Source organism: Oceaniserpentilla sp. 4NH20-0058, assembly GCF_040371755.1.
Taxonomy (GTDB): domain Bacteria; phylum Pseudomonadota; class Gammaproteobacteria; order Pseudomonadales; family Oceanobacteraceae; genus Bermanella.
In genome coordinates this window covers 230686-288356 of the sequence record NZ_BAABWE010000004.1, presented here as the reverse complement: position 1 = coordinate 288356, position 57671 = coordinate 230686, and the positions used below count along the sequence as shown (strand labels likewise).

At 42.1% G+C, this 57671-nt stretch carries 51 protein-coding genes (2 of these 51 only partly in view); 30 read left to right on the top strand and 21 right to left on the bottom strand.

Annotated features, from left to right (window positions below; genetic code table 11):
- The 3 genes in view from ABWV45_RS07955 to ABWV45_RS07945 are tightly spaced (at most 18 nt apart) and all read right to left on the bottom strand, a layout consistent with a single transcriptional unit that may run on beyond the window.
- Positions 1-357 carry the 5' portion of an N-acetylmuramoyl-L-alanine amidase gene (locus ABWV45_RS07955; protein WP_353350430.1) on the bottom strand. The gene continues 969 nt to the left of window position 1, outside the view, so the window shows 357 of its 1326 coding nt (coding positions 1-357); it begins with the start codon at positions 355-357; the stop codon falls past the left edge of the window.
- A gap of 18 nt (positions 358-375) precedes the next feature.
- Entirely contained in the window at positions 376-843 is a 468-nt protein-coding gene (tsaE, locus tag ABWV45_RS07950; protein WP_353350428.1) for a tRNA (adenosine(37)-N6)-threonylcarbamoyltransferase complex ATPase subunit type 1 TsaE, read from the bottom strand.
- 17 nt (positions 844-860) lie between these two features.
- A complete protein-coding gene (locus ABWV45_RS07945; protein ID WP_353350426.1) occupies positions 861-2384 on the bottom strand; it encodes an NAD(P)H-hydrate dehydratase in 1524 nt (507 codons plus the stop codon).
- Positions 2385-2509: 125 nt separating this feature from the next.
- Between ABWV45_RS07945 and ABWV45_RS07940 the strand changes: the two genes are divergently transcribed.
- The 5 genes from ABWV45_RS07940 to ABWV45_RS07920 all read left to right on the top strand — a co-directional run bounded on the left by ABWV45_RS07940 (position 2510) and on the right by ABWV45_RS07920 (position 6056).
- Positions 2510-3325, top strand: coding sequence for a hypothetical protein (locus ABWV45_RS07940; RefSeq protein WP_353350425.1), 816 nt, complete (start codon positions 2510-2512; stop codon positions 3323-3325).
- 8 nt (positions 3326-3333) lie between these two features.
- Positions 3334-4416, top strand: coding sequence for a tRNA epoxyqueuosine(34) reductase QueG (queG, locus tag ABWV45_RS07935; RefSeq protein ID WP_353350423.1), 1083 nt, complete (start codon positions 3334-3336; stop codon positions 4414-4416).
- A 298-nt stretch (positions 4417-4714) separates the two neighbouring features.
- Positions 4715-4891 carry a hypothetical protein gene (locus ABWV45_RS07930; RefSeq protein WP_353350421.1) on the top strand — a complete coding sequence of 59 codons (177 nt, stop codon included), beginning with the start codon at positions 4715-4717 and terminating at the stop codon, positions 4889-4891.
- 122 nt (positions 4892-5013) lie between these two features.
- Entirely contained in the window at positions 5014-5493 is a 480-nt protein-coding gene (locus ABWV45_RS07925; protein WP_353350419.1) for a hypothetical protein, read from the top strand.
- A 251-nt stretch (positions 5494-5744) separates the two neighbouring features.
- Positions 5745-6056: a DUF7957 family protein gene (locus ABWV45_RS07920; RefSeq protein ID WP_353350417.1), complete on the top strand. Its 312-nt coding sequence runs from the start codon at positions 5745-5747 to the stop codon at positions 6054-6056.
- A gap of 208 nt (positions 6057-6264) precedes the next feature.
- Here the strand turns inward: ABWV45_RS07920 and ABWV45_RS07915 are convergent, their stop codons facing one another.
- Positions 6265-7260, bottom strand: a complete 996-nt coding sequence (locus ABWV45_RS07915; RefSeq protein ID WP_353350415.1) for a transposase — start codon at positions 7258-7260, stop codon at positions 6265-6267.
- A gap of 522 nt (positions 7261-7782) precedes the next feature.
- On the opposite strand from ABWV45_RS07915, the gene ABWV45_RS07910 reads away from it, so the two are divergent.
- On the top strand, positions 7783-8730 hold the full coding sequence (locus tag ABWV45_RS07910) for an Imm49 family immunity protein (RefSeq protein WP_353350413.1): 948 nt from the start codon (positions 7783-7785) through the stop codon (positions 8728-8730).
- 93 nt (positions 8731-8823) lie between these two features.
- Here ABWV45_RS07910 and ABWV45_RS07905 read toward each other — a convergent pair whose 3' ends face one another.
- Positions 8824-9501 carry a glutathione S-transferase family protein gene (locus ABWV45_RS07905; RefSeq protein ID WP_353350411.1) on the bottom strand — a complete coding sequence of 226 codons (678 nt, stop codon included), beginning with the start codon at positions 9499-9501 and terminating at the stop codon, positions 8824-8826.
- A gap of 589 nt (positions 9502-10090) precedes the next feature.
- Here ABWV45_RS07905 and ABWV45_RS07900 point away from each other — a divergent pair.
- Complete coding sequence (locus ABWV45_RS07900; protein ID WP_353350409.1) at positions 10091-11494, top strand: hypothetical protein; 1404 nt, start codon at positions 10091-10093, stop codon at positions 11492-11494.
- Positions 11495-11794: 300 nt separating this feature from the next.
- On the top strand, positions 11795-13924 hold the full coding sequence (locus ABWV45_RS07895) for a TonB-dependent receptor plug domain-containing protein (RefSeq protein WP_353350407.1): 2130 nt from the start codon (positions 11795-11797) through the stop codon (positions 13922-13924).
- A gap of 40 nt (positions 13925-13964) precedes the next feature.
- Here the strand turns inward: ABWV45_RS07895 and ABWV45_RS07890 are convergent, their stop codons facing one another.
- Positions 13965-15068, bottom strand: a complete 1104-nt coding sequence (locus tag ABWV45_RS07890; RefSeq protein ID WP_353350405.1) for a hypothetical protein — start codon at positions 15066-15068, stop codon at positions 13965-13967.
- A 470-nt stretch (positions 15069-15538) separates the two neighbouring features.
- A complete protein-coding gene (locus ABWV45_RS07885) occupies positions 15539-16945 on the bottom strand; it encodes a sodium/proline symporter (RefSeq protein ID WP_353350403.1) in 1407 nt (468 codons plus the stop codon).
- 297 nt (positions 16946-17242) lie between these two features.
- On the opposite strand from ABWV45_RS07885, the gene ABWV45_RS07880 reads away from it, so the two are divergent.
- Positions 17243-17980: a hypothetical protein gene (locus ABWV45_RS07880; RefSeq protein ID WP_353350401.1), complete on the top strand. Its 738-nt coding sequence runs from the start codon at positions 17243-17245 to the stop codon at positions 17978-17980.
- Here ABWV45_RS07880 and ABWV45_RS07875 read toward each other — a convergent pair.
- Positions 17977-19131, bottom strand: coding sequence for a DUF2817 domain-containing protein (locus ABWV45_RS07875; RefSeq protein ID WP_353350399.1), 1155 nt, complete (start codon positions 19129-19131; stop codon positions 17977-17979). The genes ABWV45_RS07880 and ABWV45_RS07875 overlap by 4 nt on opposite strands.
- Before the next feature lie 152 nt (positions 19132-19283).
- Here ABWV45_RS07875 and ABWV45_RS07870 point away from each other — a divergent pair, with 152 nt between their 5' ends.
- Together ABWV45_RS07870 and ABWV45_RS07865 are read left to right on the top strand one after the other, a co-directional pair.
- Entirely contained in the window at positions 19284-19757 is a 474-nt protein-coding gene (locus ABWV45_RS07870; RefSeq protein WP_353350397.1) for a LabA-like NYN domain-containing protein, read from the top strand.
- 206 nt (positions 19758-19963) lie between these two features.
- A complete protein-coding gene (locus ABWV45_RS07865; protein ID WP_353350395.1) occupies positions 19964-20179 on the top strand; it encodes a hypothetical protein in 216 nt (71 codons plus the stop codon).
- A 92-nt stretch (positions 20180-20271) separates the two neighbouring features.
- Here ABWV45_RS07865 and orn read toward each other — a convergent pair whose 3' ends face one another.
- Positions 20272-20814, bottom strand: coding sequence for an oligoribonuclease (orn, locus tag ABWV45_RS07860; protein ID WP_353350393.1), 543 nt, complete (start codon positions 20812-20814; stop codon positions 20272-20274).
- Positions 20815-20897: 83 nt separating this feature from the next.
- Between orn and rsgA the strand changes: the two genes are divergently transcribed.
- Complete coding sequence (gene rsgA, locus ABWV45_RS07855) at positions 20898-21929, top strand: small ribosomal subunit biogenesis GTPase RsgA (protein ID WP_353350391.1); 1032 nt, start codon at positions 20898-20900, stop codon at positions 21927-21929.
- A 56-nt stretch (positions 21930-21985) separates the two neighbouring features.
- Positions 21986-22429 carry a BLUF domain-containing protein gene (locus tag ABWV45_RS07850; protein ID WP_353350389.1) on the top strand — a complete coding sequence of 148 codons (444 nt, stop codon included), beginning with the start codon at positions 21986-21988 and terminating at the stop codon, positions 22427-22429.
- An 87-nt stretch (positions 22430-22516) separates the two neighbouring features.
- On the opposite strand, the gene asd is transcribed toward ABWV45_RS07850, so the two are convergent.
- The 3 genes from asd to ABWV45_RS07835 form a co-directional block, all read right to left on the bottom strand.
- Positions 22517-23353 (bottom strand): archaetidylserine decarboxylase, encoded by an 837-nt coding sequence (asd, locus tag ABWV45_RS07845; protein WP_353350387.1) that lies wholly within the window; start codon positions 23351-23353, stop codon positions 22517-22519.
- Between the two features lie 68 nt (positions 23354-23421).
- Entirely contained in the window at positions 23422-24237 is an 816-nt protein-coding gene (locus tag ABWV45_RS07840) for a sulfurtransferase (protein WP_353350385.1), read from the bottom strand.
- A gap of 71 nt (positions 24238-24308) precedes the next feature.
- A complete protein-coding gene (locus tag ABWV45_RS07835; RefSeq protein WP_353350383.1) occupies positions 24309-25910 on the bottom strand; it encodes an HDOD domain-containing protein in 1602 nt (533 codons plus the stop codon).
- Positions 25911-26031: 121 nt separating this feature from the next.
- Here ABWV45_RS07835 and motA point away from each other — a divergent pair, with 121 nt between their 5' ends.
- The 3 genes from motA to ABWV45_RS07820 are packed head-to-tail and all read left to right on the top strand — an operon-like array spanning position 26032 to position 28575.
- Entirely contained in the window at positions 26032-26883 is an 852-nt protein-coding gene (motA, locus tag ABWV45_RS07830) for a flagellar motor stator protein MotA (RefSeq protein WP_353350381.1), read from the top strand.
- 44 nt (positions 26884-26927) lie between these two features.
- Positions 26928-27956 (top strand): flagellar motor protein MotB, encoded by a 1029-nt coding sequence (gene motB / locus ABWV45_RS07825; RefSeq protein WP_353350379.1) that lies wholly within the window; start codon positions 26928-26930, stop codon positions 27954-27956.
- Positions 27913-28575, top strand: coding sequence for a FecR family protein (locus ABWV45_RS07820; RefSeq protein WP_353350377.1), 663 nt, complete (start codon positions 27913-27915; stop codon positions 28573-28575). The genes motB and ABWV45_RS07820 overlap by 44 nt, the downstream gene beginning before the upstream one ends.
- Positions 28576-28926: 351 nt before the next feature.
- Here ABWV45_RS07820 and epmA read toward each other — a convergent pair whose 3' ends face one another.
- Together epmA and efp are read right to left on the bottom strand one after the other, a co-directional pair.
- A complete protein-coding gene (epmA, locus tag ABWV45_RS07815) occupies positions 28927-29859 on the bottom strand; it encodes an EF-P lysine aminoacylase EpmA (protein WP_353350375.1) in 933 nt (310 codons plus the stop codon).
- 182 nt (positions 29860-30041) lie between these two features.
- The gene (gene efp / locus ABWV45_RS07810) at positions 30042-30617 is read right to left on the bottom strand and encodes an elongation factor P (RefSeq protein ID WP_353350373.1); all 576 of its coding nucleotides are present in this window, start codon (positions 30615-30617) and stop codon (positions 30042-30044) included.
- 189 nt (positions 30618-30806) lie between these two features.
- On the opposite strand from efp, the gene epmB reads away from it, so the two are divergent.
- The 3 genes from epmB (at position 30807) to ABWV45_RS07795 (ending at position 36336) form a co-directional block, all read left to right on the top strand.
- Positions 30807-31835, top strand: a complete 1029-nt coding sequence (epmB, locus tag ABWV45_RS07805) for an EF-P beta-lysylation protein EpmB (protein WP_353350371.1) — start codon at positions 30807-30809, stop codon at positions 31833-31835.
- A 447-nt stretch (positions 31836-32282) separates the two neighbouring features.
- Complete coding sequence (locus ABWV45_RS07800) at positions 32283-34076, top strand: cyclic-di-GMP receptor FimW-related protein (protein ID WP_353350369.1); 1794 nt, start codon at positions 32283-32285, stop codon at positions 34074-34076.
- 184 nt (positions 34077-34260) lie between these two features.
- Positions 34261-36336, top strand: a complete 2076-nt coding sequence (locus ABWV45_RS07795; RefSeq protein WP_353350367.1) for an EAL domain-containing response regulator — start codon at positions 34261-34263, stop codon at positions 36334-36336.
- 133 nt (positions 36337-36469) lie between these two features.
- On the opposite strand, the gene serB is transcribed toward ABWV45_RS07795, so the two are convergent.
- The gene (gene serB / locus ABWV45_RS07790) at positions 36470-37681 is read right to left on the bottom strand and encodes a phosphoserine phosphatase SerB (protein ID WP_353350365.1); all 1212 of its coding nucleotides are present in this window, start codon (positions 37679-37681) and stop codon (positions 36470-36472) included.
- Positions 37682-37704: 23 nt separating this feature from the next.
- Complete coding sequence (locus ABWV45_RS07785; RefSeq protein WP_353350363.1) at positions 37705-37875, bottom strand: hypothetical protein; 171 nt, start codon at positions 37873-37875, stop codon at positions 37705-37707.
- A gap of 188 nt (positions 37876-38063) precedes the next feature.
- Between ABWV45_RS07785 and ABWV45_RS07780 the strand changes: the two genes are divergently transcribed.
- From ABWV45_RS07780 to ABWV45_RS07765, 4 genes are all read left to right on the top strand, one after another.
- Positions 38064-39434, top strand: a complete 1371-nt coding sequence (locus ABWV45_RS07780; protein ID WP_353350361.1) for a hypothetical protein — start codon at positions 38064-38066, stop codon at positions 39432-39434.
- A gap of 77 nt (positions 39435-39511) precedes the next feature.
- A complete protein-coding gene (locus tag ABWV45_RS07775) occupies positions 39512-40510 on the top strand; it encodes an extracellular solute-binding protein (RefSeq protein ID WP_353350360.1) in 999 nt (332 codons plus the stop codon).
- Positions 40511-40584: 74 nt separating this feature from the next.
- Positions 40585-42216, top strand: coding sequence for an ABC transporter permease (locus ABWV45_RS07770; protein ID WP_353350359.1), 1632 nt, complete (start codon positions 40585-40587; stop codon positions 42214-42216).
- A complete protein-coding gene (locus ABWV45_RS07765; RefSeq protein WP_353350357.1) occupies positions 42213-43226 on the top strand; it encodes an ABC transporter ATP-binding protein in 1014 nt (337 codons plus the stop codon). Before ABWV45_RS07770 ends, ABWV45_RS07765 begins: the two co-directional genes overlap by 4 nt.
- Positions 43227-43290: 64 nt before the next feature.
- Here ABWV45_RS07765 and ABWV45_RS07760 read toward each other — a convergent pair whose 3' ends face one another.
- From ABWV45_RS07760 to ABWV45_RS07745, 4 genes are all read right to left on the bottom strand, one after another.
- The gene (locus ABWV45_RS07760; protein WP_353350355.1) at positions 43291-43536 is read right to left on the bottom strand and encodes an HP1242/YdcH family protein; all 246 of its coding nucleotides are present in this window, start codon (positions 43534-43536) and stop codon (positions 43291-43293) included.
- Positions 43537-43644: 108 nt separating this feature from the next.
- Positions 43645-45729, bottom strand: coding sequence for a TonB-dependent receptor (locus ABWV45_RS07755; protein ID WP_353350353.1), 2085 nt, complete (start codon positions 45727-45729; stop codon positions 43645-43647).
- Positions 45719-46969: a hypothetical protein gene (locus tag ABWV45_RS07750; RefSeq protein ID WP_353350351.1), complete on the bottom strand. Its 1251-nt coding sequence runs from the start codon at positions 46967-46969 to the stop codon at positions 45719-45721. The genes ABWV45_RS07755 and ABWV45_RS07750 overlap by 11 nt, the downstream gene beginning before the upstream one ends.
- 152 nt (positions 46970-47121) lie before the next feature.
- Positions 47122-47418: a hypothetical protein gene (locus ABWV45_RS07745; RefSeq protein ID WP_353350349.1), complete on the bottom strand. Its 297-nt coding sequence runs from the start codon at positions 47416-47418 to the stop codon at positions 47122-47124.
- 263 nt (positions 47419-47681) lie between these two features.
- Between ABWV45_RS07745 and ABWV45_RS07740 the strand changes: the two genes are divergently transcribed.
- A complete protein-coding gene (locus tag ABWV45_RS07740; protein WP_353350347.1) occupies positions 47682-48884 on the top strand; it encodes a multidrug effflux MFS transporter in 1203 nt (400 codons plus the stop codon).
- Positions 48885-48965: 81 nt separating this feature from the next.
- Here ABWV45_RS07740 and ABWV45_RS07735 read toward each other — a convergent pair whose 3' ends face one another.
- On the bottom strand, positions 48966-50096 hold the full coding sequence (locus ABWV45_RS07735; protein ID WP_353350345.1) for an ion channel: 1131 nt from the start codon (positions 50094-50096) through the stop codon (positions 48966-48968).
- A gap of 173 nt (positions 50097-50269) precedes the next feature.
- Between ABWV45_RS07735 and glnE the strand changes: the two genes are divergently transcribed.
- From glnE to ABWV45_RS07705, 6 genes are all read left to right on the top strand, one after another.
- Positions 50270-53155, top strand: a complete 2886-nt coding sequence (gene glnE / locus ABWV45_RS07730) for a bifunctional [glutamate--ammonia ligase]-adenylyl-L-tyrosine phosphorylase/[glutamate--ammonia-ligase] adenylyltransferase (RefSeq protein WP_353350343.1) — start codon at positions 50270-50272, stop codon at positions 53153-53155.
- Between the two features lie 72 nt (positions 53156-53227).
- Positions 53228-54223, top strand: a complete 996-nt coding sequence (locus ABWV45_RS07725; protein ID WP_353350341.1) for a branched-chain amino acid aminotransferase — start codon at positions 53228-53230, stop codon at positions 54221-54223.
- Between the two features lie 253 nt (positions 54224-54476).
- Positions 54477-55655 carry a hypothetical protein gene (locus ABWV45_RS07720; RefSeq protein ID WP_353350340.1) on the top strand — a complete coding sequence of 393 codons (1179 nt, stop codon included), beginning with the start codon at positions 54477-54479 and terminating at the stop codon, positions 55653-55655.
- A 7-nt stretch (positions 55656-55662) separates the two neighbouring features.
- Positions 55663-56490, top strand: a complete 828-nt coding sequence (locus tag ABWV45_RS07715; RefSeq protein ID WP_353350338.1) for a mechanosensitive ion channel domain-containing protein — start codon at positions 55663-55665, stop codon at positions 56488-56490.
- Between the two features lie 58 nt (positions 56491-56548).
- Complete coding sequence (locus ABWV45_RS07710; RefSeq protein WP_353350336.1) at positions 56549-57343, top strand: hypothetical protein; 795 nt, start codon at positions 56549-56551, stop codon at positions 57341-57343.
- A gap of 12 nt (positions 57344-57355) precedes the next feature.
- Positions 57356-57671: the 5' portion of a histidine triad nucleotide-binding protein gene (locus ABWV45_RS07705; protein ID WP_353350334.1), read on the top strand. It continues 44 nt past the right edge of the window; the window shows 316 of its 360 coding nt (coding positions 1-316); its start codon is at positions 57356-57358; its stop codon lies beyond the right edge, outside the window.

Sequence of the window (57671 nt, the reverse complement as noted above, 5' to 3'; positions counted from 1 at the left end):
AACTAACCGGTGGCCGTATTGTTTGTTTGGCGACAAAGGGAAGCTTTTTGCATCTACTGCTTCACGTAAATCCAGCACGATGCGTAAGTCTTTGTGATCTCGCATGGCCCAACGCATTTTTTTTACTGGCCCTACGTCTAAATCTAAATTTTTAAGGGAGTCCAGCATTTTGCTGTTATCGATATCAATAACCAATCGGTTAGGAGAACTTAGCGGGAATATTTTGTGGTCGGCCCCAGTATTCAAGTCAAATACTAAACGGGAGCTATCAGGAGCATGCCATAGCCTTACCCCCTGCACATCAGCAAGCGATACATATGAAAATGCGATTAATAAAACGGCTAATACAGTACGCACGTTATTTCTTTTTTATTGTCATAAAACTGATGCCCAAGCACTCAGCTGGGCATCCCCTTTAGGGCTGTGGCTAGTTAGCGTCAATTGACGACCTTGCTGCCACGGCTCAATTAAAATGTCGATATCGGCCTCGGGTAATACACCAACGCCTTTTTCTGGCCACTCGATTAAACACACGGTTTGATCGCTGAAATAATCCCTAACCCCCATGAATTCAAGCTCTTCAGGATCGGCTAAACGATACAAATCAAAGTGATACACGGTAAGGGTATCAAGCTCATAAGGTTCCACCAAGGTGTAAGTGGGGCTTTTCACATTTCCCTCATGGCCCAAGCCTTGGATTAAGCCACGACTTAAAGTGGTTTTACCCATCCCCAGATCACCATTTAAGTGAATCACTAAGCCCGATTGAAGCTGTAGTGCATGACTTTGAGCCCACGTCAGCATGGCGGCTTCATCGGCAAATTGTAAGGTTAAAGATGACATGGGAACTTCTCTTAGTGTCAATTTAATAGCTGACGTATCGTGTTTAGCAAATCACTGGCCACTAGGCTTGTTTGACCCGCTTTAGCGGCTTCATCAGCGGCGGCACTATGCAAACACACCGCACTGGTTACCACAGAATGTAAGTCACTGGGTAATATGGCCTCATTTTGCGCCATTATACCGATCAAAACCCCTGTAAGCACATCCCCCATGCCACCACTGGCCATGCCCGGGTTGCCATCTTGGCAGATGCTGGTTTGAACTGAACTTCCTACTAAGGTTCCCGCTCCTTTTAATACCACTTCACTGCTATACAGCTTGGCAATTTCTTGTAAGGCTTTAAATCGATCTTGGCCAATTTGCGCGGTACTCGTATTTAATAATCGAGCCGCCTCCCCCGGGTGTGGCGTCAGCACGCTAATTCTGCTTGAAAGGTTGTAATGGATTTTCTGCGATGCCAGCAAGTTAAGAGCATCGGCATCCATTACCACGGGCTTTTCACTCGCCATAACCGCTTGCAGCATTTGCTGCCCCCATGACCCTTGGCCTAACCCCGGGCCAATGGCGATGACGCTGGCTTTTTCAATCAGCCCCTTAATATCTGAAACACTGTTGACGCCATGAGCCATGATCTCCGGCTGCCTTGTTACCACAATGGATACATTCTCTGGCCGAGTGGCCACACTAACCAAACCAGCGCCACTGCGTAACGCCGCCGAAGCCGCCAAGCTAATGGCCCCCGCCATACCAGTATCACCACCTACCAACAAAACATGACCAAAGTGACCTTTATGAGAGGTGGCTATACGAGGCTCAAAGATGGCTGCGTGTTTTAAGTGCTGCCAATTTTGCAGCTCACAACTAGAAGAAATAGTTTTTACAATCTGCTTAGGCACAGCCAAACCGGCAACCCTTACTTGCCCCACATAATTAGGCCCGTCACCTGTGTATAACCCTTGTTTGTTCAGTAGCATCGTTACGGTTATATGAGCATTGATTGCCTCACCCACCACGCAACCTGTTAACCCATTCAAACCTGAGGGAATATCCACCGCTAAAATTGGTAAGCCGCTGGTATTGGCTTGCTGTATTAATGAAGCCATAGGCTCACGAGGTGGCCCTTGTATACCCGTACCAAGCAAGGCATCGACAATGACACAATTAGATAACGCCCAATTTACTTGATCACTGGCGATAACCGTCAAGCCATTATCCAAGGCATGAAAGGCGGCTTGTTTGGCCTCGCCCGTTAATTCATCCACCTTGCCATCAAACACAAGCTGGACACCTAAACCATGTTCACAAGCAAGGCTAGCCATTTCAAAACCGTCCCCGCCATTGTTGCCTTTGCCACATAAAATGATCAGAGAATGTGCGTTTGGCCATTCGCTAATGAGTACACCAAAGGCCGCTTGCGCCGCTTGCTGCATCAGTTCGTAACCATCGAATCCTAAGTCATCAATACAGGTTCGATCTAATGCTTGGCATTGATTAGGGGTATATAAGGGCTGGCCGGTGGGAAAAAGCGTTAATGGTTTCATAGAGTCACATCCTTTGAATGACTGAATTATACCCACTCTATTGGGCATCTCTAGGGGCAATAAATAGCAGCATCATTAAACGGCTTCAATTAGACTGCGCCCACATTTTATCTGAAGGGACTCCCGTGAAATACTTTACTCTTTTATTGCTAGCCTTTTCTCAACTTTCCCTTGCCCTTTCTTTAGATAAAGAGCAAACCAAGTATGTGGATGACTGCGAGGTATTGTTAGAACAAATAAAGCATTCTGAATGTGGCAAAACTACATTGGCCTTTTTGAAAAATGCTTATCTTAAAATTGGGCTGGATATTTCACAGCGCTCAATGAGTTTTAAAAACACCAGCACTTCAGAAACCGCATATGAAATGAAAGGTGAGTTCTCTCTATCTCCATTACTAACCGCCAGCTTAGGTGATAACTATTTTAAAAACTCTAATTTTGGGTATCAACTAGGGGCCAGTTACTTTTCTGATACGGCCTTTAACCAATACATTGAACGGGGCAGTCAAAGTAAAGAAATTGACATGCAAACTTATAGTAAAATGACGGTTATTGCATTTACGCCAACCCTTTTTTACAGTTTTGGAGATCACCTTTCACAAAGGGATAACTTTTTCACTCTTGGTATAGGATTAACTGCTGGCTACTCAAAAGTAAAAGGCAATGCCTATGTTACTAATGATACAACCAACTCTGTCTGCTACGATGCAGGCACACAATTTGTGTTAAACAACGTGAGTCCAGCTGGCTTGCTCAATTGCGAATTCCGTACCTACGAGTCGGACGGGTTAAGCTATGGTGCACGAATTTATCTAGCTTACGAATATCACAAATGGATAACTGAGATTTCTGGCAGCAACTACAATCAAGATTTAGACAGCGCCTATACGTTTTCAACCTTTGATTTTAGCTTTAGCGTTTCACGAAAATTTGGTTTTTAATATAAAACATGAGCAATACACTTACCCCTGAACACAGCCGACAACTGGCCCAAGAAATCAAAACTTGGGGTAGACAGTTGGGCTTTGCTCAGGTGGGCATCACCGATATTGATTTAAAAGAACATGGTGAGCGCCTGCAAGCTTGGCTGGCTAAAAATTATCATGGTGAAATGGCCTACATGGCCGACCATGGTGACATGCGCTATCGCCCTGAAAAACTTCATCCAGAAACCTATCGCATCATCACCTTACGCATGGATTACATGGCACCAGAAGTACAAACCATCCGCGTATTGAACAACCCAAACCAAGCGTATATCAGCCGCTATGCCCTTGGCCGTGACTACCACAAACTCATGCGTAAACGCATCACCCAGCTGGGTAAAAAAATTGAACAAGCCATTGAAGGTTTAAACATCACCCCAAACATGCGCGCCTTTGTGGATAGCGCCCCCGTATTAGAACGCGGCCTAGCGCAAAAATCAGGCATGGGCTGGATTGGCAAAAACGCCATGCTCATCAACCCAAAAGCAGGCAGTTACTTTTTCTTAGGGGAATTATTCACCAACCTCCCCTTACCGATTGATGAACCATATACCGACATGAACTGCGGCAGTTGCAGCGCGTGTATTCCCGCCTGCCCAACCGGCGCCATTGTGGACAACCACATAGTGGATGGGCGCAAATGCATATCGTATTTAACCATCGAATTAAAAACGGCTATTCCCGTTGAGCTACGCAGTAAAATGGGTAATCGCATTTTTGGCTGCGATGACTGCCAGCTGTGCTGCCCGTGGAATAAATTCACCACCCCCTCACAAGAGCCAGACTTTACCCCAAGACATAATCTCGATACCGCCACTTTGTTGGAATTATTCGCATGGGATGAAAAAACTTTTTTAAATAAAACCGAAGGCACGCCTATTCGCCGTGCAGGCCATGAGCGTTGGTTAAGAAACATCGCCGTGGCATTAGGCAATGGGCCTTATTCACAAGAGGTGATGCAGGCATTGAATGAGAAGAAAGACTTCCCATCAGAGTTAGTGCAAGAGCACGTGGCGTGGGCGATTGAACAACAAAGAAAAATTTAAGCGTAACAATGTTATCAGGCTAAGTCCTAGCCAAGCACGCCAATACTAACAATTACTCACGCCATATTTATCGGTGCTAGAAAAAAGCAACGACACTCGTAAAACACAATAGAATAAACTGTGATACCAAGACTGGCCTTTTCCTTCCTTGATTTAGGCATGTTGCAATCCTTGCAATTAACTTGAACAAGCATGGATGATTAACGATGGGTGAGCGAAGAGAATAGTTATTAATTATTGACGCTTTATACTTTTCTCTTAATATGACTGTCTTATTTAGTTCTGTACTGTAAATGCCATGACTGATGATGTAAATTCAAAAATATCGCTACCAACAATTAATAAAGATGGCGTTAATAAACATTGGATTCCAGGTGGCTTTACGTCGGGTGGAATGCCAGAAGCAACATATTCTGGTTCTACCTTTGAGAAACATTACAACACAAAGTCAATAGATGATTTCTTTGGAGGTTAGCATGAAAAAATATCGAGGCTGCCCCGAAGAATATGAGGTATTAAAAGAAACTCATTTATCAATAGAGCTATTTAGAGCTGCCCCCCCCAAGTAAAGGCTCTGGGGGGGGGAAGGTTTTAACGTTGCCAGCTCAGTTTTGGCCTAGGTTTGTATTTGATGAGGAATGGAGGAATGAGTTATTTGCGATCTATGGAAAGACTGTTTATACAGAAAAGTACCCTAAAAAAACTGTTACTCTAGGTGGGCGTGTTTTTAATGATAAAGTTCAGGATAGTGAAAGTAGGACGGGTATTGTACCTGAAGATTTTAAGTATGCTTTCACTAAATTTCCGGATTGTCCTAGAGATTATTCTAAACATAGTGAAAATGATAAAGAAATAAAGTTGGGATTTTATTATTTGGACCTTTCAGATGGAGGTCACTTGACGGTCCCAGCTGTACTTTGGGATCGCTTTGTAACAGATAAGAAATGGCGATCAGAAATGCTGTTAAAATATGCTCGGCTTGTTGAACTTGACTATAAATCGCCGGAAGAAATCATCAAGCGCTTTGGAGAAAAGGAGCTTTATAAAACGGGTATCATTCCAGAAAGTGAATATTAACGAACTAAGGATTAAATAAAGAAGATAAATAGCCTATTTGAAATAAATATGACAGTCATATTAAGAATGCACTGCCAGACTTGCCTACTAAGATGATACCTGTAAGGGTTCCTAGCAACACCAACATGTATGTTGGGAAGGCAAATAGTGTAGATTCATGGGGGAGTGGAGGTGGAGAGCAATATTACACTACAGATTGGGTTACACCTGATTGGCTTGATAGAGAATCAATAGTTAACATTGAGTAGTTTATGCGAGAAGAACTATATTATATTCTGAATGGGGTACTCTTTATAAAGGGCGTTAAAAAAGATTTGCCGCGCCCTGTAGAAGAAGTGCTGTATTCATCAGAAAAAATAATTTTTAGGTACGTTGTCGACGGTAAAACATTTGATAATCGTAATATTGGAGCTTTCAGTAAAAATGGGGATTTTTTATGGTTTATTGAAGAGAGCTGCCCAAAAGATAAGTTTAATGAATACTATAAAATGTACTTAAATGAAGATAATGAATTAGTTTCTAGAATTTGGGCAGGCCAAGAGTTTTTAATTGATTCGAAATAAATATGACAGTCATATTAAGAAAGTAAAACATAAAAGACATTCATTAGCCTCTGCGTACTTTTCCAATATTCAAAATAAAATGTGACTTATGAAAAACCAATACAAAAGTATTGATTGAAGAAGGTGATGACTAGTCATTCAAGGGATTCCGCCCACGCCAAAAATCTGAGTGATTCAGATTTTTTTATTTTGTAAGGCTGAAAATTGTTTAGCCCAGTAGAACTTGGCTTGCTTGAAGGCTTGTTCGTCGCTGACGATTAAAATACGGTAAGGCGTTGTTCAATGATTCTGGCTCGCCCACTAACCCTTTAAAGTTTGTTTCAAAAGTTTGTGTCAGTTCAAGCCAGTTATCCGAGCGGATGTTGAGCCGCTGCAATATGGGCGGTAGCTTAGCGGAAATGGCACCCCGCTTATCTTTACGAATCATTCGACCTGTCCAATCCAATAATTCTAAATAATCCGTGAGTTTAAAGGGAAGACCTAAAGGCATATCTTGTTTTGGGTTGCCAACAAAAGGCAGCAATTCTTTCACTTGTTGATCGGGATGATTGGCTAGCTGAGCCGATTTTGCTTTTTCAATCCGCTTTTTAGCTGAAGTGTGATCTGAGGTTTCAGGGGATTTTGCCATTTTTGCGCGAATAGGGTTTAAATCGACGTACGCTAAGCAGGCTGCTAAAGCCTTTTCATCTAATAAGGCTTGAGATTTGAAGCGCCCTTCCCAGAAGTGACCTGTGCAATTATCTTCTTCGTTGGCTTTGCGTGAAATGGTTTCATTTAAACGGCGCATAAACCAGCTAATGTCCATCAAACGCTCACGCCATAGGCTGACGAATTCTGCTAATTTGTCTTTTTCTGCTTTGCTGAATTTAGGATTAACGCGATAACGCTGGCTAAGCACATTGCCTTTATACAAAGAGTGCCAACGCTCAATTACCTCATCAAAAGTCCACGAATCTGCTTGCTGTTTATTGACATGCAAAACCACATGATAATGGTTAGACATAATGGCGTAAGCGGCAATATCGACGGCAAAGGTGTGTGCTTGCTTGAGTAATTCGTCCTCTAGCCAAGCTCGGCGGTGCTCATAACTGTGCTGCGTAGAATCATCTGTGCCGCACAAAAAAGCTCGACGCACACAGCGTGAAACGCAATGATAATAAGGTGTGGCCTCAAGGCTGACCTGTTCCTTTCTGGGTTTAGGCATGTTGCAATCCTTGCAGTTAACTTGAACAAGCATGGATGATTAACAGTGGGACGGCGATAAGAAAATAGTATGAATCATAGGCGGTTCATACTATTCTCTTAGTATGACTGTCTCAATAATGGATTCTGGTGAATGTCGTAAGATAAAGCTTAAAAATTTACTGGCTTCTTCTAAGTCTTTTTTTGATGAAGGCATTATAATGATAGATGCTTTAAACAACGATTGAATATAGTATCTTAGCTGTAACTAAAAACTTAATCAATATTATGAGGAGGGTATAAATAGGACAGTCAAATCAAGAAAGAAAAGCATAAAGAGCATTCATTAGCCTCTGCGTACTCTCCCAATATTCAAAAGACAGCCTAATCAGACAGTCATAGTAAGAGAAAAGTAGTTAACTTGAACAAGTATGGATGATTAACGGTGGGTGTGCGATAAAAAAATCGAATGAATCATAGACACGCCATACTATTTTCTTTATATGACTGTCTCAATTATTTGTTAAATTTCCGGAGAATTAAAATGGCATATTTACCTGATTGGGATGGGCATCTTCCATATTTACTTGAGAGAACGCAACGAAGTCAAATTGACGAGGTTTTAAATAGCTACAAATATGGATTTACAAATAGTGATCAAAATAAGGCGTCGCCTCAAACTTTAACACTAAGTGTGAAGTATTTATTTTTAGGCCTGATAGATTGGCATCAAAATCATAAAGTTGAATCCATAAAAGAATTGGCTTTTATTTCAGCGAAGTTTCAACGTATGTATTACTTATGTAGGCCAGACGCAAGTTTAGCCTATGGTACGTTTAGAGCTTTTACTGCTTTGCTATCGGATAACCCGGAAATAATTCATTGGTTTGCTTGGCATGTAATCCCTTGCTTGACGGGGCCTAAAGGGCGTCCCCCTCATTATTTACAACCTAATAAACTGCAATTTCATACATTTAATTGTCATTTAGCCATGATGAAAGAACTCGACTGGCTAGGCGAACGCAGCGAACAAGCGTTAGCAGGCAATGTAAAATACAAGGCTGGTAAATCTTACCTCCATGATTTTTTATTTTTTAAAGCATTGGCTGAGGGTAATAAGCAGCTCATGGAAGATAACATCCACGCGTTACTAAAAGGACGAGTGGCGTATACCCGCAATAATGAAAACGGCATGACCGCTCAAAGCAAAGTGATTTCTACTTGGGGCTTCATGCTGGCAAAAATGGCGTATTTAAATGGCTATGAATTAGACATAGATAGCCCATGGGTGCCGCAAGAATGGTTACCAGTTAAACCGCTTGAGAGCTACCCTGTAGACATTGATTTTGTAAGTGATTTTGATTTATTTACTCCGTTTAAGGGGGAATCCGCCTATTTCAAGAATGCACAAGACTTCTCTCCTATACATCCATTAAAACCTCAACCAAATATTAGAGAATGGGTTGAAGACGTGGTCAGGGCTTATCCTTAAAAAACACATAGAGAAACAGCCTAATCAGACAGTCCTAGTAAGAGAAAAGTATGGAACGCCTATGACTCATACTTTTCTCTCTATTAATGTTGGTTAAAAACCATATAAAGCTTTCAAATGCGCCATAAACAAGGGGCTGTTTTCTGCCGAGTCGGCGCGTATTTTCTTCACGAGTGGGCGCTCTTCCATTCGTTTACAGTAAGCACTTAAACCCGGTACATCGGCGAGTGGGTCTCTTCCCAAAAACGCCTTACCGACACTGCGAACAATCGGTAGGTTCAGTATGACCGCTATATCTGCCAGCGTGAATTGATCTCCATAGGCGAATTGCTTAAAAGTCGACAGCTTGGGCAGTGCGGCTGCGGCCTTGTCCAAAGCGATTTCGACTTCCTTCAATACCGTTGGGTCCGGTTTTGTGCCACCTAAGAGGTTAGGAATCAATCGACGTGCAACCAATTCAAAGTACAGCTCTATGAATTGTGCTAGTTCCTGCACTTTGGCAATACCAAAGGGCGTGTCCGGTAGTAGCGATGGTTCGGGGTGAGCCTGTTCGATGTACTCAAGGATGGCTCGAGATTCACTGATAAAGCCTTCAGGGGTTTCTAAAGCAGGCACCTTACCCAATGGGCTTTTATCGAGATACTCTGGTTTATATTTCGGTCCAACGCCGGTGTATGACAGGACTTCCTCAAACTCGATACCTTTTTCTAGAAGGGCCAGCTTGGGGATGTTGTAATAGTTACTCGAAGAGAACCCGTGAAGTTTGTACATTTTTACTCCTAATTTTTGTTTTTGTGCTTTTCTACAAGGGAGAACCCCCTGCATATGCAGGGGGTAATGCCAGTAGATAAAAATTGGCCTTTACAATACAGACAGAGCAGCAAATTGTCTCGAAAAAATGGCTATTTGAAGTGAGTTGACCGAGTTAGAATGGCTTTCTTGTGCTGACCGCGTCTTGTATTAAATAATTTAATAATTATGGATAACCATGCAATTAGGTTGGCTACCTGTGCGGTAAAAGTTCAATTTATTAGAAGAAATAGGACAGTTATATTAAGAGCAATACTTTTCTCTTAATATAACTGTCTATATTTTGGAAAGCTTCACGTTAAATTGAATTCTATTTTGAGCCGATTCTTAGCAAAGCAATTGATGTTACAATAATAGATACGGTAAGCGTGTTTATTGCTTATAGTACTTTTGTGAAGTATCAAGTAACAACTACAAATTAGTTGATAAAATTGGCCCACTTGATTCAGGTTACGATTAAAGGTGATTCTAATAATAATGACCATTGTAACGGTTATACTTTTCTAAATACCATATACAGATAAAAGCTAGCAATCAAAGAGGCGGGATTATGAGGCATGACTTAATAGGAATTTTGTCAATTCTATTTTTGTTTGGGGCTGCCCATGCATCCGCAGATAATACGACTGAAAGAATAAATGGTGTTTCCCAATTCCTAATAGATAGGGCTAATGATAACTACCTTTATATTTTTGAAAGAAGCATAAAAAATAATAATGCGCTGAAGTGTTACTTTGGTCAAACCAGAGAGAATCTTGAGCTTGCTGGTTTAAAGGAGCTTCTAATATCTAGAGAATTATGGAAATCATCCTTAGAAAATGATCTAGATACATTATTAACAAGATCTTCTGCTAGATATATTGAGAGAACATTCGAATTTAGCAAACAAACTTCTACATTGTGGAGCGGTTATATTGAATTACTTCAATATCTTGAAGTAAAACATAATGGAAACTTTCACCCGTTAAATCAATTACCAATCGGAGCAGATCAAGAATTAATAAATTTAGTTAATTCATTCTACGAAACAGCAAATAATATAAATGCCGCTTTAGAATATTTTGGTGGCCTAAACCAAGATAATCTGTGTCAAACACCCGTCGTCAGTAGAAAAGAATTTATCAAAAAGATTGACTCAGTTTATAAAATTGATGAATCAGTTAAAAAGATAATTGGAGTCTTTAAGAAGCACCTCAAAAACAAGACATTAAAAGTAAGCGAATCGGCTAGTCATGAGCTACAAAATGGCCTTATTGCTTATACAGAAAGTCAATTATTAGTGGTAACTCAGCAAAATGATAACGTCATTGATGATATCAAGGAGCTTATAGAGTTAACTGATCTTTTTAGAGACGATAACACTAGTAATACTGTGAAAGTTGTCACTGCTTTCAAAGCGATACGTTCTCACGCCAGTATAAGTGCTGATGACTTCAATAAACTGAAACGTCACGTACTATTTTTTGCGCAAGTCAGCGATTCTGAAACGTCTGACGAAGTTTCCACCATTTTAAAATCATACACTTTGCCCTCCGTTAGTTTTTTTGAAAAACGAACTAAAAGTGAAAAATGGATTATTAATTCCTATTTGGGGGTCGCTTTTGGTGGTTCGGATGTTCCAAGCGGTGAAGACGATAGTAATTCAGGCGGGATATATGCACCTATAGGTTTGGAGTATTCCCATACTATTGGTGATGGCGGCTCCTTGAGTTATATGGTTGCGCCTTTCGACTTTGGCTATCCAATTAGTTTGAAGCTTAATGGAATTGAGTCAGAAGTAGAGTTTGATGAAATAGTAGCCCCCTCGTTAGGTGTTACTTACGGATGGCCTAAGAGTCCGCTGGCAATAGGTATTATGTATCAAAAGGGTCGCACCTTTGCTACATCCGACGAACAAGAGGAAAGAGCTTTTGTTCATATTTCATTTGATATGCCTCTTTTTATATTGATGTAGGCAACAGGATATACTCAACCAAAGTGTTCAACTCGACACTGAACCTTCCCGATAATGTGGGCACCTTTAAATGACTTAAAGGTGTCTCAATACCCAAATATAATAACCCACAAAAAGTTTGGTTTTTTCAAATGGGTTTAAAAGCAAGCCATTAAATTAAGCTATCAACCTGATATTCAAAGTAAAACTCGTCTTAAAAGGCTGTGCTTTAACAGGGCCTTTAATGCTTGTTTGGCTATTCTGCGTATTGCCCATTATAAACTATACTGTAACGAGATCCTTAAAGGCCATACTCGACTTATGAAAGTCTTACTGATAGTGGTCGCTGTTATTACTTGGACGCCTCATTTAGTACTGGCTGAACCATCTGATGATGAGGTCGATTTATTTGAGCTTCCTCTTGAGTCCCTCATGAATATCGCTGTAAAAGGTGTGGCCAGCTTAACTAATACGCAGCGACGTCATATCCCAGCTAGCATCACTTATATTTCTCACAAAGATATTCGTCGCAGTGGCGCCCGTAGCCTTGATGATTTGCTCAGTATTTATGTGCCTGGGTTTCAGGTGTGGTTAAAAACCAACGGTAACCCTATGGGTATGCGCGGTATTATCAGTGATCGTAATACTAAAATGCTGCTATTGGTAAATGGTCGCCTAATGAACGAGCACACTGCATTGGGTATTGTGAGCGAACGTTATCTATCCATGCTGGGTGACATTAAGTCCATCGAAGTCATTCGCGGCCCGGGTTCCCAAGTCTATGGTCCGGGTGCCATCGCAGGGGTTATTAATATCACCACATTCAATGGTGAAAATATCTTAGGCCAAAAAGTCAGCGTTAAAGCCGGTGCACTTGAAGAGTTTTATAGTTTTGAATTTCAAACAGGGAACCAACTGGATTCAGGAGCCAACCTTTATTTTTATTATGGTGTGGATAAATACCTAGGCGCTGACAATGATAAGGCCCCCATGACATTCAGCAGCGACTTTACTAATGCTGTCACTAATGACAGTGCTATTGCATATGAACCCGTACCTTTTAGTGTACCCAGCTATAAGGCCGCGTATCCTGATTCATTACGACAAAAACTCCATATTGATTACCGTTATGAGGATCTTTCCACTTGGCTGCGCTACACACAAGGGGGCCAAACCCGAGATTTATCCTTAAATACCTATTCAAACAAGGACCCTGCCAGTGCCATTGATGAAGGGATCGGTTATCAGCAGATCACTTTTACGAGTCAATACCAACCAACGATTAATGATTCTCTTCGGTTAGATGCACGTATCAGTTATGACATATTTGATGTGGAATTTGGCTCTCGTCACTATCGCGAAGATGAAATCAACATGCGCTTGTTAGCCCATTGGCAAATACAAGATGAGCATAAATTATCCGCAGGCATAGAATATTCAAATGAATATTTTGGTAAAAAAAGTCTTAGCTATCCCAATGAACCGGTTTCAATAAGCTCCAGCCTTACTAACCTTGATAGCGGCCAATGGCAAACCCACATGACCAGTGTATTAAGCGACTATCAATGGAATGTTAATTCACAATGGACATTATTCGCTGGTTTAAGATCAGACAAACACAGTTACACTCAATGGATGCACTCCCCTAGATTAGCCGCTGTACTAACAACCAATAAACACAATCAGATAAAAGTTTTACTTAATCGTTCAGTTCGTCGTGCAGACGATGATAACTTAAGGGAATATTACCTGCTCTCAGGAAGTGCTAGCGGACAAACTGAAACACTCAATGCGATAGAGCTAAGCTGGGAGCATCAATGGATGCAAAATAACCGTAATTTAATCAGTATCTTTTATAATGATTATGATTTGATTGGCTGGGACAGCAGTGCTCAAGAAATAAATCCGCTGGGCAATTTGAAAACCATTGGAGTAGAAGCAGAATCCCATATTCAATGGCAAAAAAATCGTCTCTCTGTGCTTTATAGTTACGCTGATGAGCAAGCATTTACTTTGGATCAAGCCGGTACTAATCAGTTTATCAGCGCATCTGTTTATGGGTACGGTAGCGATTTAGCCAATTACGCTAAGCACACCATGAAGCTGATTTATCAACATTCATTTAATTCTCAATGGGATGGTTTTACGTCCTTACGGGCATTAATGGCTTTAGACGGCTCTGAGGCCATGGCCGATTACAATCTATACGAAAACAATAACAGCCTAACGAGCTTACCTCGTACAGACGGCAGCGGCAGAGCATTTGAAAGCCGTTATTACTGGGATTTAAGCGTCCAGTATCATGTAAAGAATATGCAAATCGGAATCTTTGCATACAATGTTTTAGGTTGGTTAGATCAGGACTTGAATCGTAGAAATGTATTTGGCCGATCAGGCCAATATCGCTTAGAAGCGCCATCCATTTCAACGTCACTTCAATATCAGTTTTAATTAAAGCACGGGCTTGCCCATGCTTTAATTGGTTTACCCTTTATTGAATATAAGAGGTAGAGCCCACCATAATGCTCGCCCCTGCACCTGAGCCAGCTGCCGCACTTATTTCAAAGGCAATACCTTGAAAATCTAAATTTAGCAGTCCAAATGCCACAGTAATGGAGCCTCCTATATGATTCACTCCAGCACTGGCAGCAGACAGGCTAACAGCCCAGTAGAAGCCTTCTAAATCTTCTGTATTTGCTACCCAATAACCAAATTGAATCCCCTGTGACGCACCGGGCGTACTCAAACCCGCACCATAAGAAAAGATGCCTTTTGCTGCGCCTTTTGTATCAATAGCCAAAGCGGGAGAAACACCAACATTTAAACCCCGAGCACCCACGTCTAAGTCATAACCAATCGAAAATGACGAACCTAAATGCTTAGTAAAAGGGAACTCACTTAGCTCCCCTCCGCGTTCAAACCCATTCAATACCGCTAAGCCTGAGTCATTTAAGTAATCATAATATTGAGCTGGGATTTTGTTTGATTTTTTGTAAAAGCCCACTACATCACCAATGAGTTCTGCTTTATCACTAATGGCGTCTTTCGCTTTTTGCAAAAGTAAAATCTTCAACACTTCATTGAGTATACTTGTGATTAAATAATTGGTGACGCCCTTTAACTCCTCTGTGACTTTATTAATGGGCCCTGTAAAATCTGACAGTGTTAAATTTAATGGTGAAAGCACGCTATCAATTTGTTTTTCAATTTCACCTGCTACACCATCACCCAATTTTGCCACGGCTTGTATGACAGGAATGCCTTCTTTGAGTGCTGAACTGGCCAGCTTGGCGCCCTCTTGCGCAACGGCATTAAAATCCCCACGGGCCAAGTCTTGGGAGACATTGGTTGCTGCTTTAACCGTATCCACTGATAATTTAGCCGCGGCATTAATACCCGTCTTAGCAGCCCCTACTGTCGCTTTTGCTGCATCTTCGGCTAAATTAACGGTTTCATTTGCTACCGTTTCTGCCGCATCCTTAGTCGCGTTTGCGGCATCTTCCGCAGCATCCTTGGTTGCATTCGCTGCATCTCTTGCGGCACGAGCGGCTTGTTCTGCTGCTTTGACTGGATCAAATCCATCAAAAATACCCATACGTCATTCCTTTACATTTATTAAAGTATTTGTGTCATAAAAGTTATTTTAAATTTTCTGGCATACTAGAAAAATAACCTTTCCATGAGTCTAAGACACACATGCACAGGCGCAATTTTATCAAGCAGGATTTTTTTTAGTTGATTACTTTTCATTAGTAATAAACTGTCTTTTACTTAAGGAAGTAAGGATTTAATCAAAGCATAATATGCGAATAAACATTCATTCTCTTTTCTTTGAATTTAAGTGAAATCCATCACTGTTTCCTAAGAAGAAAGCAGACACAAATCAGCAGAAAGCTTATAGATGAAATAAACAGAAAAAGTATGAAGCCAAAGAACGTGTTGAAACCCATGGACCCCTACTTGCACTGATGCAAGCACTCCCCATAGCAACAACACAAAATGCTGAGAGTCCTATCTGTCTCAGCATCACTCAATAATTAATGAAACACATGGAAACTTGGTGGTTTAATTTGACCCTTTATTTTTAAACAATATATCACCAATAAAACCACACATTAAACCCACCAGCACCCCTGGGGCCACGCTATAAATCAGTCCGCCTAAACCCAATTGTTGCCAAATTATAAACGCAACCACCCCTGATACCACCATGATAATGGCAACTAATTGTGAAACTTGCTTACCCAATGCCAGCAATAATATTAACGGCATAAACGCTGAACCTAACAACCCCCACGCATCCAGTACCAGTGCAAATACAGACTCTGCACCTGTTAAGGCAATGATCACTGCAACCAGTAACACACAAGCGGTGGTTAATTTAGCGGCCCATAAACTTTGTAATTTACCAACTTTGGATGTGAAATCTCGTGTAACTGAAGCCGAACAAGCAAGAATTAATGAATCGGCAGTGGATAACGTAGCTGAAAATAATGCCGCTAAAATCAAGCCTGTCATGACATCTGGTAATACCAACTTAGCTAACGCAGGTAATGCTAATTCCGCATCAAATACTGAGGTATCAGGAAATGCGATACGGCTTAACAAGCCCACTAATATGGCTGCCCCATAAAACAGGGTAAACCAAACATAATAATAAACACGCATGCGATTAATGTTGGACTCGTTATCCAGTGCAATAAATCGCACCACAATTTGTGGCTGACCAAATACCGTCACGCCACCAAACACCCAACCCAAAATAAAAAGTGTTATGCCAAGAAAATCTGTATCTGGAAACCAACTTAAATAATGCGGTGTTATGTTTACCATTTTTTCTACAGACGCATCCCAACCACCCGCTAAAGATACACCACCAAAAATCAACAACACCATACCAATAATCATCACGATAGATTGGGCGGCATCAGTCCAAATAGAGGCACGAATACCACCCGCTGCACTATAAAGTAATACTATAACCGCGCCGATAATTACCCCCCAGCTTGGCTGCCAATCCAATAACACCATGGTGGCCTTACTGCCTGCTTTTAGCTGCGCTGCGGCATATAAACTTAAAAATAAAATTGTAAACACGCCAACAATTCTGCGAAGAGTAACGTGGTTTTGCCCGTACCAATGGGCAATTAAGCCGCCATAAGAGTGAATTTCATCTGATCGGGAGGCGCGATGTAGGGGCCGTAAAATAATAAGAGATGCTAAAAAATCACCCGCTATCCAACCAATCATTAACCAAATAGATGACAGCCCAGTAGCATACGTTAGACCAATCATGCCGATAAACATGAACCCACTGTTATTAGTGGCCACGGCTGATAGACCTGCCAACCAAGGAGCGATTGACTTTCCTGCCACAAGGTAATCATCTTGAGTTTTGCCGCTTTTAATTAACGAACTGAGTCCGATGAACAAAAATATTAATAAAAATATTAGAAAGCTAGCCGCAATCATGGTCAAACCTTTTGAAATCGTTTTATTAGACGCTAAGTGTTTTTATTGTTTAGTACCTAGCACCAAGACTTTTCACTTTTTCATAATGCCTGAAAATGTCTGAAAATGATCTAGTTGTCTTATTGGTAGTTTTGTTAGCCATCAAATATATGAGTAAAGGTTCAAATATTATTTAAATAAAATTGATGACCATTCGTCAGCTTTGTCTCAGTATTTAGCATGAAGTTATGCCTGTATTACTTCCACTGATTTTGTCTAAGCCTGTATTCTTAATCTTCGAACAAGGAATGTACTATTATGATGGAAATAAATAGCGGGCTTTTAAGCTCTGATTTTATGCAATTCTGGCAGGCCACCTTAGCTATATGTGCCCTGTGTTTCATAATTGATGCTGCAATTATGCTGCTATTACGTGGCCCCCACCGCTCTGAACGCAGTCACTATCTAATATGTTTTATCTCAATAGGATGCTATATCGCGCTTTTCCCTCAAGACAGTGAGGTTTTTCGCCAATACTGGATGCAGATATTAATTGGCATGTATCTATTCGACTTATGCATCATTGCACGAGACTGGCATCAGCTTAAATCCAGCTACCGTGTTTTCTACTCTATACATCATTTTGCAAGTTTATGTTTGTTTACCGTATGGCATTACACTTTTGTACCCTTTACTGACGCTATGGCATTGGGCGCTTTACTTTGGGTAAGTTCAGATATTTGGCGCTGGGGAGAACAAATCTGGCGTTTAAATGGCCGTCACAGCTCAGATTTTTTGCGTAACAGTGTAGATCGCTTAGAGCGGGTTCATCGCTTGTTGGCTTATACCGTGTATCTTTGGGTTCTGGACTTTGAGTTTCAGCACTCATCAGAGGCAGTTTTACTGGTCAGCGGTATCATCATGGATGCAATTGACAGCTATTTTGTGCATAAAGCCAAGCAAGCCCACCGTAAAGCTAAAGCCAACTTAACACAAACAGCCAAGCCCAATACTCAACTCGCAGGCGCACCTGACAAACAAAAAACAGCCGCTTAAAGGTCTTGATACCACATAGACAAGGCCACTTGTTCCATGGCAAACCATTGATCGCCTGTGGGTTTCCATTGCTCAAAATTGCGGGTTGCAGCGAGCAAAAAATCCATTAAACCTAAATGTTGTCTTAGCACACGGGCGTGACGATGTGGCACAGTTGGATGAAACAAACCACTAAAGCTGAGTAATTGAATTGGCCGCTTTTTAATCCAATTCCAAGAGCCCATTTCAAGGGTTAACGGCATTAATAACTTACCCTCCATTTGACACTTACGATGAAAATAATCCCACACATCCCCATGACTTAAATATGCAGTAGACTGGGGCTCAAACAAATAATTATGGTTTGGGTAATTACGCTCCCATAATATTTTTAAAGCCATATACAAAGGCACATCACTAATAGGCTGGCGACGAAACGCATAGGGAATCCAAAGTTGATTGCGAAAACCAAAACCACTGTGAATATCTAATGCCAATACCGGTTTATTAGGTTGTGTAAACCGCTCTATGACACTTTCCAATACGGTAAACTCAATTTCCACTGCTCCCGCTTTTTTGCCACGATACCAAGGTAAGCGATTACTTATCCGCTGCCCACCTAATAAAAATGGCACTGGGTCTTCCGCTTCTATAGGGGCGTGTCGGTTTAAATCGACGCCGTTGCCATTGGCTCTTTGGTTGAGGTACATACCTGCTGGATTCACCATAGGCATAATGACCAAAGCCACCTCTTCTTCGAACTGGCTGCGCCATAGGCTATCCCAGCGAAAACGTTGCAACAAAGATTGCAACCAAGCCAGTAACGCTTGTGTGCCAATACGCTCCACTCCATGAATAGAAGCCGTAATTAATAACGTGGTTTGGCTTGTTTCTGGACTGCCGATGGTTAATAAAGGAATGGGTAAGTGAATATTATTAATGGGAATATGAGCTAATTGTTCCACTTGGATAACATCGGCATTTTGCACAATGATTTTATCCAGCTCTAAGTATTCAGGCACATAGGTTTTTAATTGCCCTTTATGACATTGCACAAATTCGTGAAAACCATTTGCCCCATTAGGCAGTGGGCTAGCCTCTACCGAATCAATCAATTTTGGGGCCAAATCGAGAGATTCAGGCACTTCAGAAGGCTCCACACTTAACGTCATAAATAAGGGTAAACACAAATAAACAAGAATACCTTAATGCTAATTCACTAGAGCCTCTGTGTCGTGATTGTCACAAAAATTTCACATACCGCACAGCTGCATCATTCCTGTGTTTTTTTTGCTATATTGGCATTTTTGATTTGGACACGTTTGTGAAAAAAATCGCTATTTTTGTCGATGTACAAAACATCTATTACACCACCCGCGACATGTACAAGCGTGCATTTAACTATAAAAAGCTATGGGCTGATTTAAGTCAGCAAGGCACTATCACTCACGCTTATGCCTATGCCATCAACCGTGGTATTGATAGCCAAATTAAATTTCAAGACGCCCTACGCGGCATTGGTTTTGAAGTGAAACTAAAACCCTTTATTCAACGCCGAGACGGCAGTGCCAAAGGGGATTGGGATGTGGGCATCACCATAGACGTGATGGAAACCGCCCCTGAGGTAGACGAAGTGGTTCTATTAAGTGGTGATGGCGACTTTGCTATTTTGTTAGAGAAAGTGCGCAATAAATACAAAGTGAAAACCACCGTTTACGGCGTGGAATTTTTAACCGCCAATGGCCTAATACAAAGCTGTGATGAATATATCAATATTGAGAAGGATATGCTGCTTTAACGGGAGACGGGAGACGGGAGACGGGAGACGGGAGACGTATCTAAAGTTTTCAAAACACCGTTGTCAAACGCTTAAAACTGGCATCCACATCCAATTATAAGCGAATAGCTTATTAGTAGCGATTCATCCAACCACTGACCTTAATCAATGCACTTTATTTTTTTCCGTTTACGATAAAGAAAAAAACATTGAAAAAGGTAGTAAGAATGAAATATCGCCCATGTAACGGTGGTTGTACCCACCAAGGCACCCATTGCGATGGGTGTGGTCGTAGCCACGAAGAAGTGAAAATCGTTAACGATCTCGTTAAGCAGCTAGCCGCATACGCAAAAGAGATGGATTACGAGAATATTGAAGATTATGCCAACTCAGTAGCGACGGGTATTTATTATAAGTTAGAAGCATTAAACAAAGAGAAGTAATAACCACTTTCAAACTTATAGATAAACCAAGCGCCACCTGAAACAAATAAACGAAAAACACGGCAACGTGTCTTCCGTTTAGCATCAAACAATCAAATACTCATAATGTTTTTGCGATAATACTGCATTTCTTCAATGCTTTCGCGAATATCATCCAATGCTTGGTGAGAGCCTTTTTTAGTCAGCCCTGTGAGTTTTTCCGGTGCCCAGCGACGGGCAAGTTCTTTTAACGTGCTCACATCTACGTTGCGATAATGAAAGAAGTCTTCCAGCTCAGGCATGTACTTATTCAAAAAGCGGCGATCCTGATGCACGCTGTTGCCACACATTGGGCTGACCCCTTTGCCCACATATTGCTGCAGAAACTCGATGGTTTGCTTAACTGCTTCGGCTTCATTGACTTGGCTATCTTTCACGCGCTGTACAAGGCCCGAATTACCATGGGTTTTGGTATTCCAATCATCCATGTTATCAATGATGCTATCTGGCTGATGAATCGCCAATACAGGACCTTCAGCCAGTACGTTTAAATCCCCGTCGGTGACAATAGTGGCGATTTCGATGATCACATCAGTGGCGGGCTCTAGACCGGTCATTTCTAGATCAATCCAAATAAGATTGTGTTTCTTTTCCATTACATCACCTTTCTGGCCTACAACACTGATTTACGCTGCAAAGCACTATATAATTCATTTAAGACCAATTTGAACACATATCTATGGCAAAGCGAAAGCTCAGTAAGCGACAGGCTTGGCGAATTACTAAAATTCAGCAAGAACGCAGTGAACGAGCCAACAAAAAAGAAGAACAAATCCACGAAGAACTAGAAGGCAGCGATCTCGGCCCTGAGCAATCCGGCTTAGTCATCGCCCATTTTGGCACCCAAGTATTAGTGGAAGGTGAAAATGGCGAACAAAAGCGCTGTCACATGCGCGCCAACCTAGGTGGCTTAGTCACAGGTGATTCCGTTGTTTGGCGCATTGGTAACGATGAGCATGGTGTAGTGGTGGCCCGTAACGAGCGCGCCAGCGAATTGCGTCGCCCTAATATGTACGGCGAGTTAAAAAGTGTGGCTGCTAACATTGATTACATGGTGATTGTGGTGGCTCCTGAACCTCACGCCCATCGAAACCTCATTGACCGTTATTTGGTGGCTGCTGAAATGAGCGGCATTGAGCCAATCCTGTGTTTAAACAAAACAGATTTAATCAATGGTGAAAACCAAGAGCACTTTTTACATTTAGTGCACGATTACGAATCCATTGGTTATGGCTTTATTCAAGCCAGCAACAAAATAGAAAACGGCCTAGATAACCTAAAAACATTCCTAAAAGACCGCATCAGTGTCTTTGTAGGACAAAGCGGCGTGGGCAAATCCAGTATCATCTCTACTTTATTACCCGATGAAGACATCCGCGTAGGTGCATTGAGCGAGCAAAGCCGCAAAGGCAAGCACACAACCACGACGGCTACCTTGTTCCACTTCCCCAGTGGCGGCGACTTAATCGACAGCCCCGGTATTCGTGAATTTGGCCTATGGCACATGGAAGAACACGAAGTACTTGAAGGCTTTAAAGAATTCAAACCCTTTATTGGTATGTGTAAGTTTCGTGACTGCAAGCACAACGCCGAACCCGGTTGCGCTATCAAACAAGCGTTAGAAGACGGCCACATTAGTGAGCGCCGCTTTGACAGCTACCTGCAAATTATCGAAAGCCTAGATGATGTGGCTATGAGGCCTCACCCTTAATCTGGAAAATTTTACATAACAAGCCATACTGATTGTAGTTCATCAGGATGAATACCATGCAGCTTGTTATGTATATCAGCGATTATGCACGACCAATCGACTGCCTAGAGAAAGATTTATCTGACATACTCGCCACAGCCATAAAACATAATAATTCCGATGAAATTACCGGTATTTTGTTTTTTGATAATGGCAAATTCATCCAAATACTTGAGGGGGAATCTGAACATTTAAAGCCGTTACTGGATCGCATTCAGCACGACCCTCGTCATCAAAACTTTAAACTGCTAATGGATGAACCTATCGATCATCGCGAAATTAACGATTGGAGCATGAAGGCATTTGACTTATCTGCCCACGAACCACAAGACTGGGCATTATTAGAAGATTTACGGGACGCTTACTTAAATACATTTAAAGTTTCAAGTAAACAAATCACCTCTTGGATTGGTCACTTTATTAAAGACTATGCTCGTTTTAAAAAGAATGAGCGTCACTAAAAAAAGAGCCCCGCCAGTGCACCCCCAAGCAATGGGGCGCCTCTAACCGAAGCGCCTTTTCAAAAATTCATTTCAAAGCTGTTTGCATTAAGCAATGGCTTGACCCATTTGCAATGGCGAACCTGCTTGTACCTCTTCTAAAAATTTCAATGCATCTTCAGGGAAGCAAAGAATCACGGTTGAGCCTAACTTGAACCGCCCCATCTCTTCGCCTTTTTCTAGTTTGATTGAGCCTTGAGAGTAATCTTGAGCTTGAGCTTGCTTAGGTAATGGGCAAACCTGTCCAGACCAAACGGTTTCAATGCCCGCGACAATCATCGCACCCACCAGCACCATAGCCATTGGGCCATGTTCGGTTTCAAACATACATACCATACGCTCATTACGAGCAAACAAGCCATCCACCCCTTCGGCTGTGGTTGGGTTAACACTAAACAAATCACCCGGCACGTAAACTGTTTCAATTAATGTACCAGCACACGGCATATGTACACGATGATAATCTTTTGGGCTTAGATAAATCGTGGCAAACTCACCATTTAAAAACGGCTGAGCGCGGTCTTTATCACCGCCTAATAATTCCACTACAGAAAAGTCACGACCCTTGGCTTGAAAGCAACGACCCAATTCAATTTTACCTAATTGGCTTACTGCACCGTCCGCAGGGCTCACCAGTTTGGCATCGGCTATAGGACGTGCACCGTCTTTTAATTCGCGAGTGAAAAAATCGTTGAAGCACGCAAATTCTTCTAAGTCGTCAATTTTAGCTTCATCCATGTTCACGTCGTATTTAGCAGCGAACTTGCTAATAAACGTATTTTTAATAAAGCCAATTTTTGTACTGGCAAACCAACCCACTAAGCGACTTAACGAATGTTGAGGAATTAAGTATTGGCTTAAAACAAATAAGGTATTTTTATTCACTGTGTTTTCCAAAAAAATAAAAAGAAGAATCTAAAACATTAACAATTTATGGTCACTGTAGCTTTTAACTAGCTGTTCGTTTCTATTGGGGTACTTTCATCATTGCCCCATTCACTCCATGAACCTGCGTAGGCTTGAACAGGCCAGCCTAATTCTTTACATATGACATAGGTTAAACCCGAACGACGGTGGGTTTGACAATGAGTAACGATGATTTGCTCCCCATTAATGCCCAACGCGTTTAATTCGGTTTTCACCTCATTTAAATCACGCAATTTTAAATGAGCACTGGTATCCAATGCGCGGCTAAACTCATAGCTTTTGGCACCGGGAAGGTGTCCACCGCGTTTACTGATGGCTTTTTCCCCTGTGTATTCGGCCATAGAGCGGGCATCCCATATTTGAATACTGCTTTTCTCGATGGCTTGCAGTAATTGATTTTTATCTATGGTGACACTGCTATCAATGCCTTCAACGTTGTAGTCTGTCGCTTGCGCGCTATTGGCTTTGCTCTCTACTGGGCACTGTTCTGCCAACCATGAATGTATGCCTCCATTTAAAAAACTATAATGTTTGTGACCAATGGCATCGAGCACCCAGATCATACGTCCTGCCCATGGGCCACCATCATCATCATATACCACCACGTGGGTCTGCGGGGTTAAACCTAAACGGCTAAACAATAAGCTTAAACGCTCTTGCTCTGGCAATAAGCCCGGGGCTGGAGGCACGCCTAGTTGAATATCACTCGGGGGCACGTGAATAGCACCAGGCACATGAGCAGATTGGTAGGTATCGATTTTGCCTAAATCTAAAATAAGTAGGTTTTCATCATTTAGCTTTGCCACCAATTGGCTTGGTTCAATAATCAAGGGTAGGGTCATGTGCGCAGCCTCTATTAATATCTAAGTATTTTAAACAAGCCTGCAGCTTGTGTCAGGTGTTATTCGACTATTTAAGATTTACGCTTGGTATATTGCTCAAGGGCACGGGAAGTACTTTGACACACTGTTTTAAAGGCTTGGTACTCAGTATCTGATATGGCTTGTTCTTGGGGGGATACATCGGCGTACACCACTCCTATGGGTTTACCCAAAGAAAATACCGACATAACCATACAGTTTTTTCGTTTAAGTGTTTTTACCACCTCAGGTTTTAACATATTAATGGCTTGCTCTACATTATTGCTATCAATGCGAAAACTGGCGCTTTTCCCCATAAGTTTGTCGAATAATCGATTCTCTTTTAATTCAATGCGCATGCTACGTATCGGGTCGTCACTTTCGATACCAAAACAATAAACAGGGCGTAAGCAATCCCCTGTTTTATTTAAAATACTAATAAAGCCTCTACCCATGCCAATACCATCTCTTAGGGCTTTATTGGATGCTAAGAAAATATTGTGAATATCATTAAATTCGGAAACCCCTTGATTCAAATGTTCCAACGCTTCAAGCAATATTTTTTTATTCATTGTTCGTGGGGGGGCGTCTACAAGTTGCAACACTCGCTCAGCTTGAACTTTGGGTTTAGCCGATGCTTGCGAGGCTGGATCTTTCTCCCAGCAAATATACCCACGACGTACCCAGCTTGGTTCCTTCAACAACTGTGTTGGCCAAAGTAACGACACCGCTGGAGGCAATATCTGTTCAGCAAGTTGCTTGCGACTCATATCGATGGCCAAATTATGATTGCGTTTCACAACTTGATGTAACTCTTTGCCACTTAAATGAGCCAAAGCAATTTGAACACGTAAACAACGAGGATGCATCCAACCGAACTGAACCTGTTGCGCAAGATGATTCATTAATAACATTAAGGTACTTGGGGCACTTTTCAACCTGCGTAACTGGGTATCCTCGTCGCTAAACATCATATGATTAGGGCTTAGAATTTTTCCCCACTCTCTAAGAGTTGGCCAGTTCGCGCGCTCTAATAGTTGCTGAGATAGATTAGGCAAACGCACTCGCCTACCTATCATTCGGGACACATCTTCTAACAGACAACCGAATAACTTCGCTTCTACCTTGGCACTGGGAAAATGATCATGATGCACCGCAAATTGCCATCGCGTCATTGGCTGATAAGCAACAAACCATAAATACCAATTAGGCGCACCTGATAACATAGTGGCCCACTTCAGTTTTTCGGCGGAACCGCTGTGGGTGTCCGATGCCCAGTGTTCAACTAAACGTCCAGCTAAAGTGCTGTTTGCCTGAGCTTGCAGATAGGCCTTTTGCCGTGCATCACTTTTTAAAAGTGCCATTTTAGGCGCTTGCCTAATGACATCAATTACACCATTCATGCCCAACATGGTGATGACATGATTCAAACTTAGGATTTCTACCTCGCCATTGGCATTTTTATGATTCGCCGACGAAAATAAATACAGGCACAGCACGGGGTCTCGTTCTATGGTGTGAGCCATATCCGCCAGAGAAGCGCCCGATTTTATTTGCTTGGTAAGCAATTGGGCTGACACTTTTAAGATAGGTAATTTCGCTTTTGTGGCTAAATCCAGCCAAGCGTTCACCCCTTTTGGGCTTTTTGCTTCCATTCGATTTGAGGAAAGACCTTTTCTAAACTTAAATTAACTATAGTCGTACTTTGAACAATCGGGCCCATGGATTTCACTTTCGTGAAAAAAGGACAGTAAGGGCCCAGAGGGACACACGGAAATGCTATTCTTAGCTGGCTTTACAGTGGTGGTTTTCAGCGTTATCTATGGCTACATAGGTAGCCATGGTGTGCTGGCTGCACTTTGGCAGCCTTATGAATTTCTGATTATCCTTGGGGCTGGTATTGGCGCTCATATTGTCAGTAACCCCGGCCCAACCCATATTGATACCCTCAAACTATTGCCTCAAGTGGTCACTGGCGGCAAAGCCAATAAAAGTATGTATATGGATTGCTTAAGTTTAATTTATGACATCCTGAACAAAAGTCGCAAAGAAGGCATGATGTCCATCGAAGGGGATGTGGAAAACCCGCAGCAAAGCGGCGTCTTTTCGAAATACCCCGCTATTCAAAGCAATAAACCTCTTGCTGATTTTATTGCCGATTATTTTCGTCTAATTGCAGCAGGCAACATGCAAGCCCATGAGCTTGAAGCTTTAATGGATATGGAAATCGACAGCCGTTTACATGAACTCATCGGCCCTTCTCAAGCAGTTCAAAAAATAGCAGATGCCATGCCCGGCTTTGGTATAGTGGCTGCGGTGTTGGGTATTGTCATCACAATGGGAGCCATTGACGGCCCTATGGAAGAACTTGGCAGACACATTGCGGCGGCTCTAGTGGGCACCTTCTCTGGTGTGTTATTTGGCTACGGTTTGTTTGGTCCAATCGCCAGTAAAATGGAACACATTGCTCACGAAGAAATTAAACTGTATGAATCCGCTAAAGCCACGATTGTGGCGTCAGTGAACGGTTTACCTCCTCAGTTGGCTGTAGAGTTTGGCCGTAAGGTTTTATTTTCTCATGGTCGTCCAAGCTTTAACGAGTTAGAAAGCAAGGTGAGAGGGCGCTAGCATGACGCGAACGCCGGTCCATCCTATATTGCTGGAGTCACTTAATGGATAAGTTTGACCAGCAAAACATCATCATTCGTAAAATCAAAAAAGGCGGCCATGCCCATCATGGTGGTGCGTGGAAAGTAGCCCTTGCTGATTTTGCTATGGCTATGATGGCCCTATTTTTAATTCTATGGTTAATCAACTCATCTAACGAAGAAGAAATTGCCTCAGTGGCTGGTTACTTCAATGACCCAGCTGCGTTTGAGGATGGAAAAAAAGTCCCAAGTAAGTGGGTAATTGATTTAGGTGGCAGCCCTTCTGTACAAAATAATGTGGCCACCAGCGAAACCATAGACCCTACCAAAGTATTACAAGCCGAAGAGATTGAAAGTGCAGCAGAGGCCATTGAACGCTCACGACTTGAGTCCATGGAAGCTGAGTTCAAAGAAAAAATTAATCAAAGCTCCACGCTTAGCCCGTACAAAGATCAGCTTAAAGTGGACATCACCAGTGAAGGATTACGTATTCAAATTGTAGATAAAACCAACCGCCCCATGTTTGACCCCGGCTCGTCACGCTTAAAATATTACGCTGAAGACATCTTGTACGAACTTGCTCCAATACTGACCTCAGTGCCTAATCGAATCTCTATTACCGGCCATACTGACAGTATCGGGAGCAGCAATGCATGGGATGCAGGTAACTGGGAGCTCTCTGCAGGGCGCGCCAACTCAGCACGAAGAGCCCTAGGTGATGCCGGATTACTGGAAGAAAAAATCGCTCAAGTTGTGGGAATGGGGGATAAAGCCCACTTTAACATTGCCGATCCAACAGACCCAGTGAACCGAAGAATCGCAATCGTTGTATTGAACAAACGCACAGAACGTGCAATTGAATCCCGTGCAGGTGGTTACAACGCAGACGAAGACGGGCAGAATACAGAGGGGGATCTAGGGGAGCCTGATCAAGCCCGAGATGGCGCCATTAAAAAAACCGGCAGCCTACTACAAGAACTGCAACAGCGCAGCGAGGATACAAAACAATATGACGCACCACCACCTGACATTCAAGAGGACGCTTTCTGGTAATGTAAAAGCGTATGCGCTAGGGCTGATCTGCCTATTTCTTATCCCTTTTGCGTCGGCTGAGCCCACGGCAAAAGCGGTTCTGGTTAAAAACCAAGTTACAGTTGAATCCACTACTAAACAAAGCAAAAACATTAAACGTGGCCATGAATTACAAGTAGGCGATGTTATTCGCACAGGTGCAGACGCACGAGCTATTTTCCGTTTTTATGATGGTAGTGTACTAACCATGGGCGCAAACAGTGAAATAACCGTCGCCGAATTTAACGCCAGTGGACAATCCAAAAAAGGCACATTCGATTTTGTTAAAGGGGCGTTTCGCATGATAACTGGCGCGATCACAGAAACCGACTCTCCTGACTTTACCGTAAACACCCCTATTGGTTCTATTGGCATTCGCGGCACCGATTTCTGGGGTGGTAATCTAGCTACAGATAACAGCATTGATGTGGTACTTTTAGAAAGCAAACATGTGATTGAAGTAAGCAACCAATACGGTACGGTAATATTAAAAGAACCCAATCAAGGCACGACACTAATGAAAGACAAAGCGCCTCTTTCCACAAGAACATGGCCTGAAGCAAAATTACAAAGGGCATTTAAATCTGTGGCCACTGAGTAGTTGGAGGGAAACGTAACTAACGTTTTCGCTTCGCTTTTTTAAACGATAAAAATAAATGTTCTTCATGCCGGTTTTGAGGAATGATCAGAGCGGAATCCATTTGGATATTTGAAAAGTCTGTTTTCATTTTGTACGGGGCCACCCTACCACCGATACAAGGTTAGATAATCAGACTAACGAAGATATTCACGTAATGAAGTTGAAAAATGTAGGATGGAGTGAACGAGCACCGCGAGTTCATAACCCATCATAAAGACTCGACAATGATGGGTTACGCTTGTACCGCGCCAACCATCCTACTAGCTAACATTAACCCAAAACCTCTAAAAGCATCGTTCAAATTATCTCTCATTAAGCTCTTCCAAACTCAAAACTCACAACCTGTGCAATGCTTTCCACTTTTTGTTTCAGCATCAATACCCGGTCCAAACCAATGGCTACACCTGAACAGTCAGGCAAACCATGTTCTAACGCCTGTAAAAAGTACTGATCCATTGGACGTGAGTGTTCCATTTTTCCTGCTTGTCGATTAAACCGTGCTTGCTGCTCTTGAACATCGGTCAGCTCATGATAACCGTTGGCCAGCTCTAAACCGTTTACATATAACTCGAATCGTTTCGCCAATTCATTATCATTTTGATCAACAAATGTATTCGCCAGTGCCGCTTGCGATGCAGGATAATTGAAAATAAACACCAAGGCATGTTTCGGGAATTGAGGTTCCACTACATGGCTCATGATGATATCCAAACATTCATCACGGCTTAACGATAACTCCGCGCCTACAAATTCGCTTACCCGTTCGCGTAATTCCCCGTCATCAATGGTGAATACATCTATGCCAGCAAATTGATTAAATGCCTGCGCATAGCTTAGCTCCACTCGACGCTGAATATGCAAGTAATCCCCAATAAGTTGAGCCACTTCATCCATTAAACTCTTTAAATCAAAACGTAAACGATAATATTCCAGCATGGTAAATTCTGGGTTATGACGCTTACCCATTTCACCGTCGCGAAACGTTTTGCATATTTGATAAATATCCCCACTACCTGCAGCTAATAAACGCTTCATAGGGTACTCAGGTGACGTGTGTAGATACACTGGGGAGTCACAAGCATTGGCCTGAATAGGTTGCAGGTTTGCATCATCCACCGCAGCTTTTGATAACTGAGGTGTCTCGACTTCTAACACATCGCGCTGTATAAAAAATTCGCGAATATAAGCATTGAGCTTTGCACGTTGCTGTAACGTTTCAATTGAAGCCGATGGTTTCCAAGACATATAAATGCCCTTTAAAAATGAAGAAATAATAAAAACGACAGAAATGAACTAGATATAAAATTTAAGACACTTGAAGCGTTAGCAAAACATAAAATGGTTTAAGAAACGCATAGGGTGCCTATGTAACGAGCTTAAACCATTTTATAACGTAGCATGAGCAACGCTGCTAACTTTACAGCAAATTAATCGCCTTTGGCGCGAGAAACATAATCACCAGTACGTGTATCAATACGCAAAACTTCACCTATGTTAATGAACAATGGTACACGTACAACCGCGCCAGTGGTAAGAGTCGCAGGCTTAGAGCCACCGTTAGCGGTATCCCCTTTTAAACCTGGATCGGTTTCGACTACTTCTAATTCAACAAAATTAGGTGGCGTCACAGAAATTGGACTGCCATTGTATAAAGTCACTTCGTATTTTTCTTGTTCTTTTAACCAGTTTTTAGTGTCAGCAACCGCATCAGGGTGTGCAGGATACTGCTCAAAAGAACCATCTGTGGCCATGAAATGATAGAACTCACCATCTGTGTACAGGTATTCCATGTCGTAATCCATGACATCTGCACCGTCTAGTTTTTCACCAGACTTGAACGTACGCTCCCATACTCGGCCCGTTTTAAGGTTACGCATTTTCACGCGGTTAAAGGCTTGGCCTTTACCGGGCTTAACAAATTCATTCTCTAAGATGGAACATGGGTCACCATCTAACATCACTTTAAGACCAGATTTGAACTCGCTGGTTGAGTAGCTCGCCATGGGAAATCACCGATTAGCTTGAGATTACGAAAATTTAGGGGCGCTATGATACCCCATTACAGCAGTTTTAGGCAGTAGCTAGAAATCAGCATTATTGGACATAGTCATGTGCAAACCCGCCCAAATAGATCAAAATAGCCCTTTTGATGTAATAAACGGCGATTGTCCGTGTTTGGTAGCCCATTTGTCATGAACTCACACCTTGATTCGCAAATTCCCATTCAGCCCATTCTTGGTGAAACATGGCAGCAGCAATTGGCTAATTGCCCATTCAGCGCCCAAGATTTATTAACATGGCTTGAACTACCCCAAAGTTTATTACCTGCGGGTATTGAAGGTGCTAACACCTTTGCTATTCGAGTGCCTATGAGCTTTTTACTGCGCATTGAAAAAGGCAACATTCACGACCCATTATTGCGCCAAGTGTGGCCCTTTATTGAAGAAGGCCAATCTCCTCCAACTGGATTTGTTTTGGACCCCCTAGGGGAAAACCAAAGCAACCCCACTGCCGGTATTGTGCATAAATACAAAAGCCGTGTGTTACTCATTGTTAATGGCAGTTGCGCCATTCATTGCCGTTATTGCTTTAGACGACACTTTCCTTATGCCGATAATCAATTAAACCGTCGACAATGGCTAGAGACGTTACAATACGTGCAGCAGCGCCCAGAAATTAATGAAGTAATTCTAAGTGGTGGCGATCCACTTTCTAGCAGCGATGCCCGCTTGTTTGATTTAATCAGTGCAATTGAAGCCATACCTCATGTTAAACGCCTGCGCATACACTCGCGTCTTCCTATCGTCATTCCAGATAGAGTCACACCTGAACTTGTACAGCGTTTACAAGCGAGTCCGCTAAACATCGTGATGGTGGTTCATGCTAATCACGGGAATGAAATCAGCCTTGAAGTGGGTGCTGCACTCAATACTTTATATCAAGCAGGGATTCATATTCTAAATCAAAGCGTGCTATTGAAAGGCGTAAATGATGACGCGCAAAGCCTCATTCATTTAAGCGAGCGCCTATTTGATGTTCATGTGCTCCCCTATTACCTGCACCTGCTCGACCCTGTGATTGGCGCTCATCATTTTGATGTGCCAGAATCCATTGCTACTAACTTGATGCAAAAAATCCAAACTGAACTGCCCGGCTTTTTAGTCCCTAAGTTGGTTCGGGAGGTGGATGGGCACGCATCTAAAACCAGCATTCATTATTAATTTCTCGCGTATAAAAAAGCGCTTTCGCCCTTTTAAGTTGCCTTAAATTTACAAGGGCTTTATTTTTGTCGAGCTTTGGTTGTTACTGCTTTAAAGTATTTTATGTGGTATCCGCTCAACCATTAACAGATAAAAATCCTAGCAAAATACTAGCTATGCAGGTGGCGTATTCTCACATACAGAGCTACGAATAATAATTATTTATCTTTATGTGGCAATGAATTAATCCCGTAAATCAAATATCATTCCGCAGTTTAACCTCCATTATTCTCCTTTCATGATGCCAAATACGCCAACTTGTTAAAAAATAACCACTTTCTATACTCAGAAATTGGCGAAAAGGTTAGTTAGTTATTACTATTTATTCTAAAACCCATAATGGAGAAAGGAGAGTGTGGATTTACTGCCCACTGCACACCATACTTATGCATAGAGGAACTCATCTTGATGGCTGTAATTAACGAGAGGGCTGTCATGGACGGACTAAATAGCAATATCAAAATTTCAGTCCCAGAGATTCAGCAAAACCGTTTAAGCTTTTGTGATAACTCAATCAGTGGGTTTGAAGCATGGTGTAAAAAGCTGCCTATGGGCAATATTGGCGCAGCGGCTAAATTACTATTTCAAGCAGGTAAAGAACTCAATCAAACTGAACTCAACTCAGCTCTACGCTATAAGATGTTAGAGATAATGCGTACTCAGGTGTATACCATTTGTGAGTTACTCAGTAAGCGATACTTAAATCAGTCTGTCATTCTTAACGATAATGAATTAAAAATTGTAAAACTTGCTCAGACACTTCAAAACCAATTAGCCACAGGGTACAAACATATTATCCTAGAGCTGGCGAATACGGCCTCTAAAAAGAAAAACCACACACCAAAATTGTTAACTTTCGCCATTCACAGGGCCATTAGCGATATTAACCAAACACTTCTTCGTGCGTTTCAACTTTACAGTTCAGCGCCTAAAAATGCTTGGTTAGACTTACACCAATTATACGCCCTGGCTGAATCTAAAAATCTTCAGCTGCATGAAGTAAAAGATAGTCAAACTAAGTTTCGCGCCAACTCCAGCATTTTTGATGTATACACTCGTGCACTGTTACTAGGAAGCAGCAAGCCAAATCAATTACGCCAATCGGAACAGGCAAATTTGTTTGCGGCTACTGAGCTATGGAGCAACTTACTAAAGCTTTCAACGATTAAAGATACGCAAGCCCAGTTCCTTTACGTACAAAATAATGATCGCGCCCCCATCTACCGCTCTTTAGTAAAGTCAGTCCCATCTGGGGCTATACGTACCTTTGATACAACCGAATTAGTCAGCGCCTTGCAAAAGAGCCTATACGCAGAAAAAGTCAAAATAACCATTCCGGGAAATTTATCCAGTGGGTTAATTAACCACTTATTGCATGCTTGGGGCGGCATGAAAGAAAGAAGTTTCCGCCGCATGAAATCTAGTGGTCAAGTTAATTTAGCCATTGGCTTTCTTTCATCTCATTATTTTTGCGCGAAAGAAAAAAGTTTTACCTATTTACTGCAAAAGTGGCATCTAGACTTAGCAGAAAACAAACAAGCTAAAGTCAGTGAAGATATTTGGGATAATAGCTTTGATGCTGGCAACCTATTTACAGGCAACTCAGAAGACATTGAATTTGATAGCGTTGGCTTTTTAGACAAGAATGCCGCAGACCAAGAAGACTCCGGCCCTAAAGGTAAAAATGTTAATGCTCTTATTATTAATACCAGCCCCGGTGGGTATGGTATCAGCTTGAGTAATCCTCCAGCATCCATGCAAACCGGTGAGCTTGTTGCGATAAAAGAGCCAAAGGTGAAAGACTGGTGTATTGGTAGTATTCGTTGGATTCGCACCTTACAGAACCAACCTGCTCAAATTGGGATTGAGCTATTAGCACCAAAAGCAGAGCCTGTTGCCGTTAGGCTACTTAATAAAACAGGTGAACACGGAGAATTCATCAGGGGCATTCGTATCCCTGCGTTTTTAGCGGCTGGGCAAAAGGAAACTCTCGTTTTACCGACCATCCCTTTTAAAGTGGGCAGTAAAGCTGAGATGGCAGATGACCGAATGCAGCAGCGCATTCAATTAACCAAGCATCAAAGTGTATCGAGAAGCTTTGTTCAATATGAGTACCAGTCCCTCACTCAAGTATCCTCTGACACCCAAGAAAGCAGTCAAGACAACCAAGATGAATTTAAGTCTATATGGGATAAACTTTAATCAACAACACCTTGATGGTTATTTTCCGATCAAAATTAAGGTATTCCCTCCGTAAACGGCTAATTTCCTCTGATAAACGGTACACATTTACATTAAAAGCCAAAGTTAACACTTAAAGCCTAGCCTGCAAGGCGCTATAATCTGCCGCCTAACTAATTATAATAAAAGGCATAGGCTCACATTTATGCAGGCTAAAGAAGCGATACGTTTGCTGATTTGTTCAGAATCTCAGCAAGAAGCTGAAACAGTAACCAGCCTGTTACGTAACTCTGGATACCCAACACGAGCCCACCTAATCGAAAACATTGATGGCCTTAAAGCCAAGTTGAACGATCAAGTGTGGGATGTGTGCTTATGCTACCTTGAAATGGAACACCTTTCGGGAAAAACGGTACTGAATGAAATTCAGGGGCAAGGCAAGGATATTCCCACTATCTTTCTGCACGATGAAATAGACAGTATTCAAGCTGAAAAAGCCCTGAAATCAGGTGCCGTAGATCTAGTCCCATCTGGTGAATACAACCATATTTTACAAGTTGTACTACGCGAAGTTAAAAACCTTCACATGCGCCGAGAGTTACGTGAAGCGGCAGCATTGTTGCGTGAATCAGAAAAGCGTTGCCAAGTCCTTTTAGAAAGCGCCAAAGATGCCATTGCCTATATTCAAGATGGCATGCACCTATTTGCAAACGAAAGCTATGCCAAAGTTTTTGGTTACGAGGATGCGGATGATTTATTAACCATCCCCTTAATGGACATGGTTTACAGCAAAGACCAAGGTCGCTTTAAAATATTCCTAAAAGATTTTAATGCAGGCAAGGCCCGTAGCGCAGAATTTCAGTGCAAAATGTTAGACGTTGCAGGTAAAGACGTAGACAGCCGCATGATGTTTGCACGCGCCACTTATGAAGATGAGCCCTGCGTACAAGTTATGATTCGCGCCAATTCAGATAACTTTGAATTAGAAGGTAAGCTTAAGCAAATTAGCTCGCAAGATTTGTTAACCGGCTTATATAACAAACACTACTTTAACGAAAAATTAGCTGACGCTGTTGACCAAGCGGTTATCAGCGGTTCTCACGGAGCCATTGCTTACATCAATGTTGATGCTTTTGGTAAGTGCAAAGGAGAAGTGGGCATTGAAGGGGCCGACATGGTGGTGTGTGACATTGGCCACCTAATACGCAGCAAGTGTCGTGAAGAAGATTTAGTCGCGCGTGTCGGTGAAGACTGCTACGGCATTTTACTGCATGAAAGCAAATCCGAGCAGGCCATTGGTTTTGCCGAACATATCCGTAAAGCCGTTGAAGAGCACCTTGTAGCCGTTGATCAACGCACAGTGCAAGTCACGTGCAGTATCGGTTTGGCGTTAATTAATGAAAGCTCGCGCTCACCAAAAGAAGTGCTCGAACATGCTCATGAAGCCAGTTATTACGTTCGAAAATTAGAAGGTAATGAAAAAGGCAACGGCGTATACCTATACAACCCAGCTGAGCTCGCTAACACTGACAGCGAACGCCTAGAAGCCAAGCTGTTAGACGCCATAAAAAACAACACACTGAAGTTACTGTTCCAGCCAGTCATCAACTTACGTGATGAAACCGGCGAGCATTATGAAACTCTATTACGTTTAGTTGATACTGACGAAACCGATATATCGCCACAAGAGTTCTTAGCCGATGTATCACCGGAGCTTAGGCGCAAATTGGACCGCTGGGTTATCCTAAACGCCGGCAAGCGTTTGGCACAACAGCGTGCTCAAGGTAATGACACACGTTTATTTATTAATTTAACCAATGAATCCTTAATTGATGAAACCCTCATCCCTTGGATTCAAAAACTATTGGCTGCGTCTAAACTACCGCCTCATTCTATTATTTATCAGTTCACCGAAGCTGACGCCATAAGCCACTTGAAACAAGCTCATTCCATGACCCGCTCCATGAATAAACTGGGGCATAAAATTGCTATTTGTCGATTTGGTTCCGCCATTGACCCATTTAAATTATTTGATCATGTTCATACAGATTATGTGAAAGTGGATGGCTCGTTCACGCAAGAATTGAACACTGAAAAAGGCATGGACGGCTTAAAAACCCTATTAAGCAGCATAAGTGAACATGAAAAAGCCTCTATTGTGCCTTTTGTTGAAAACGCCAATATTGTTGCTCAACTGTGGACCAGCGGTGTGAACTTTATTCAAGGGTATTACTTAAGTGGGCCAAGCACCCAAATGAATTACGAGTTTAGCGACGACTAAAACCGTTAAACTGCCATTTTGTAGAATGGGTTTGGCACAAGCTTAACCCTACTTTTTTTAATAGGGTTATAATTGCGCTCTAACCAGTTTCACTTATGCCACTTAAAGAAAGCCGCTCCAACAAAGTGAAACGTTATATATCATCGCGATCACGAATTCCCAATAGATACAGCACACCATCTAAACCCAATGTTGAGATAGCTTGTTCAGCGTTTTGACGCACTAAAGGCTTAGCACGGAAGGCAATACCTAAACCTGCTTTGCTGAGCATGGGTAAATCGTTAGCACCATCACCTACGGCTATGGTTTGCTCTAAAGAGATGCCTTCACTTTTAGCAATTTCTTCTAACAAAAGAGCTTTGCGTTCGCCATTTACAATGGTGCCAGTGACGTTGCCCGTAACCTTGCCATCCGCGATTTCAAGCTCGTTGGCGTGTACATAGTCAATGCCCAATTTGTTTTGCAAAAACTGACCAAAATATTGAAAGCCACCGGATAAAATAGCGGTCTTATAACCCAACTTTTTAAGGGTAGAAACCAAACGCTCTGCCCCTTCTGTCACCGGTAGTCGCGCGGCAATTTGCGCTAATACGGATTCGTCTAGGCCTTTTAATAGCGCAACACGACGCTTAAAGCTTTCGTTGAAGTCGATTTCACCACGCATGGCGCTCTCGGTTATGGCAATAACCTCATCACCTACTCCAGCTTCTATGGCTAACTCATCAATTACTTCGGCTTCAATTAATGTGCTGTCCATATCAAAGGCCACAAGACGGCGATTACGACGGAATGGACTATCCGCCTGCATGGCGATATCCACCCCTAGATCACTGGAGATCTGTAAAAACTCAGCGCGCATCGCGGCTTGATCAACATATCCACGTACTGAGAATTCAACACTGGCCTTATTGGCCCCTTGGCTGTCGTCCTCAAGTGCTATACGGCCAGATAAACGTGAAATGTTATCGATATTTAACTCATAGCGGGCCACTACTTCGGTAACACGAGCTATGTGTTCAGCGGTCAGCTTGCGTGCTAGTAACGTGATGATGTGCCTTGGTTTGCCTTGAGCAGCAACCCAATTGTTGTATTTTTCGGTTGAAACTGGGGTAAAACGCACCGACATACCCAATTCATAGCTGCGAAACAACACATCTTTTAATACGGGGGCCGATTCTGAACTACTGGGTAGCTCAGCGAGAATGCCCAATGAAAGGTTGTCGTGGATTTCTGCTTGGCCAATATCCAATATATTTACGCCATATTGGGCCAAAATCTCCATAATACTGGCGGTTACACCAGGCTTATCTTCACCACTGACTTTAATCAGAACAACTTCTTTCACTTGGGCACCTTGTCTTAAAATGATTACAGCTGGTTAGCGTGGGCTTTTAGCTCAGCAACCGCTGCACGTAGCTCTTCGACTAGGTCTACGGTTTCATGGTTAGAAAGTGCGCGAGCACGGTCTTTAGACATGGTGAATAGTCCTTTTTCTAATAGGGCTACTTTCTCTTCTAAAAGCTTTTTAGTATCGCTCATGGTGTCCACCTAAGGTTGGTTTAAGGCAAGCTGCCAACTTAAAAAGGCCGCTATGATAAACTATTTGTGCCCCATGCGTGAGGGCCGATATCAATTTTTGTTTTTTTAACTATAGATAAGCCAAGCGGTAGGCGCACTGTGCAATAACCGATATTATTGGGGCTTATTTTGTAACTGATCCATCTGCCATGACATTATTAGAAAAAAACTGGCCTTTAAGTGTTCGTGCTCTATTCATTTGCCTTTTACTTGCCCTATTTGCCAGTTTAATTATTGGTCTACCTATTACCCGCTCGGCGGTTGAACACTTAGAGCAGCAACAATCTCAACTGCGACAAACCCTAACAAAGCAAGTTAGCTTGCAGTCTGCCGAAGCCATTTTCAGCCAAGATTTACTCAGCCTAAATGTGATTCTGGCGGCAATCACCGAAGACAGGAGCGTACATTACGCGGCTGTTTATAACTTAAACAATGAGCTCATGGCCGAGCAGGGCAGCACCAATGACACTCAAAGCCAGCCTATTAGTATTCAACACCAAAACGAAGTAATTGGCTTATTAGAGATTCAATTAGATGATACGACTATTGCTCAGCGCACATGGCAGCTTTATGGATTATGGATCGTCGTTAGCTTATTTTTTGTCATATTAAGCAGCTTAATTGGTTGGTTAATTGGTCGTACCCTTGGTCGCAAGCTTCAAGTTAGCCAATATGAGCTAGAACACCTTGGTGCCATTAAACAAATCACCGAGCATCAATCTGGTGAATTTAACGACCTATCAAAAGCGCTAAAAAAACTGCACGACACCACCACTTTGCAGAAGGTTACTCATCATGCACTCTCCCGTTATATGCAACCTCAGCTCACCCCTAGCTGGCAACACAGACAACTGGTAATTGAAACCGATTACACCCAAGGGGCGGTATTATTTTTTAAACTGGCCAACCTTGATCAAGCCCAACAAGAACTGGATAAAACTGAATTAGCCAGCTTATTAGAACACCATTACTCCGTTATTCAGCAAGCGGCCAAGCTTTACAATGGTTGCGTTACACACTATGAGCACAATGGCATCATGGTCTTGTTTGATCAGGAGCAAAACGACGACAAACATAGCTTTCACGGTATTTGCACGGGTTTACTGGTTTTAGGCTTATTGAAACAACTTAATGAAGATAGAAGCAAACAAGGGCTACACAACGTAGACTTCCAACTGGCACTGCACTGCGGCGATATATTAACTCGACGCTTCCCTAATACCGCTCAAGTAGATACCAAACCTTGGCTAGCCATGAATAACGACAAAGAAGCCTGCCACGGCGCAGCTTTGTTATGCGAGCAAAGTGAAGCCAATGCTCTGCTGGTGAGTAAGTCCGCCATTGAAAGCGGCCAGTTGGCAGGGCAACTTAGTATGCAGAAACATCATAACCTCATTCAACTTAATGGCTCTGAGCCTGTAGTGAGCTACTGGATAGAGGCTTTTATACCAAATTATCAAGCTTTGATTGAGCGACAAGTTGAGCACCTTGCGCACAACTATCCAAAGCAAATTAGGTAAAGTTTATGAAGTCTATTTGGATCTGGCCCTTCCTATGTTAGAATAATAAGCATTCTCATTAAAAGGATGCTGCATAAATGCGCCCATTTTTACTCGTCTTTGGTTTAATACTTACCATTAATAGTTCGTTTGCTGACACGGTTAATATTTATTCTTTTCGCCAACCCTTTTTAATCGAACCTATTCTTGAACAATTCACTAAAGAAACGGGTATTAAAACCAAAGTCGTATTTGCTAAAAAAGGCCTGATCCAGCGCTTGCAACGTGAAGGAAAATTAAGCCCAGCCGACGTGGTACTAACCTCTAATTTTGCAAAATTATTAGAAGTAAAAGAGTCTGGCTTAAGCCAACCCTTTGATGACAAAGTGATTAACCAACGAATTCCTGCTCAATTTCGCGACAGCGAACAACACTGGGTAGCACTGACCAAACGGGTGCGCAATGTGTATTCCTCTAAAGACCGCATCGGCAACATAAATATTAATTACGAGGACTTAGCCGATGCAAAATACAAAGGCCGCATTTGTACGCGCTCTGGTAAGCACCCTTACAACTTGGGTTTAATTGCTTCATTAATTGTTCATAACGGCGAAGTCGCTACTGAAAAGTGGCTGCATGATGTAAAAGCTAATCTCGCGCGTAAACCTCAAGGCAGTGACCGCGGACAAGTAAAAGCGATTAAAGAAGGTTTATGTGATCTATCACTGGGGAACAGCTACTACTTTGGCAAAATGCTACAAGACGAAGAGCAAATTCATTGGGCGAATGCGGTTAAGTTGAACTTCCCTAACCAAAATAATCGTGGCTCACACATTAATGTTAGTGGCGCTGCTATCACTAAATATGCCCCTCATAAGGCTCAAGCTCAAGCCCTATTAGAGTATTTAAGCTCAGATGCTGCTCAGTCTTTATATGCCGATTTAAACATGGAATACCCAGTTAAACCCGCAGTAGCACCATCTAAGCTAGTTCAAAGCTGGGGCGACTTTAAAGCAGATGACATTCCATTAGAACAAGTAGCAGCCAAGCGCAAAGCAGCCCTGCGCCTTGTAGATAAGGTCCAGTTTGACCTTTAAAACAGCTCACATCTGCACAATCAATTGTGCAGATGTTTTTTTATCTTTAAGTTCATTGCTTTATAATCGCCGCCATGGCCCAATCTAAAAAATTATTACCTTGCCTGACCCTCGGCATTTCACTGGTATTATTTACCCCAATTATCGCTCTGGTTTATCAGGGCTTTTTCAGTTCTGATGAAAACGATCATACGTTTAGCAATATATTAGATACGGTTGTTTGGCAGTACCTCTACAACAGTTTTACTGTAGTGTCGTTAACATTAATTTTTGCCTGCCTATTTGCCATTGCTCCTGCTTGGTGGTGTGCCCGTTATGAATTCAAAGGCCGCCGTTTTTTACAATGGGCCATGGTTTTCCCGCTGGCTATTCCTGCTTACATCAGTGCTTATATTTATACAAAGACTTTAGATTACGCAGGCCCAATACAGTCCACTTTACGGGACTGGTTTGACTGGCAAAGCCCTGATGACTATTGGTTTTTCGATATTCGATCATTAGCTGGTGCCAGCCTAATGCTGGCACTTGCACTATATCCTTATATTTATTTATTGCTGCGCTTTGGATTTGCCAAACAAAGTGACCACCTCGACCATGCTGCCCGTTTATTAGGTGCCAACTCTAAACAAGTATTTTTTAACATACGTCTTCCCATGGCACGCCCTGCTCTAGCGGTTGGCTGTACATTGGTGGCCATGGAAACCTTAGCCGACTTTGGTACCGTTCATTTATTTTCAATCAGCACGTTAACCACGGCCATTTATGATAGCTGGCTGGTCTATGGCAGCTTGTCCGGCGCAGCAAAGTTATCTTGTTTACTCTTAGCGTTTATTTTAGGTTTGAGTTTTTTAGAGCGTCAGCAGCGTAAAACCCAAAAACAATTTGAACCCAGAGGCCAGCAACCACTGCAACGCTTGCCGGTTACTCGGACTAAGAATATGAGTATATGGCTAGTATGTATGAGTATTCTAGCACTGGGGTTTGTGATTCCGGTTTTACACCTTGTGGATTATGCCTTCACTTACTTCAAGCAAAATTGGCAGGCTGATTTATTCAGCCACAGCCAAAATACCTTTGTATTGGCCGCTTTAGCGGCGCTAATTTGCATGGTGGTTGCATTACTGCTTAACGCCCAACTTAGGTTTACGACGTCTAAACTTAATCAAGTTGCCATCAGTTTAGGGTCTTTAGGATATGCCATTCCAGGAACCGTACTGGCCATTGCTATTTTAATCCCTCTTGGAGCGTTGGATTTAGGGCTACATGAGTTAATGACATGGGCAGGACAAGACAGCCTAGGTTTATTGTTCTCAGGTAGTGGCTTTGCTTTATTATTAGCATTTATGATCCGTTTTATTGCCATTGCCAATGGCAGCCTGCATAGCAGTTATCAACAAATCAGTCCCAATTTAGATTTAGCCGCCAGCACACTAGGCAAGCGTAAATTTGAAGTGTTCCGCTGGATACACGTTCCATTAATTCGCCCTATGGCGATCGCCGCTTTTTTATTAGTGTTTATTGAATGTGTGAAAGAATTACCTGCCGCATTGTTATTACGTCCATTTGATTTTGAAACCCTATCGACTTATGTGTATCAACACGCCAGTGACGATCAACTTGAACACGCGGCACTCGCCTCATTATTAATTATTGTTGTTAGCTTGTTACCCATTGCCTTGTTAAGTCGCACCCAGAGGATGCCATGAGTTCACCTGCATTAAATATTGAAGACTTAAGCGTATACCTACAAGGTAAAATCATTCTCAAGGATTTTACCCTCTGCCTCAATCAAGGCGAAATTCTGTGTTTGTTGGGTCCAAGTGGTTGCGGTAAAACGACAGCATTAAAAGCATTGGCTGGACTATTAGAGGCCAAACACGGCACCATACATTTATTTGACCAAGTGCTAAAACATAACCGTTTTGAGCTGCCACCGGAACAGCGTGACATTGGTTTTATATTCCAGGATTACGCCCTGTTCCCTCATATGAGCGTGGCGGATAATATTGGTTTTTCGCTCAAGTCTTTAAACAAAGAAGCGAGAAACACAACTATTCAACAAAACTTGGATCTAGTGAATTTAAGCCATCTAGGAGAACGCTTTCCTCATGAGTTAAGCGGTGGCCAGCAACAACGAACCGCTGTGGCTCGCGCATTAGCCAAACGGCCAAAATTACTCTTAATGGATGAGCCTTTCTCAAATATCGATAGCCAGATTAAATACAAGCTAATGGCCGAACTAAGAGAGATTCTCAAGCAATCGCAAATCACCTGTATTTTTGTCACTCACAGCAAGCAAGAAGCGTTTCATTTTGCGGATAAAACGGCCATCTTAAATAACGGTAAAATTGAGCAAGTGGATAACACCCAAGTTATATTTGAGCGCCCTAAAAACACATTTGTTGCTCAATTTATGGAGGCTGGAAATTTAATCGAAAGCAAGCACATTCCTGCTGCATTATTTTTACAGCCGATTAAGAATGAAGCATCCGATGATTGGTTATTATTACAAGAAAATGGCTTTAAATTAGTTGATGAGTCAGTAGGTGTTAAAGGCTTGGTTATAGACAGTGTGTATATAGGTCACAGATACAGAAACCACATTCAATGCGATGGCTTTAAGTTGTGGTTAGAAACCTTGCAAGCGCTGAACACTGACGAACATATTAACATTCAATATCAATTGACACCGTTAGTGCTTGCCAATAACGCGTAAATCAGAAGCAGGCTCGATTCTTATTTTTATTTTTTGAGCCTGAATCATTTACTACAAAACCGTATTAGCCAGATAGAGCATTAAGCATTCCAAGCATTTCATCTTTAAGATGCAAACGTTGCAGTTTCAAACCATCAAGATATTGGTCTGATGTGTTCTCCACCCCTTGCTCTATACGATGAATATCTTTATCTAAGTCATGATATTCATTAAATAAACGGTGGAAATGCATGTTGTTGATTTTTAAGTCGTGGATTAGTTCTTTATGCTCTGGAAGCTCATTGGCTAAACTGTGATTTTCAATTGGCATTTTTGTAACCCTCTGTTATGAGTTTTAAAACCTTATGTCTTCATTCTAAAACTCATATCAAGCTAGCTCTTGATTTGCATCAAGAAAGCCGTAAATGGGGTAAGCTATTTAAAAAGAATAATTGGCCCCTATAGTGATATTTCTTCCTATAATTGGACTATATTCCTTTAAGTAACTTACATGGTTACGACCAAATTGATCAGTTATATTGTAAGCTTTTAAATACAGTTTCACGGATTCATGGTCATCTAAACTGAATTCGTAAGACCCATAAGCATTCACAACATAATAATCTGCACTGCTACTTTCATTCTCCGCCACATCCGACTGTTGCGCATAGTATTTTACATCCGCCGATACTTGCCAGTGGGTTTGAACAAACTTAAAGCCAGTACTACTGGTGAATGGCGGAATACGTGGCAGGTTTTTATTAACCCCTTCTTTAAGTCGTGCTTGCACAACATCCCCACGTACAAACCACTTCCAATCGTCTGTTAGTTCATGATCGAATTGCCATTCGGCACCAGTAAACCGTGCATCTCGCTGTTCATGTCGGTACACAGGATCACCATGATTTGGGTCTACTAAGTTTTTAAGCTCATTATAAATATAACCATCGAAGTCATAATAATAAACCGCACCTTGCAGCTGGTAGTGCTCCCCTTGTTGTATCCACGTTACATCCACACTGTATGCTGTTTCTAAGTCCAGATCCCCGTTATCCAATTGAAAACTGAACGTAGCATGATGATCACCATTCCAATACAACTCATCTGCACTGGGTGCTCTTTGTGAGCGAGAAACACTCACCCCTAGTTTGTCTTTATCAAAACGCCACGTCATAGCGGCACTTAACGAAGCGGAGTTAAATTGTTTGTCATCATAATAACTGGCGGTTTGACGGTAAGATGTACGAATGGATGTAGGGTCCGCTTCAATAGTACGCTGATCGATACGGGCCCCTAACTCTAAAATGCCCAAGGCCCAGTCACGCTCCATTACCCAAAACATGCCTAAATCTTGAGTCTGGGTTAGTGGCATTGGCGTATCATGGGCAAACAAGTAACCTCCGTTCAAGCCATTGGTTAAGTTTACTCCTTGGGCACCGTCCCAACTTACCTGACTGTAATCCGGAATGGCTGTGCAGCCTCCATGGTCGTGACACACTTGCAAGTCCTGCCATGCCCAATGCACACCAAAACTGGCTTGCCACAAGCCCAAATTAGGCATACTAAGTGTGGTTTTGAATTCGCTCGCTGTTTTGTTAAACAAACCCACAGCGATGTCACCCAAGTACTCCCCATGTTGGTAATCAATATAAGTGAATTGGGTTTTCACCTCTTGGATACCCTTAATGGGGGAATACACGATACTTTGCCCGTCTAAACGAACTTGGCTTGGGTTAACGCTTGCGCGATCATTATCAGGGTTAGGTACCCCATACTCGTAATCCAGCACCGACAACGCAATTCCATGTGCATTACCATTGTCTGACAGGTAATTCACACCAAGGTTAGCACCTTGGCTATCGCTAGCCGTATTTTCAATAGTAGTGCCATTCCCTGCTTTGAAATTGTCACTGCTGCGATTAAAACCATCCAAATGCACAACCCATTGATCCTGAGCGGCATCTAAACTAGCTTTAACCTTCGTACCTGCATCAACACTACTAAACGCACTTTCAACGTGGCCATGCCAAGGCTCCAAGGCTGGGTATTCATGAAAACGGGCGTCAGCCATGTTCACTACTCCACCCATGGCACTGCTACCATAGCGCAAGGTGTTTGGGCCATAGATCACTTCTATTTGTTTTGCATTGGCTGCATCCACCATGGGCGCATGATCACTGCTCATGGCGGAAACATCGGCGCTATCGGTGCCATTAATGGCCATTTTCACACGGTTTCCGCCAAGGCCACGAATCACTGGTCGCCCGACACCGGCACCAAAGCTGGCGTTAGAAATACCAGGCAAGCTGGAAAGAATATCTCCTAAGGTATCGCCGTTTTGCCCATGAATGTCATCTTCATTCATAATTTGAATAGGTTGGGCTACGTCATTCAAGGCTTGCCCCGATGCCGTTACCCGAACTTCTTCTAGTACAACTTCTTCTGAAAATGCATGACTGCCTCCTATCAGCACAAGGCTGATAGAAGCACAGAAAATGGCATGGATTAATCGATTAATGCTCATGCTCACCTTCTTCTATTTCATGGAAGATAACCATGTTATGCACATCATTTACGGTTAAATCAAAGCGTTCATGGACGTGGTAGCCACTTGGGTTACTCTCGACGTCATCCACATCAATTTCATAACCTTGTTGGACGCTGTTATCTACAACAATGGCGGTTTTAGCAGCGACCGCCATGATCAAATCACCACATTCAGTTGCACTAGATTCATCTAATACAATATTTTTTAAGGCTTCGCCTTCGTGGTTAAGTACTGCAAAATGTCCATTTTCACTCAGTGCTAAAACATCTTGAGATTCACTATCAAGTTGTAAGTCACAAATATTTTGTGAGAAATCATGAGTTACGTCTTGTGAGCCTGTCACTAATTGAATGTCACCCGTTGTTTCATCTAATTCTACGATGGCATAGTTACTGGTACTGGGTTCATACCCTACAATGACACCCCCTTTTGCTCGCCACTGATAGTTTGCCCCTGTGCCATCTAACGTAAGTACTGAGTCTGTAAAGGTATGCTCGGTTTCGCTTTCTTCGATGACTAGGGCAACAGAGCCTGCTTCACAGGCTACTACCACTAGCTCACCGGTTTGACCGTGACCACTTGGGTTAGCACATGTAAAGTTGGTTTCCTCGGTTGTACCTTCATAAAGCAAAGCATCTACACCATCAAAAAGCAGTTTAAGGTCATGCTCTTCATCTAAAATAAGTGCTGGATACGTTTCCACCACAGACAAATCAGATGTACCTTCAGAGGCATCTGTGATGGTTTCAAGGTCATCATATGCCACAAAGACAGAGCTACCAGAATCCAGCATCGAAAAGTGACCATTGGTGGTGATCACTTGGCTTGCGGTAAGAGAAAAATCAATAACATGAGCTTCCTCTTCATGTTCACCTTCCTCATGCCCTTCTTCCTCATGTTCACCCTCTTCCTCATCTTCATGTAAGCCATGAACAAAGTTAACGGTGTCGCTAGCAAGTACGGCGCTATAAGCACCAGTTTGGCTAAGCACTAAGGTTGCGCTATTGTCTGCAGCTGCATCATCCAATGCTTCCAGCTCGCCTTCTTCAAGTAACGATAACGTACTGGTATTGGCTTGCGACACGAGGATCGAGATTTCATGATCATGTTCATGCTCATCATCTATCTCATTGTTGCTATCATCACTACTTCCACAACCAGTTAGCGCCAAGGTAGCAATGCTTACCCATAGTAAATTTTGATTAAATACTTTCATTTTAAAATTCTCTAAATCTTTATATATAACGTAACGTCCAACTGACAACAGCCGATGAATTTATTGGACACTACAAAACGGCCCGTCTTCACGAGCCGAACTCAAATAACAGACACAACAAGACTGCGTCTTAATTTAATGATGCATAGGATTTAAAGAGAGGTTGGGGGCGCGCGGGCTTGTTGTTTTTCAAGTTGAGATAACACCAAAGAGACTGGGGTAAAAGTATGCTGCTCTATGGCTTGTTTTGTGGCGTTGCATTCTGTGGTGTCTGTAGTAGTGGCTGCACTGCCATCCAACACAAACATGGGGCAATCCATCGTATGGTGGTGATCTAATAACTGATCATGCACCAACTGCAAGCTGCCACTAATTAAGATAACCAGTGTCAGCACAGATGCAAACATAGCATTATGTTTACGCAGCTTTTGTAATAGATAGGATTTCATGGGCCCAATGATACTTTTTACGCCACATTGCATCAATGAATAAACCATGGCTTATGTGTAAAGGATTGTAAGGATTCCCTATTTATAGCCACTTAGGCTTGAATATTACTTATTGATCAACCTATGAGTTAGATTTATAACCTAAAGATAAGCCTTCCCACTAGCCCTCATATTTACGCAATAGACTATCCTAAAGCCAGCACTGACAGACTCAGTCAAACTATGCTTTACTCAGCGTCCTTATTTTTATGTACATAAACCACATGACAGCCAAACAACCTAGTCGTTTAGAATTTATCTGCTTAATGGCCGCCCTTATGTCCATGGTGGCTCTATCCATTGATGCCATGCTTCCGGCGTTAAATATAATTGGCGCAGACTTATCAGTTATAAACCCTAATGATAACCAGTTGGTTATCTCTATGATTTTCCTAGGTATGGGTCTAGGCATGATCTTTTATGGCCCTATCTCTGATTCTTTTGGCCGAAAGAATGCCATATACCTTGGTACGGGTATTTTTTTAGTCGGTTGTTTGATTTCAATTTTTGCACAAGATTTTGACCAAATGTTATTTGGTCGAGTATTACAAGGGTTTGGCGCGGCCTCTTCACGGGTGGTCACTATTGCCATTATGCGTGATAAATACGAAGGCCCAGAAATGGCCAAAGTTATGTCACTCATGATGATGGTATTCATCATGGTGCCTGCCCTTGCCCCTTCTGTTGGTCAAATACTTTTAATATTTGCTGACTGGCATTGGATATTCATTTTATTATTTGTGTTTGCGCTTGTATCTACCCTTTGGCTACACCTGCGTCAAGAGGAAACCTTAACCCCAGATAAGCGCATCGCCTTTTCATTTAAACAAATTAAATTAGGCATGTTAGAAACCCTTAAGCATCCTGAGTCCCGCACCTATACGTTAGGAGCTGGCATCATGTTTGGTGCGTTTATTGGTTATCTCAGTTCGTCGCAACAAATTTTGCAAATACAATACGAAACTGGCCAATTATTTTCGCTGTATTTTGGAGTGCTTGCCTTAGCCGTTGGTTTTTCATCGTTTGCCAATTCTAAATTAGTCATGCGAATGTCCATGCAAACCCTATGCATAATGGCTCTAGCGGTTATTTTAGCGGCATCTATTTTGTTTTTAGTATATGCACAATTCAGCCAAAGCCATCCGGGGCTTTTAAGCTTTATGCTATATATGATGTTGACGTTTTTCTGCTTTGGCATTTTGTTTGGCAATTTCAATGCTCTTGCCGTACAGCCGTTAGGACACATTGCGGGTGTGGCAACTTCGGTGATTAGCACCGTTCAAATGCTGATATCGGTTGTTGTGGGCACCTACATAGGCCAGCAATACAACGGCACCGTCATTCCTATGGTCATAGGTTTTATTGCCGCCAGTGGCATAACATTAGCTCTATTAATTTGGATAAGAAAAAAGCAAGCTAACAACTGATAAATACATAAATGCCAAATAAAACAGCCCAAAATAATTTCTCTGGCTGTTTTATTTGGCATTTATATTTGTTCTATCTTGTTACTGTGCTGCGTCTAAAATCTTTTGCTGAAAGGCGTGCTGAAATGCATCGTGAACCATTTCTGGGGTGGGTACATCATCACTTTTAACGAGGATAATCACAGATTGTGCATAGACTCGTGCATCCCCTCTAGGGTGAACGGTAATATGCCCGTCTTTATCTATGTAGGCCATCGGTGTCCCAACTCCTGCCCTTAACATAGCCGATACAACATCAGCCCATAACTCCCCTTCTAGCCACATGCTGTAGCGCTCTGGGTGATCATCTTTACGGGTGAACATATCTTCGATCACAACTTCACTGCCAGGAGCATCCATGGCCCGCACCAATATTTCTGGGTAAGAGCGAATTGGGCGTAAAATGGATTTCACTTCTAAGTCGAACATACGCTTTCGGTTATTATCTTCGACACACTCAACAAGGGTAATATGTCCAAGATGTTGCTCAGATAACCGATAAGCAATATCAAAACTAATACTGTCACTGTCGGCGTGGTACTCATCCTGAGCAAGCACTAAAATATGTTTGGCTCGCTTAGCTTCTGCACGCAGTAGGTCGTGATCGTTATTACCATTTCCCAATACATGGCGCACCCCTAAATCTTTCAGTTGCGCAGGCAAACCACTTGTATACAAGGTATTTAACAGCAATATACCCACATCCGTATAATCATCATCTTCACGAATTTGTGTCACTAATCGCTCAAAGAATTTATCAGCATTATATTTTGGGGCATTAATTATTAGTATGTGGTTTTCCATATTCCAATCCCATAAACCTGAGCGAATGCGCTCATTACGAGCAATACGATAATCGACGTAATCTCGAATTAAAAACGTCACCATCGTAATCGCAGCCATGAATATCAATATTATGGTGGACATTTGTCCTGCCATTGTTTTTGCGCTTAAATCCCCATAGCCAACTGTGGTAATGGTTGTCAAAGTTAACCATATTGCCTGCCATAAGGTTAACGACTCGAAGCCCATCATAGCGACAACATGCAGTACCACCAACAGTAAAACAGTGGCTATTGTGCGTTTAATTTTACGCAAAATTCGTGCATCTGAGCCAACTAAATGGCGATCAGCACTTGTTGGTTCGGTCTTTTTAAATGGTTGGATTATCATAGAAAAAACTGATTGGAGGACGTGACTACTATGGCATACTTTTCAAGCGAAACTCAAGCCTAACTGCCATCAAAAGCATATCAAGTTAAACACGTAAAGCCCAAGACGGCTATTCAGTTTCAGGCTACAATTATAGCTATCTACGCCCTGCCTAAGTGAGTTAAGGAAATACCATGTGGTCAGACTTACCTGCTTCGTTAAATGACTTTTCCACTAAACGTCAAAGCATCTTTTCACAATTGGTCTCTAAACACCCAGAGCTTAATCCAAGCCTTGAAAATAACTCTGTACTTAAAACCCTCACGTTAAGTGATTATGTGTTTACCAGTTTTAATCACTTCCCTGATATTGCTAGCCAGTTGTTTAACAATAAGTTTCTAACTGAGCCACTTGACTGCTGCGAAATTGAAAAACAGTTACAGCAATTATTAAATCAATGTACAGACGACAACCAACTGTACAAAACATTAAGAGAATTTCGTCGTTTACACCAAATGCGCTTAATTCACCGTGATATCAACCGCTTAAGTAGTCTGCCAAGCATGCTATTTGAATTAACCCAGCTAGCTGATATGTGCATTCGCTGTACGGTTGAATGGCTAAATGAACGATTACAAGCTCGATACGGCCAGCCCGTAGCTAAAAAATCAAAAGAGCCTCAGTCGTTGATTGTTATTGCCATGGGTAAACAAGGCGCGGGGGAGCTTAACCTATCAAGCGATATCGATTTAATTTTTGTATTTGCAGAAAACGGTGAGACTCAAGCAATAGACGGGCAAAAAAGTATTTCTAATCAAGAATATTTTACCAAGCTCGGACAAGCATTAATTCAAAGCCTAGATAAAGTTACCGCAGACGGGTTTGTATATCGTGTTGATATGCGCTTACGCCCTTATGGTCAGTCTGGCCCCCTTGTTATGAACCTTAACTCCATTGAAAACTACTACCATGATCAAGGCCGCGACTGGGAACGCTACGCCATGATCAAAGCGCGCGCTGTGACAGGGGAAGCCCATCATATTAATGAACTCATGCAGATATTGCGTCCATTTAGTTATCGTAAATATGTGGATTTTAGCGCATTTGAATCCTTACGAGACATGAAGTCACGCATTCGCCAAGAAACCGTTCGTCGCAACCTAGGCAATAATGTGAAACTAGGCAGTGGCGGGATTCGTGAAATAGAATTTATTGCTCAGGCATTTCAATTAATTCGTGGCGGACAAGAATCCGAACTACAGCAACCTAATATTTTTAAAGTGTTTCAATTCCTTGAGGCAAACGAATACCTGCCTTTTCAAGCGGTACAAGATCTACTAGCCGCCTATCACTTTTTAAGAGAGACCGAACACGCCATTCAGGGCTTAAACGATGAGCAAAGCCAAACCCTTCCCATGGATGAATTAAATCAAGCTCGTATTGCTTGTTACATGGGCTTTACTGACTGGTCGAGTTTTTTAATCAAACTTGATACCCAGCGTGAAAAAGTCATGCTGCACTTTGAACACATTGTGGCTGAGGAAGAAGAAACTAACCAGCAGACCGATCTAGAAAGCTGGCGACATATTTGGTTTCAAAGCCCAGAAGATGACTTGGGCGACGACCCACTCAATACCGCGCAATTGCAAGCCACCTTAGAAAACCTAAGAAACTTGGCTGAGCATAAAATGCAAGCCATTGGTAAACAGCGGCTAGATAAAGCAATGCCCCTTTTACTTAAAGCCTTATGGGAAAGCCAGCATCCTCAACAAACCCTAGAGCGACTGGTTCCACTTATTGAGGCAATTCTACGACGCACAGCATACCTAGTATTACTAAGTGAAAACCCTAACGCCTTACAACAGCTAGTGCGCTTATGTGAAGCCAGTCCGTGGATTGCCAAAAGCATTACCCAATCCCCCATTTTATTAGATGAGCTTTTGCATCCAGCCCACCTTTATAACCCTAGCGATAAAGCCACCTTAAAAGCTGACCTTGAGCAAAGGCTATTACGCATAGAGCCACAAGATTTAGAAGAACAAATGGACACCTTAAGGCACTATGCCAGTGCCCATAAGCTGCAAATCGCCGCCAGTGATATAACTGGCGTACTACCCTTAATGAAAGTAAGTGATCACCTAACGTGGCTTGCCGAAACAATTTTAGAAAAAGCCCTGTGGCTTGCATGGGAGCAAATGGTGGATAAATACGGCTATCCAAGTAACACTCAAAACGAAGCCGTCACTACCCCTGAATTTTTAATTTTAGGTTACGGTAAATTAGGCGGTATCGAGTTAAGTTACGGCTCAGACCTCGACATGGTTTTCCTGCACAACGGCACCCCAAACAAGTACACAAAAGGCGAGCGAGAACTTGAGAACGGCGTGTTTTACACCCGCATGGGGCAGCGCCTTATTCATATATTAAACACGACTACTCGCGCAGGACAATTGTACGAAGCCGACATGCGTCTGCGCCCCAGTGGAGCCAGCGGTATGATCGTCGCCTCATTAAACGCCTTCGAGAAATATCAGCAAGACGAAGCTTGGACATGGGAACACCAAGCCTTAATTCGTGCTCGCGTTATAACCGGTGATGAGCAAGTAGCCAAGAAATACACCCATATCCGAGGGGAAATCCTCACAAAACAACGAAATCCTCAGAAACTACAGCAAGAAGTACGAGAAATGCGCGATAAAATGCGCGATAATCTAGGCTCTCAAAGTGTGGGCAAAACCCAATTCCAGTTAAAGCAGGATGCGGGCGGCATAGTGGATATCGAATTCATGGTACAGTACTTCGTACTGGCTTACTGTGAGCAATACTCAGATTTGCTGTCTTGGACTGATAACATTCGTCTACTGGAAACCTTAGCGTCAAAAAACGTCATCGACCCTAAGCAAAGTGAAGCCCTCAAACAGGCCTATATCGCCTATCGCTCAATGGCACACCGTCGGGCCTTACAGAACCAAAAGTTACTGTTAGACCCCCATGAGCTCGACCAAGCTGGGTTAATCCCCCACATCGACACGGTTAAAACACTTTGGCAAAAAATTATGCACACAGGCCCGATTAACTAAGCCTACTATGTGCATCAAAGAATAGTAATATTGAACGCTGTAAGGCGTTCAGTGAATAGTTAGGAATAAGTAATGGCCGCATTCGGAACCGTTTTCATGCCTAAAATGGCATTGGCAACCTTTGAAAACAATTCATGGACATCTTCTAGCATTGTTCCTTCTGATAAGTTGGAGATGCACCCCGGTGCCCACGTCTTGCATTATTCAAGCACGTGTTTTGAAGGCTTAAAAGCATTCAAACACCAAGACGGTAGCGTCAATATTTTCCGTATGGATGCTAACATTGAGCGCATGGCTCAAAGTACTGACCTACTGTTTTTACCAGCCATCGACAAAGCACAACTTAGTAGCATGATCACGCAAATTGTTGAAATGTATGCTGACGAAGTACCTAACCCACCGGGTTCTATGTACATTCGCCCAACACATATTGGCAATGAAGCTAGCATCGGCAAAGCGGCGGTTTCATCTGAGACCTCACTTTTATATGTACTGCTTTCGCCAGTTGGAGATTACTTTGCAGGAGGCGTGAAACCACTGCGTCTATTACTAGAAGAAAACGGTGCTCGTTGCGCAGCCCACATGGGAATGATTAAAAGCGGCGGCAACTATGCCAGCGCACTTGGCCCGATTGCACGCGCCCGTAAAGAAAGCAACGCAGACCAAGTGCTGTTTTGCCCGAATGGTGACGTACAAGAAACCGGTGCCGCTAACTTTATATTAATTGATGGTAACGAAATCATCACTAAAGGGTTGGACAGCTCCTTCTTACACGGTATTACTCGCGATTCGATTCTGACCATTGCTCGCGATATGGGCATGACCGTAACCGAACGTAATTTCACTGTGAGCGAATTAATTGAGCGAGCACAAAAGCCAGGCACTGAAGCAGCACTTTCTGGTACTGCTGCGGTTCTTACCCCTGTGGGCACGTTAATCCATAACGACGAAGAAATTACCGTAGGCTCTGGTGACGCTGGTGAAACCACATTAAAACTGCGCCAAGCATTGAATGATATTCAATGGGGTAAAGCGGAAGACAAGTTTGGTTGGTTGACAAAAATCTAACTAACACAGCATCGCTTTATTTTTAGAATCCCGTGCAGGCATGCTCGGGATTTTTTATTGCCCAAAAATCAATAGCCTAGCAAAATCACAAGAAGTAATTCTAATTCACAACCAACCCCTTTCACTTAAATAAACCTATCATTGAGCCAGTAATGCAAAACCAGTAATAGGCATACACCACATTTTTATTTGAGGTAATGACATCTAGGCCTCTTCACTGGCATACTCAAATTATCATCAGGACATTATTAATATGCCAAATACAAAAAACTGGCTCAGTGATCAATGGCAGCATCTGACCAAAGATTGGTTCTCTACAAAAGAAGATCAAACCGTTCCCCTTGATCAAGTAAGCTTATTTTATCAATCTGATTTTTATCATTCCCTTGATGCTGGGTTGAAAAGTGCTTTCTACGATGGCCCTCTGGGTGGTCTAGATGCCCGAATCATTGAACGAAAAGATTTAAAATTTTTGCACAATAGTTATCAACTATGGGAAAACGGTCGCAATGTAAGTTGTGCAATCTATGGTGAAAAAGGGACGGGATTATCAACCTTACTAAATGTTTTTGTAAATGACCTAAAACAAAAAGAAAAGCCTTATAAATTACTTCCTTTAAATAAACGCCTCTCTAATGAACAAGAGGTTATCAATACGATAGCTAAAGCCTTAGGAATTGAGAATCAAGATTACAAACTGGACGATTTCATTGATCTAGTGAACCAGTTACCGCCCATGGTCATTGCTATCGACAACTTACATTTACTGGTCCAACGCACGCTCGCTGCACAGGCGGTTATTGACTGCTTTAGCGCTGTTATTTTAGCCAGTAGAGGGCATCACTTTTGGTTGTTAGCCGCAGAAGATCAAGCTTGGCGTAGATTATGTTATGGATATTCTTTTGAAAATTTGATCTCACACCAGCAACATGTATCAAATTTTAGTGAAAGCCAAATGCGTGAATTACTCATTAATAGGTTTTCATATGCTGGCTTCAATATCATCAACGACATTCCCACTGATAAACTTCATAAAGAAAAAGGTCCGCTGCATAACATTGCCAAGCGCAGTAAAGGTTGTGTTGAGCTTGGACTATTTTATTGTTTAAACCATCTGACCCATGGTACTAAACCGCAAAGTATCTTTTTAATGAAGCCAGGAGAAATAGACACCACTCCGTTGAAAAAACTGACACAATCAGAATTATTCACCTTGGCAGAAATCAGTACACATGGCCAGTTAGCGGTTCGAGAACACGCCAAAATTTTCCGTATGTCTCACAACGAAAGTAAAATGATACTTGAGCACCTAAGAGTTTTGGGTATTTTAGATATCACGGAAGACAATGCTGTAAACCCTGTTTATCAGATGAAACTAATAATCTGTGCAGTGGTAATACGTTATCTTATTTCCATGAATTATTTGTACTAGGTGCCCCATGGATATCAATATATTTGAGCAGTTTTTCAATTTATTTTCTTATGCAACACTACTATCCATTGCATTAACCATACTAGCCACATGGCTAATGTTATTTGGAATCCGTTGGCTAATTGACTCGTTAGTTAATTACAACCCAAAATATAGAATACAACTGTCACAAACATACCCAGTAATACGAGTAGCTCTTTGGCTAATTTCCATTCTATATATTGTTTTAGGTATTATTCATCCTCCACAGTCCGTAATTTATGCGTCTCTAGGCTCACTAGGTTTGGCATTAGGCTTAGCTTCACAAGATGCCATTCGTAATCTTGTGGCTGGGGTAATGATGGCCATCTCTCCACGTTTCAAAATTGGCGATATGATTCAAGTTGGCGAACACTATGGCGAGGTGATTAGTTTGGACTTAAGTACAACTAAACTTCATACATTTGATGATAATGTTATTACCGTACCTAATGCTGATATTTTAAAAATGCCCATCAGTAACGCGAATAACGGTGAACTTAACGAAATGGTGGCTATTGACTTGCACTTACCAGTAAGTATTCCAGTTTCCCAATTAAAAAGCATAGCGTTGAACGCGGCTAAATGCAGTTACTATGTCTATTTAAAGAAGCCTATTTCTGCTACCGTTTTTCCTGTTTTTGAACGTGACTTTTATTACCACTTAAAAGTAAAAGCCTATGTATTAGATGTGCGTTTAGAAAAAGCCATGGCCACAGACATTGCAGAAAGAATTATTGAAGCCCTTCAAGAAAAACAACTGTTTATTGGCAGTGTATTTACTAACAATGCGCCACCCCTTGAGAATTTAAAATAAAACCTACACATTAAAAGCCAATTAGGCATAATACTAAAAAAATAAAAAGGATCTTATTATGCTAATGGATATACTTGGTATTTTAACTGGCTTTGTAGCTATCATGCTGCTGTTTAGTCTATTGGTTACCGCTTTAGTACAGGGAGCACAGGCCGCATTCGATTTACGCTTTAAAAACTTTAAATCAGTCATCCTTCACTTTCTAGAAAACCTAAACACCATTGAGCATGATGCGGCTAAAAAAATAATGGCGCAAATTGAGAGGCATGCATCATCTGAGCTTCATTCAACCGCCTTACCAATTAATTTTTCTAGTAATAAAATTAAGGTAACCAGCATCAACCAAAAACAATTAATTGATACAATCAATGATACTCCAGAGATGAGTATTGACCAGAAAGAGCAACTAAAACAAAACGTAATTAAACATTTTTCAATTATTGAAGAAGTAATGAGCCAACGCTTTAAACAATGGATGCATCAAATTAGTATCGTTATGGCGTTTGTAATCTGTTTTGTATTTCAACTAAATTGTTTTTCACTACTACAACAATTAAATGAAGATAGCTTATTACGCCACCAAGCAATAAACGCCTCAAAGCAGTTAGAAGATCCCCTTAACATTGAACAAGCTAATTTAGAAAATCTGCAAGATTCCTTGCAAGCGTTAAACTTTAAAATTACACCAAATGAATGGGTAACATATTATCTTTCAATAAGCGTTGCGAGTTTAACAAATTGGTTAGGGATCATCTTTAGCAGCATTTTAATTTCCCTTGGTGCGCCATTTTGGTTTAATCGATTAAAAGATATAGCTAGTTTGCGCGACAAGCTTTCTAAAGCTCAATCATAAATGGAGCCCAATATGCAAAAGCCTGCACCCAGTGATGAAACTATTTTTAGTAAAATCATTAATAAAGAAGTGCCCGCTGATATCGTTTATGAAGACGACTTATGTCTGGCTTTTAAAGATATTATGCCAGCGGCACCTATACATATTCTAATCATTCCTAAAAAACCTATTCCACGACTATGTGACGCAACATCAGAAGATAAAACCCTGCTTGGTCATTTAAATTTAGTGGCTAATCAAGTGGCGGAGGATGCCGGCATCGGCGAAGCCTTTCGCTTAGTAGTGAATAACGGCGCAGATGCTTGCCAGAGTGTGTTTCATTTACATT

Bases quoted from the DNA above. Each gene is read 5' to 3' on its own strand.
- ABWV45_RS07720 (WP_353350340.1), top strand. From the start codon at position 54,477: ATGCCAAATACAAAAAACTGGCTCAGTGATCAATGGCAGCATCTGACC.
- ABWV45_RS07835 (WP_353350383.1), bottom strand. From the start codon at position 25,910: ATGGAAGCAAAAAGCCCAAAAGGGGTGAACGCTTGGCTGGATTTAGCC.
- ABWV45_RS07945 (WP_353350426.1), bottom strand. From the start codon at position 2,384: ATGAAACCATTAACGCTTTTTCCCACCGGCCAGCCCTTATATACCCCT.
- ABWV45_RS07765 (WP_353350357.1), top strand. From the start codon at position 42,213: ATGAGTTCACCTGCATTAAATATTGAAGACTTAAGCGTATACCTACAA.
- glnE (WP_353350343.1), top strand. From the start codon at position 50,270: ATGTGGTCAGACTTACCTGCTTCGTTAAATGACTTTTCCACTAAACGT.
- ABWV45_RS07770 (WP_353350359.1), top strand. From the start codon at position 40,585: ATGGCCCAATCTAAAAAATTATTACCTTGCCTGACCCTCGGCATTTCA.
- queG (WP_353350423.1), top strand. From the start codon at position 3,334: ATGAGCAATACACTTACCCCTGAACACAGCCGACAACTGGCCCAAGAA.
- ABWV45_RS07800 (WP_353350369.1), top strand. From the start codon at position 32,283: ATGGCTGTAATTAACGAGAGGGCTGTCATGGACGGACTAAATAGCAAT.
- epmA (WP_353350375.1), bottom strand. From the start codon at position 29,859: ATGTCTTGGAAACCATCGGCTTCAATTGAAACGTTACAGCAACGTGCA.
- ABWV45_RS07755 (WP_353350353.1), bottom strand. From the start codon at position 45,729: ATGAGCATTAATCGATTAATCCATGCCATTTTCTGTGCTTCTATCAGC.
- efp (WP_353350373.1), bottom strand. From the start codon at position 30,617: ATGGCGAGCTACTCAACCAGCGAGTTCAAATCTGGTCTTAAAGTGATG.
- ABWV45_RS07840 (WP_353350385.1), bottom strand. From the start codon at position 24,237: ATGACCCTACCCTTGATTATTGAACCAAGCCAATTGGTGGCAAAGCTA.
- ABWV45_RS07930 (WP_353350421.1), top strand. From the start codon at position 4,715: ATGACTGATGATGTAAATTCAAAAATATCGCTACCAACAATTAATAAA.
- ABWV45_RS07775 (WP_353350360.1), top strand. From the start codon at position 39,512: ATGCGCCCATTTTTACTCGTCTTTGGTTTAATACTTACCATTAATAGT.
- ABWV45_RS07780 (WP_353350361.1), top strand. From the start codon at position 38,064: ATGACATTATTAGAAAAAAACTGGCCTTTAAGTGTTCGTGCTCTATTC.
- ABWV45_RS07745 (WP_353350349.1), bottom strand. From the start codon at position 47,418: ATGAAATCCTATCTATTACAAAAGCTGCGTAAACATAATGCTATGTTT.
- ABWV45_RS07890 (WP_353350405.1), bottom strand. From the start codon at position 15,068: ATGGGTATTTTTGATGGATTTGATCCAGTCAAAGCAGCAGAACAAGCC.
- ABWV45_RS07865 (WP_353350395.1), top strand. From the start codon at position 19,964: ATGAAATATCGCCCATGTAACGGTGGTTGTACCCACCAAGGCACCCAT.
- ABWV45_RS07740 (WP_353350347.1), top strand. From the start codon at position 47,682: ATGACAGCCAAACAACCTAGTCGTTTAGAATTTATCTGCTTAATGGCC.
- rsgA (WP_353350391.1), top strand. From the start codon at position 20,898: ATGGCAAAGCGAAAGCTCAGTAAGCGACAGGCTTGGCGAATTACTAAA.
- ABWV45_RS07895 (WP_353350407.1), top strand. From the start codon at position 11,795: ATGAAAGTCTTACTGATAGTGGTCGCTGTTATTACTTGGACGCCTCAT.
- ABWV45_RS07785 (WP_353350363.1), bottom strand. From the start codon at position 37,875: ATGAGCGATACTAAAAAGCTTTTAGAAGAGAAAGTAGCCCTATTAGAA.
- ABWV45_RS07795 (WP_353350367.1), top strand. From the start codon at position 34,261: ATGCAGGCTAAAGAAGCGATACGTTTGCTGATTTGTTCAGAATCTCAG.
- ABWV45_RS07735 (WP_353350345.1), bottom strand. From the start codon at position 50,096: ATGATAATCCAACCATTTAAAAAGACCGAACCAACAAGTGCTGATCGC.
- ABWV45_RS07850 (WP_353350389.1), top strand. From the start codon at position 21,986: ATGCAGCTTGTTATGTATATCAGCGATTATGCACGACCAATCGACTGC.
- ABWV45_RS07750 (WP_353350351.1), bottom strand. From the start codon at position 46,969: ATGAAAGTATTTAATCAAAATTTACTATGGGTAAGCATTGCTACCTTG.
- motA (WP_353350381.1), top strand. From the start codon at position 26,032: ATGCTATTCTTAGCTGGCTTTACAGTGGTGGTTTTCAGCGTTATCTAT.
- ABWV45_RS07920 (WP_353350417.1), top strand. From the start codon at position 5,745: ATGCGAGAAGAACTATATTATATTCTGAATGGGGTACTCTTTATAAAG.
- ABWV45_RS07710 (WP_353350336.1), top strand. From the start codon at position 56,549: ATGCTAATGGATATACTTGGTATTTTAACTGGCTTTGTAGCTATCATG.
- orn (WP_353350393.1), bottom strand. From the start codon at position 20,814: ATGGAAAAGAAACACAATCTTATTTGGATTGATCTAGAAATGACCGGT.
- ABWV45_RS07760 (WP_353350355.1), bottom strand. From the start codon at position 43,536: ATGCCAATTGAAAATCACAGTTTAGCCAATGAGCTTCCAGAGCATAAA.
- ABWV45_RS07915 (WP_353350415.1), bottom strand. From the start codon at position 7,260: ATGCCTAAACCCAGAAAGGAACAGGTCAGCCTTGAGGCCACACCTTAT.
- ABWV45_RS07875 (WP_353350399.1), bottom strand. From the start codon at position 19,131: ATGACGTTAAGTGTGGAGCCTTCTGAAGTGCCTGAATCTCTCGATTTG.
- ABWV45_RS07880 (WP_353350401.1), top strand. From the start codon at position 17,243: ATGATGGAAATAAATAGCGGGCTTTTAAGCTCTGATTTTATGCAATTC.
- epmB (WP_353350371.1), top strand. From the start codon at position 30,807: ATGAACTCACACCTTGATTCGCAAATTCCCATTCAGCCCATTCTTGGT.
- ABWV45_RS07910 (WP_353350413.1), top strand. From the start codon at position 7,783: ATGGCATATTTACCTGATTGGGATGGGCATCTTCCATATTTACTTGAG.
- ABWV45_RS07905 (WP_353350411.1), bottom strand. From the start codon at position 9,501: ATGTACAAACTTCACGGGTTCTCTTCGAGTAACTATTACAACATCCCC.
- ABWV45_RS07885 (WP_353350403.1), bottom strand. From the start codon at position 16,945: ATGATTGCGGCTAGCTTTCTAATATTTTTATTAATATTTTTGTTCATC.
- ABWV45_RS07820 (WP_353350377.1), top strand. From the start codon at position 27,913: ATGACGCACCACCACCTGACATTCAAGAGGACGCTTTCTGGTAATGTA.
- ABWV45_RS07725 (WP_353350341.1), top strand. From the start codon at position 53,228: ATGGCCGCATTCGGAACCGTTTTCATGCCTAAAATGGCATTGGCAACC.
- motB (WP_353350379.1), top strand. From the start codon at position 26,928: ATGGATAAGTTTGACCAGCAAAACATCATCATTCGTAAAATCAAAAAA.
- ABWV45_RS07900 (WP_353350409.1), top strand. From the start codon at position 10,091: ATGAGGCATGACTTAATAGGAATTTTGTCAATTCTATTTTTGTTTGGG.
- tsaE (WP_353350428.1), bottom strand. From the start codon at position 843: ATGTCATCTTTAACCTTACAATTTGCCGATGAAGCCGCCATGCTGACG.
- ABWV45_RS07715 (WP_353350338.1), top strand. From the start codon at position 55,663: ATGGATATCAATATATTTGAGCAGTTTTTCAATTTATTTTCTTATGCA.